Source organism: Streptosporangium sp. NPDC020145 (assembly GCF_040631275.1).
In the GTDB taxonomy this organism is placed as follows: domain Bacteria; phylum Actinomycetota; class Actinomycetes; order Streptosporangiales; family Streptosporangiaceae; genus Streptosporangium.
Genome location: NZ_JBEXZT010000002.1, coordinates 460,052 through 517,722, shown reverse-complemented (window position 1 = coordinate 517,722; position 57,671 = coordinate 460,052). Strand labels below are relative to the sequence as shown.

General features: G+C 71.0%; 38 protein-coding genes and 1 pseudogene (1 of these 39 cut by a window edge). 15 read left to right on the top strand and 24 right to left on the bottom strand.

Features of this window, described 5'->3' with window-relative positions; all coding sequences use genetic code 11:
• On the bottom strand, nucleotides 1-28 hold the start of the coding sequence (locus ABZ463_RS04920) for an ATP-binding protein (protein WP_362773088.1). It extends 422 nt beyond the left edge of the window; the window shows 28 of its 450 coding nt (coding positions 1-28); the start codon lies at nucleotides 26-28; its stop codon lies off the left edge, out of view.
• Nucleotides 29-169: 141 nt separating this feature from the next.
• Between ABZ463_RS04920 and ABZ463_RS04915 the strand changes: the two genes are divergently transcribed.
• Nucleotides 170-1,006 carry a helix-turn-helix transcriptional regulator gene (locus ABZ463_RS04915; RefSeq protein WP_362773085.1) on the top strand — a complete coding sequence of 279 codons (837 nt, stop codon included), beginning with the start codon at nucleotides 170-172 and terminating at the stop codon, nucleotides 1,004-1,006.
• A complete protein-coding gene (locus ABZ463_RS04910; RefSeq protein WP_362773082.1) occupies nucleotides 988-1,206 on the top strand; it encodes a DUF397 domain-containing protein in 219 nt (72 codons plus the stop codon). Before ABZ463_RS04915 ends, ABZ463_RS04910 begins: the two co-directional genes overlap by 19 nt.
• A 49-nt stretch (nucleotides 1,207-1,255) precedes the next feature.
• Here ABZ463_RS04910 and ABZ463_RS04905 read toward each other — a convergent pair whose 3' ends face one another.
• The 8 genes from ABZ463_RS04905 to ABZ463_RS04870 form a co-directional block, all read right to left on the bottom strand.
• Nucleotides 1,256-2,257: a hypothetical protein gene (locus ABZ463_RS04905; RefSeq protein WP_362773079.1), complete on the bottom strand. Its 1,002-nt coding sequence runs from the start codon at nucleotides 2,255-2,257 to the stop codon at nucleotides 1,256-1,258.
• Between the two features lie 160 nt (nucleotides 2,258-2,417).
• On the bottom strand, nucleotides 2,418-4,655 hold the full coding sequence (locus tag ABZ463_RS04900; protein ID WP_362773076.1) for a hypothetical protein: 2,238 nt from the start codon (nucleotides 4,653-4,655) through the stop codon (nucleotides 2,418-2,420).
• Between the two features lie 44 nt (nucleotides 4,656-4,699).
• Entirely contained in the window at nucleotides 4,700-6,904 is a 2,205-nt protein-coding gene (locus ABZ463_RS04895; protein ID WP_362773073.1) for a TIGR03986 family CRISPR-associated RAMP protein, read from the bottom strand.
• A complete protein-coding gene (csx19, locus tag ABZ463_RS04890) occupies nucleotides 6,901-7,470 on the bottom strand; it encodes a CRISPR-associated protein Csx19 (protein ID WP_362773070.1) in 570 nt (189 codons plus the stop codon). Before csx19 ends, ABZ463_RS04895 begins: the two co-directional genes overlap by 4 nt.
• Entirely contained in the window at nucleotides 7,467-9,056 is a 1,590-nt protein-coding gene (locus tag ABZ463_RS04885; RefSeq protein ID WP_362773067.1) for an RAMP superfamily CRISPR-associated protein, read from the bottom strand. The genes csx19 and ABZ463_RS04885 overlap by 4 nt, the downstream gene beginning before the upstream one ends.
• Nucleotides 9,053-11,410 (bottom strand): RAMP superfamily CRISPR-associated protein, encoded by a 2,358-nt coding sequence (locus ABZ463_RS04880; RefSeq protein WP_362773064.1) that lies wholly within the window; start codon nucleotides 11,408-11,410, stop codon nucleotides 9,053-9,055. The genes ABZ463_RS04885 and ABZ463_RS04880 overlap by 4 nt, the downstream gene beginning before the upstream one ends.
• Entirely contained in the window at nucleotides 11,407-13,008 is a 1,602-nt protein-coding gene (locus ABZ463_RS04875; protein WP_362773061.1) for a hypothetical protein, read from the bottom strand. The genes ABZ463_RS04880 and ABZ463_RS04875 overlap by 4 nt, the downstream gene beginning before the upstream one ends.
• Nucleotides 12,993-14,204, bottom strand: a complete 1,212-nt coding sequence (locus ABZ463_RS04870; RefSeq protein ID WP_362773058.1) for a hypothetical protein — start codon at nucleotides 14,202-14,204, stop codon at nucleotides 12,993-12,995. The genes ABZ463_RS04875 and ABZ463_RS04870 overlap by 16 nt, the downstream gene beginning before the upstream one ends.
• A gap of 76 nt (nucleotides 14,205-14,280) precedes the next feature.
• On the opposite strand from ABZ463_RS04870, the gene ABZ463_RS04865 reads away from it, so the two are divergent.
• Nucleotides 14,281-15,024, top strand: a complete 744-nt coding sequence (locus ABZ463_RS04865; RefSeq protein ID WP_362773055.1) for a CRISPR-associated endoribonuclease Cas6 — start codon at nucleotides 14,281-14,283, stop codon at nucleotides 15,022-15,024.
• A gap of 437 nt (nucleotides 15,025-15,461) precedes the next feature.
• Entirely contained in the window at nucleotides 15,462-19,769 is a 4,308-nt protein-coding gene (locus tag ABZ463_RS04860; RefSeq protein ID WP_362773052.1) for a trypsin-like peptidase domain-containing protein, read from the top strand.
• 151 nt (nucleotides 19,770-19,920) lie between these two features.
• Here the strand turns inward: ABZ463_RS04860 and ABZ463_RS04855 are convergent, their stop codons facing one another.
• Together ABZ463_RS04855 and ABZ463_RS04850 are read right to left on the bottom strand one after the other, a co-directional pair.
• The gene (locus ABZ463_RS04855; protein WP_362773049.1) at nucleotides 19,921-21,462 is read right to left on the bottom strand and encodes an alpha/beta hydrolase; all 1,542 of its coding nucleotides are present in this window, start codon (nucleotides 21,460-21,462) and stop codon (nucleotides 19,921-19,923) included.
• 94 nt (nucleotides 21,463-21,556) lie between these two features.
• Nucleotides 21,557-22,033: a hypothetical protein gene (locus ABZ463_RS04850; RefSeq protein ID WP_352015515.1), complete on the bottom strand. Its 477-nt coding sequence runs from the start codon at nucleotides 22,031-22,033 to the stop codon at nucleotides 21,557-21,559.
• Between the two features lie 66 nt (nucleotides 22,034-22,099).
• Between ABZ463_RS04850 and ABZ463_RS04845 the strand changes: the two genes are divergently transcribed.
• Entirely contained in the window at nucleotides 22,100-22,798 is a 699-nt protein-coding gene (locus ABZ463_RS04845; RefSeq protein ID WP_362773045.1) for a helix-turn-helix domain-containing protein, read from the top strand.
• Here ABZ463_RS04845 and ABZ463_RS04840 read toward each other — a convergent pair.
• The 7 genes from ABZ463_RS04840 to ABZ463_RS04810 all read right to left on the bottom strand — a co-directional run bounded on the left by ABZ463_RS04840 (nucleotide 22,777) and on the right by ABZ463_RS04810 (nucleotide 32,011).
• On the bottom strand, nucleotides 22,777-23,430 hold the full coding sequence (locus ABZ463_RS04840; RefSeq protein WP_352015513.1) for a class I SAM-dependent methyltransferase: 654 nt from the start codon (nucleotides 23,428-23,430) through the stop codon (nucleotides 22,777-22,779). The genes ABZ463_RS04845 and ABZ463_RS04840 overlap by 22 nt on opposite strands.
• Before the next feature lie 154 nt (nucleotides 23,431-23,584).
• The gene (locus ABZ463_RS04835) at nucleotides 23,585-23,932 is read right to left on the bottom strand and encodes a CU044_2847 family protein (protein ID WP_352015512.1); all 348 of its coding nucleotides are present in this window, start codon (nucleotides 23,930-23,932) and stop codon (nucleotides 23,585-23,587) included.
• The gene (locus tag ABZ463_RS04830) at nucleotides 23,929-25,314 is read right to left on the bottom strand and encodes an ABC transporter substrate-binding protein (RefSeq protein ID WP_362773040.1); all 1,386 of its coding nucleotides are present in this window, start codon (nucleotides 25,312-25,314) and stop codon (nucleotides 23,929-23,931) included. Before ABZ463_RS04830 ends, ABZ463_RS04835 begins: the two co-directional genes overlap by 4 nt.
• Nucleotides 25,311-26,495 carry a hypothetical protein gene (locus tag ABZ463_RS04825; protein WP_362773037.1) on the bottom strand — a complete coding sequence of 395 codons (1,185 nt, stop codon included), beginning with the start codon at nucleotides 26,493-26,495 and terminating at the stop codon, nucleotides 25,311-25,313. The genes ABZ463_RS04830 and ABZ463_RS04825 overlap by 4 nt, the downstream gene beginning before the upstream one ends.
• Nucleotides 26,492-27,976 (bottom strand): VWA domain-containing protein, encoded by a 1,485-nt coding sequence (locus ABZ463_RS04820; RefSeq protein ID WP_362773034.1) that lies wholly within the window; start codon nucleotides 27,974-27,976, stop codon nucleotides 26,492-26,494. The genes ABZ463_RS04825 and ABZ463_RS04820 overlap by 4 nt, the downstream gene beginning before the upstream one ends.
• A 49-nt stretch (nucleotides 27,977-28,025) precedes the next feature.
• Nucleotides 28,026-30,338 (bottom strand): tetratricopeptide repeat protein, encoded by a 2,313-nt coding sequence (locus ABZ463_RS04815; RefSeq protein WP_362773031.1) that lies wholly within the window; start codon nucleotides 30,336-30,338, stop codon nucleotides 28,026-28,028.
• On the bottom strand, nucleotides 30,335-32,011 hold the full coding sequence (locus ABZ463_RS04810; protein WP_352015507.1) for a trypsin-like peptidase domain-containing protein: 1,677 nt from the start codon (nucleotides 32,009-32,011) through the stop codon (nucleotides 30,335-30,337). Before ABZ463_RS04810 ends, ABZ463_RS04815 begins: the two co-directional genes overlap by 4 nt.
• A gap of 537 nt (nucleotides 32,012-32,548) precedes the next feature.
• Between ABZ463_RS04810 and ABZ463_RS04805 the strand changes: the two genes are divergently transcribed.
• From ABZ463_RS04805 to ABZ463_RS04785, 5 genes are all read left to right on the top strand, one after another.
• Nucleotides 32,549-33,538, top strand: coding sequence for a class I SAM-dependent methyltransferase (locus ABZ463_RS04805; protein ID WP_352015506.1), 990 nt, complete (start codon nucleotides 32,549-32,551; stop codon nucleotides 33,536-33,538).
• Nucleotides 33,535-35,700, top strand: a complete 2,166-nt coding sequence (locus ABZ463_RS04800) for a glycosyltransferase (RefSeq protein ID WP_362773026.1) — start codon at nucleotides 33,535-33,537, stop codon at nucleotides 35,698-35,700. The genes ABZ463_RS04805 and ABZ463_RS04800 overlap by 4 nt, the downstream gene beginning before the upstream one ends.
• A gap of 18 nt (nucleotides 35,701-35,718) precedes the next feature.
• Nucleotides 35,719-37,437: a glycosyltransferase gene (locus ABZ463_RS04795; RefSeq protein ID WP_362773023.1), complete on the top strand. Its 1,719-nt coding sequence runs from the start codon at nucleotides 35,719-35,721 to the stop codon at nucleotides 37,435-37,437.
• 76 nt (nucleotides 37,438-37,513) lie between these two features.
• Nucleotides 37,514-41,155 (top strand): CDP-glycerol glycerophosphotransferase family protein, encoded by a 3,642-nt coding sequence (locus tag ABZ463_RS04790; protein WP_362773019.1) that lies wholly within the window; start codon nucleotides 37,514-37,516, stop codon nucleotides 41,153-41,155.
• Between the two features lie 64 nt (nucleotides 41,156-41,219).
• The gene (locus ABZ463_RS04785) at nucleotides 41,220-41,720 is read left to right on the top strand and encodes an NUDIX hydrolase (protein ID WP_362773016.1); all 501 of its coding nucleotides are present in this window, start codon (nucleotides 41,220-41,222) and stop codon (nucleotides 41,718-41,720) included.
• A gap of 96 nt (nucleotides 41,721-41,816) precedes the next feature.
• On the opposite strand, the gene ABZ463_RS04780 is transcribed toward ABZ463_RS04785, so the two are convergent.
• Together ABZ463_RS04780 and ABZ463_RS04775 are read right to left on the bottom strand one after the other, a co-directional pair.
• The gene (locus tag ABZ463_RS04780) at nucleotides 41,817-44,741 is read right to left on the bottom strand and encodes a M36 family metallopeptidase (RefSeq protein ID WP_362773013.1); all 2,925 of its coding nucleotides are present in this window, start codon (nucleotides 44,739-44,741) and stop codon (nucleotides 41,817-41,819) included.
• A 199-nt stretch (nucleotides 44,742-44,940) separates the two neighbouring features.
• On the bottom strand, nucleotides 44,941-47,013 hold the full coding sequence (locus ABZ463_RS04775) for a beta-propeller domain-containing protein (RefSeq protein WP_352010149.1): 2,073 nt from the start codon (nucleotides 47,011-47,013) through the stop codon (nucleotides 44,941-44,943).
• A gap of 85 nt (nucleotides 47,014-47,098) precedes the next feature.
• Here ABZ463_RS04775 and ABZ463_RS04770 point away from each other — a divergent pair, with 85 nt between their 5' ends.
• A complete protein-coding gene (locus ABZ463_RS04770; protein WP_362773009.1) occupies nucleotides 47,099-48,664 on the top strand; it encodes a succinic semialdehyde dehydrogenase in 1,566 nt (521 codons plus the stop codon).
• A 268-nt stretch (nucleotides 48,665-48,932) separates the two neighbouring features.
• Here ABZ463_RS04770 and ABZ463_RS04765 read toward each other — a convergent pair whose 3' ends face one another.
• The 3 genes from ABZ463_RS04765 to ABZ463_RS04755 all read right to left on the bottom strand — a co-directional run bounded on the left by ABZ463_RS04765 (nucleotide 48,933) and on the right by ABZ463_RS04755 (nucleotide 50,451).
• Entirely contained in the window at nucleotides 48,933-49,088 is a 156-nt protein-coding gene (locus ABZ463_RS04765; RefSeq protein ID WP_352010147.1) for a hypothetical protein, read from the bottom strand.
• 153 nt (nucleotides 49,089-49,241) lie between these two features.
• Entirely contained in the window at nucleotides 49,242-50,153 is a 912-nt protein-coding gene (locus ABZ463_RS04760) for a helix-turn-helix domain-containing protein (RefSeq protein ID WP_362773005.1), read from the bottom strand.
• A gap of 49 nt (nucleotides 50,154-50,202) precedes the next feature.
• A complete protein-coding gene (locus ABZ463_RS04755; protein ID WP_362773002.1) occupies nucleotides 50,203-50,451 on the bottom strand; it encodes a hypothetical protein in 249 nt (82 codons plus the stop codon).
• 483 nt (nucleotides 50,452-50,934) lie between these two features.
• On the opposite strand from ABZ463_RS04755, the gene ABZ463_RS04750 reads away from it, so the two are divergent.
• The 4 genes and pseudogenes from ABZ463_RS04750 to gabD2 form a co-directional block, all read left to right on the top strand.
• On the top strand, nucleotides 50,935-51,417 hold the full coding sequence (locus tag ABZ463_RS04750; protein ID WP_352010177.1) for a DUF2690 domain-containing protein: 483 nt from the start codon (nucleotides 50,935-50,937) through the stop codon (nucleotides 51,415-51,417).
• A 328-nt stretch (nucleotides 51,418-51,745) separates the two neighbouring features.
• Nucleotides 51,746-55,390 carry a GDSL-type esterase/lipase family protein gene (locus ABZ463_RS04745; protein ID WP_352010144.1) on the top strand — a complete coding sequence of 1,215 codons (3,645 nt, stop codon included), beginning with the start codon at nucleotides 51,746-51,748 and terminating at the stop codon, nucleotides 55,388-55,390.
• A gap of 739 nt (nucleotides 55,391-56,129) precedes the next feature.
• On the top strand, nucleotides 56,130-56,543 hold the full coding sequence (locus tag ABZ463_RS04740) for a hypothetical protein (protein WP_362772998.1): 414 nt from the start codon (nucleotides 56,130-56,132) through the stop codon (nucleotides 56,541-56,543).
• 209 nt (nucleotides 56,544-56,752) lie between these two features.
• Nucleotides 56,753-56,938 (top strand): annotated as a pseudogene (gene gabD2 / locus ABZ463_RS04735) (succinic semialdehyde dehydrogenase); the annotation flags it as partial.
• A 243-nt stretch (nucleotides 56,939-57,181) separates the two neighbouring features.
• Here the strand turns inward: gabD2 and ABZ463_RS04730 are convergent.
• Nucleotides 57,182-57,671: PQQ-binding-like beta-propeller repeat protein (locus tag ABZ463_RS04730; RefSeq protein WP_362772995.1), on the bottom strand; the 490-nt coding region annotated here is incomplete at its 5' end.

Below are 57,671 nucleotides of genomic sequence, written 5' to 3'. Positions count from 1 at the left end.
TGTCTAGACGGGACTCCTCAAGATCCATGATTTCTCTCCTGCCTGGCCGTCCGTGTTCTCGGATTCGCCTGACCAGATTCGCAGGCCACAGCTACAGTCAGTAGTCAAACGGGTTGAAGAGGTTATTGGTGTTTCCGTTGTAACCGGATTTGAACCGTAGGAGTCCCAGATGCCGAACCCCGCCAAGCTCGACCCCGGCAAGTCGCCCGCCGCCTATTTCGGGTATGAGCTGCGCAAATACCGTATCGAGGCAGGTCTGTCACAGCAGCAGCTCGCCGCGCGTGTCAACTACTCGATCGGCACGATCAGCGGCGTAGAAAGGGGGCAACAGCCGCCAACCGTGGTTTTTGCCAAAAAGTGCGATGAGGCCCTTGAGCTTGAGGGCGCGCTGGTCCGGATCAAGGAAATGATCGACAACGCGGCGGCGAAGCTCCCCACGTGGTTCAGGGCGTGGGTCGAGGCCGAACAGCACGCCGACGTCCTGCGTACGTGGGAACCGCTCATCGTGCCGGGGCTGCTCCAGACCGAGGACTACGCACGTGCCATTCTGATGGGGAAGCCGGGAGCCCCTGTTCAAAAGCTGGAGAAAAGGGTTGCATCCCGCCTGGAGCGGCAGCGGGTTCTTTGGCATGATGCTCCGGCTTCCCTGTGGGCGGTGATAGACGAAGGCGTATTGTCCCGCCCTATCGGTGACGATACGGTCATGGCCAGACAGCTTGGTTATCTACTGGAGTGTGCCGCCGCTCCGCACATCGTCATCCAAGTCCTGCCGACCGAAGCTCGTTCCACCACCGGAGTACTCGGGGGTTTTATGATTGCCCAGGGTCCGGGGGTGCCGGATACCGTGTACCTGGAATCGGCAATTCGCGGGCAGGTGTCACACGATCCAGCCGACGCCAAATCCGCGTCGATGTGGTACGAGGCGATCCGTGCAGAGGCTCTCCCCCAGAGCAGTTCGCTGAGAATGATCGAGGAGAAGAGAGACCGATGGAAAAGGACGACCTGAGCCGAGAATTCGTCGCCGCCACCTGGGTGAAGTCTTCCCTGTCAGGGCCGAACGATGGCAACTGCGTCGAGATCGCGAGGCTGGCCGGAGGCCGGATGGGGGTTCGTGACAGCAAGGACCGTTCCGGTCCCGCCCTGGTCTTCGCTCCCGCCGAGTGGTCGGCCTTCATCACCACCCTCAAGCACGGCCGTCTCGGTTGACGCCGTGGAGCCCGGCGGTTGTCGCTGCCGGGCTCCATGACGTGCGGGGTCAGAGAAGGTTCGCGCGGGAGATCAGTCTGATGAGGGTTCTGACGAACCTCTCCGCGGCCTTCGGGGTGAGGCCGAGGGCGTGGGCGGTCTGTTCGACCAGGGCGGGGCCGCTTTCCGGGACGGCGGCGCGGATCGCCTCGATCAGGGGCCGGTACCGCGCGCGCCTGTCGCCGAGCAGCGTGGCCAGCCTTCCGCGGGCCAGCCGTTCCTCCTCGCCGTGGATGATCACCTCCTCCGGGGTCGGCGGGTGGACGTGGGGGAGGGAGGGCTCCCCGAGGTGGACGGCCACGTTGGCCGTGTAGAAGGCGGGACGTAGTTCGCGCAGCCGTTCCAGCGTGTCGCGCAGCAGCCTCCGCGCCGTTCGCACGTCCAGCCCGTGTTCGCCGAGCACCGCCGGGGAGACGGCGAACAGGTCGCGCGTGACGCCGCGCAGCCGTACGACCGCGTCGGTCAGCAGGGCGAAGGCGACCGGGTCCTGGCGCAGCGGCGCGGCCCAGTCGGCCTGCCTGAGGTCGCGCAGCGGCTGGGCGGAGGCTCCCCTGGCCGTCGCGACCTTGCGGCGTACCTGCGCCTCCAGGCTGCGCAGCGGGTAGTGGACGAGCTGGGCGCGGGCCGCGCGGATCGCGGCGGGCTCCCCGTCGCTGGGCCGCCTGCGGATCAGCAGGGCCGCGTGGCCGACGTCCTGACGGGCGGCCTCGGGGGAGGCCACCCAGCGGGCGACCGTCTCAAGCTCGCGCACCGGTTCGCCCGCCCGGGTGCGGGGCGGGTCTCCGGCCAGTGCCCTGCGGAGGGGGGCGTATCCGTCGAGCAGGCGGTCGTTCGTCTCCTGCTCGCACTCGTCGCACCAGTGCGTCCCGCTGACCCCGCTGCAGGGACGGCCACCGTGTCTGGCCCTGCGCAGCGGACCCCGGATCAGGTCCCGCAGCGTGGGGGAGATCAGCGCATGGTAGACGAGGAAGGCGGCCGAGCGATCGGGGGCGGCGAGATCGCCGAGGTGCATGGTGCTCCTCCGAGAATGACGAAAGGACGCGCTTTTTGGGGCGCGCTCTCATGACGTCGACCTCGACATCCGAGGTCCTCAGAGGGAGCGGAGACAACCGCTCAGGCTCGCGGGCACCGGCCGTTGAACGGCATCAGAATTCCAGCCGGTCCGATCACCGTCAACCGTTTTCCTGATATACGAGAGAGAGTTCGGCGATGAGCGATTTATAGCGAACAATAAGCTCGTCGTCTCCTTTGAGTGGTCCACCCAGTTCGCCGATCGCCCGCGCCAACACCGCCCGCGCGTCCCCACGGCCGTCCGCGCCGTTGCCGGAACGGCCTCGCCGGTCGAGTCTGTCCAGCGCGTGGCCGTGCAGGGCCTCGTTCGCCCGCCGTCCGAGCTCCCGCAGGGCGGGATGTGACTCGCGCATGTCCTTCCAAGCCCCCCAGGGGAACAGCGCCGGTTGGAGGGCGGAGACGGCGAGGTAGACCGCCAGCCCCGGATGGTCGCCGCACGCCGCCGCGATCAGCCCCAGACGCCTGCGCGCGGCGGCCCGCTGTTCCCCCTCCGTCCAGGTGGGGAGGGCGGGGCCGAACAGGTCCTTCTCCAGCTCCTCGATCGTGGGCAGCGACTCGCGCAGCCGGGACGAGCCTCGACCGGCGAGCCGTACGGCGGTGCGCAGGTCCAGCCGGTGGACGGCGCTCGCGGTCAGCCGGGCCAGGACGTGGTCCGCGCCGAGACGCGCCAGGACCGGCCGGCCACCGCGCAGTTCGGGGGCGGCGTTCCCGCGACCGACCAGTTCCGTGACGTGGAGCGGGCAGGCCGCGGTCAGCGACCACTCCACGCTCGCCGCGATCATGCCGTAGTTCGTCGCCGGAGGCCCGGGGTTGAGCACCAGCAGCAGTTCGTCGATGTCGCGGAGGCTGCCCGAGCCGGTGCGGCCGGTGGGCGCGGCCTCGGACCGCAGCGCGGTGACGATCACCTCGCGGACCCGCTCGATGTCGCCGGAGACGTCCTCGATCACCCGGACGTCGGTGTCGAGGGCGACGGAGGAGGCCCAGCCTGCGAGCGCGTGCGCCCGCCGCGCGGCCTCGGGGCTGGCCGGCAGTCGTAGTCGCGGGACACCCCTGCGCGGTAGCCGGTCCAGCCGCCTGCGCAGCTCGGTGAGGACCACCCGGATGGCCTGCCGGTCCTCGGCGTCCCTTCGGCCGTCGGCGAGGCCGTCGCCTCTGTCCAGTCCGACGGCCAGGAGTCCGAGGACGTCCCCGCTGCCCAGGACGGGCCAGCCGGTCCTTCCCGTCCTCGCGACGAGCCTGACCCCCTGGTCGCCCCGTTCCCACTGGTCGGCCGCCGTCAGCAGCCCGGGTGGCAACGGCCCCGGCCCCATGGGTTCGGACAGCAGATGCGCCCGGTGGGTCGACGCCCTGGCGTAGAGGTCGGTCAGCGCCTGGTCCCTGAGCAGCCGGACGCAGGCGGCGTCGACACGCTCGTCGATGAGGCGGGCGGTCTGCCTGATCCGCCCGGACAGGTGGCCCTGGTCGTCGTCCCGGGTGCCGAGCGCGGTGATGAGCCGTTCGATCTGCTCCCTGACCCGGACGGGCAGTCCATCCCGGTCGTCGCGGAACAGTTTGCGCAGCCGGTCACCGAACCAGGCCCGCAGCAGGCCGTGGTCGGCGGCCTCGCCACGCCCCAGCCGCTCGAACAGCGCCGCCTGCATGGTGGGGCGCAACTCGGCGAACTTCGCCAGCTCCCCTCGAGTGATCGTGTCGCTCGCGTGCGTCCGCGCGGCGAGCCGGGTGTCCCCGGCCTGCCGGGCGGCCAGCAGCCGCCACAGCTCCCCGTCGCCGGGGTCGGTCTCCGCGAGCGCGTCCCAGAACCGGTGCCTGAGCAGCCAGGACTCCATGTGCCCGGCCATGTCCGGGGGACGTTCCAGCGTGTACGGCCTGCGCGGCTCGTCGATGTGCACGAGGCCGGTGGGAACGCACGTCTCCAGCGCGGCGCACAGGGCGCCCGCGCTCAGCGCGAACGCCCCGGAGCCGTAGCTGATGAGGATCCTCTCCGGCCGGTGCCGTGCCAGCCAGGCCGTCAGGGACAGCGAGGCGGCCTCCATCCGGGGCTCCTCGACCTCGACGACGTGAACCGCGCCGGGATCGAGGCGCACCCCGCACAGTCCCTCCTCGGAGGCGAGACGGGCCCCGATCTCCGTGGCCCAGTGGGCGAACGGCAGGCCGAGGGGGCCGCCCGGGTTGGTCGTCCCCAGCAGGGCGAGCGCGGAGACCGGCGGCAGCGCCTCGAAGAGCTTCCGCAGCGGCCTGCGGTCGGTGCCCGTCGCCTCGGGGGTGTCGTTGAGAACGGGAACCGTCCGTGCGGAGGCGAGCCCCAGGTCTCCGCCACCGACGGCGTGGACGAGCAGCACGCCGTCGCTCTTGTCCGGAATGGCCGCCCCCCGTTCTTATGGAGTCATCTCTTGTTACCACCTTTCCGCCGGGGGCCGTTGGCGCCTTTTCTTATGGTTTCTTCGGGCAGCGCTTTCTTCGGATAGATCCTGAGCGGGGGAGTGGTGGCCTCCAGGCCGGGGAGCGAGCGTTTCGTCCGGATTCTCGGTGACTTCTCGTCCTGCTCGTTCACGGTGAACCACTCGAAGTTCCTGCCCCTCGGATCCGGTGGCGCGGGAACCCCGGGGGGAAACCCGTCCGGGCGGGTGCGGGGGTAGTGCACCGGCAGCGTAGGGTCGCCGCGCGACACCGTGAGCATCGCGTCGCGGATCGTGGACAGCGCCGGAGAGGCGGCCGCCTCCTTCTCGAAGACCCGTCTCGCCTCGTCCAGGACCTTGACGCCGTCGGTCGCGGGAAGGCCGCCGGTGAGGGTTCGGTAGTACGCCGCGTACTCCGCCCCCGTGTGCAGTTCGGTGCCGGTGGGATCGACGGCGAGCCGGACGCTGCCGAAACCGAGCGGGCGGCCGAACCCCAGCCGGTGGAAGTGTCCCTCCGGCAGGCCGAGCAGCCAGGCGAGTGCCCCGAGCTCGTGCTCGTCGAGGTCGCGGACCTCGACGGTGAACCGGAAGACCGTGCCGGGCCGTACCCAGCCGTTGATGGAGCGGTTCTGGGAGTCACGCTGCTCGGCGCCGGGGACGGTCTCGTAGCGTCTCCGGTCCCTGGTCAGCCGGCCGCTGTCGTCGGGGGCCTTCCAGGAACGCGCGTACTCCCGGTGGCGGCCACCGGCCGGAGCCTGTGCCGGGTCCTCGGCGCCGGGGATCCTCCAGTGTTTCCCGGCGTCCAGGCCCGCGTGGTGCCAGTAGACCTTCCTGCCGCGCAGCCCCCGCTCCTGCGCGTAGAGCTCCTCCTTCGGGGTGCCGTCCTTGATCGGCCGCTGGGGACGCTGCCTTGACTCCGCGAGGTAGAACCGTCCCTGCTGCGGCTTGGGGCGGCTGAGGATCGCCAGCGACAGGCCGTCCCCCTCGAACCTGTCCACGGTTTCCGCGGCGGTGCCGTCGCAGGTGACCGGGCCGACACGCAGCCGTCCCCGATACGCCGAGGGTCGTACACCGGCCCCCTTCGGCGCCACCCACCCGAAAACCCGGTCGGCCGGGGACAGCCGTTCGTAGGAGGGCGCCGGGGCCAGGCCCTCTCCCAGGAGCTCCGCCGGGGCGACGGGGTACAGGTCCCGCGGGATGAGAACCGGATACAGCCGATCGACCCCGCCGTCCACGAGCCTGGCGTAGCAGATGGCGGAACGCCTCAGCCGCAGGTGGTCCTCGTCGTGGAGGTGCGGGCTCCAGGCGAGTTGGCCCGGCCCGTCGCCGACGCGCCGGCCCGGCCCGGCGGGCAGGCCGTCCGGGGTCCGCCTCCGGCGAAGCTCGTCGTCGTCGTGGGCGGCACGGTAGTTCCGGATCAGCGACTCCCAGTTCTCGGCCAGCGCCTTCCACTCCCGGGCGAGGGGCAGGGGCGACGGCTTGTCTCCCGGCGGCAGATAGAGGAACCGCTCGTACCTCTTGCGTTCGACGTTGGGGCCGGTGATGTAGGCGATGCCGCTGACCACCTTCTCCCCTCTTTCCGCGGTGAGCGTTACGGACGAGTCCGCCGGAGCGAAATCCACCACTTTTTCGCCATTTTTGGTTTTTTTGATCACCGCCCGAAGGCGCTCCATGTGCACAGGAGCATGGAGGTCGCCGTCCGGATAGAGGTTCTCGCCGCTCTCCTTGTCGTACATCTCGAACAACGCGCTCCGGAGACGGAAGAGCGTCCCCTCCCCGGCGACGTACACCGGCACCATGCCCAGGGCGTATCCCGCCTCGCGCCGGAAACCGAAGGGGGTGTCGTGGTCCTCGAAGACGCCGAAGCGGGAGTTGGTCACGGCCTCGTAGGCGGCGCGGAGCATGCCCTTGACCGTGGTCGCGGGCAGGTGCGGGCGGCCGTCGCGGAGCCGTACGGGGTAGACCCGGTGGTCCTTCTCCCCCGTCGAGGCAGGGACGGCGCGGGTGGTGTCCAGGAGCAGGAGTGGGGTCTCCACGGTCAGCGTCACCGCGATCCGGCCGGTCAGGCACCCCGCCCGCAGCCGGTCCCTCGACGGGGGCGGGGCGTCCCCGAACGCGTCGGGCAGGGCGTCCCTGGGGAAGGCGGGAATGAAGGTGTAGGGGTTGAGGAACCCCTCTTCGCCGGTCGTCACGCGATTCCCTTCGCACGATAGGTCTCGAAGCCGATCAGCCGCTCCTCGGCGACGTGGACGTTGCCGTGGTCGTCGCCGACGACGACGTACTCGCGGGTCAGCAACCGCACCCGCCTGTGGTGCCCCTCGGACCGGGGAACGGCCGTCGCCATGGGGACGGTCAGGCGGCCGACCCGGCTGGAGGAGAGCGCGACCCAGCCGGGGCCGGGCGAGGCGGAGTCGTCGACCACGCCCCACAGGAGGTAGTGGTTGTCCAGGGTCGTCAAGGCCTCCAGGTCCTCCACCTCCTCGTCGAACGCGGGCGGGAACGAGGCGCGATCCTCGGCCAGCAGCACCGCGCGTTCCCCCGTCCAGCGCAGCTCGGCCTCCCCGGTGAAGACCCGCGCCTCGTAGACGGCCGACAGGTCGACGACCCCCTCGGGCGTACGGCACGTCCCGCCCGTCACCGAGGCGACCCGGTAGGCCGACGGCGTCGTCAGCAGGGCGCACCCGCCGTCGAGACCGGACGCCTCCAGCGCCCGCGGCAACGTGAGACCCGTGACGGCGGCGGCGCGCAGAACGGTCATGACACCTCCCGTGCCAGGTAGTCGGTCCAGGCCCGTGCCACGGAGGACGCCTCCGGCGAGTTCAGGGCCTGCGGCAGCGTGACCGGCCGCGCCCAGGGCGGGCCGGTCAGGACGATCTCGGTGACCTCGATGTCGCCGAACCCCCGGTTGGCGGAGGCGCCGAGCGGAATCCGCCCCCCGGCCAGGTCGCGAAGGGTGACGAGCAGCAGGGCCAGCGCGACCTCGGAGCCGGAACCCAGACGGGTGAGGTCGACGGAGAGCCTGATCGGCTCCCACTTCATCGCGTGGGGTTCGAGCACGGTGAACAGCCGCCCGTCGGCGGCTCCGCCGGTCCACCGGTCGAGGGCGACGTGGTCGGCCCGCGCCATCCCCAGGTCCTCCAGCCGGTCGCGGACGGAGTCGGCCAGCGCCCCCTCCCGCGTCTCCTCGTCCCCACCGGACTCCCCGGGGTCGCCTCCGGTGTCCGCCCCGGTCACGGCGTCCCACAGCTCGTCGGGGACGGTCACCAGGGCCGCGCACTCCTCGGCGCGCAGCGCCCCCGCCCCACGCTCCCGCCCGTCACGGGCCGCGCCGAACAGGGCACGTACGGCGGGCAGTTGGTCGAGCCGGGCACGGAAGGCGGCACTGTGCTCGGCCGCGGAGGCGTCGAGCGGCGCCGGGAGGTCGGGGACACGCCGCGCGGTGCGTTCGACCAGCTCGGCGTGGTTGCGCAGCACCCCCTTGATCGACCCGCCGGGCAGGACAAGCGTGACGTGGCGGCGGTCGACGCGGGTGGTGAGCGGCAGGACGTCGGCGAACAGGCCGCTCGCCCCGGCCCTGACCATCACCGGCGCCAGGGGCCGCCACTCCACCCGGACGTCGAGAACCTCTCTGGCGGGCGGCAGCTCGGGATCGGTCCGGAGCGAGGGTTCGACCCCGCGACGGCGCGCGGGATCGTTCCGCAGTACGGCCAGCAGCCCCTCGGGGGAGTCGAACCGGTCGACGACCAGCTCGAACGGGTCGTCGAGCAGCCGTACCGCGCCCAGACCCCTGCCGGTCGCCGCGCCGAAACGCACCTTCCCCGCACGCAGCGCCGTGAGCAGCGCGTCCATCCTGGCCTCGTCGAGAGCGGCGTCACCGTCCGACTCGATGTCGATCTCCAGCCTGACGTGGTGCCCCGCCGGGACGACGGCCCTGCCGTACAGGAACCCGGGGGCCGCCGCCCCCGTCACCCTGTCGATGCCCACCGAGGGCCGGAACTCCAGGGCGGCGACGTCGAGCGGGGCGGCGGGCAGGCCGTGTTCGTCGAGACGGTGCTCTGTCGTCACGAGGCCGTCGGCGACGACCACGCGGCTGGCGCGGCCCTCCTCGTCCGTCGACCCCCACAGGTCGTCCAGCGCGCCGGGTGAGGCGCCGTCCATCCAGTGCCGCAGGACTCCGGCCAGGGTGGTGCCGGGGACGTACGGCCTGCCCTGGCCGTCGAGCGCGATCGGCAACGGCTCGGACGGGTCGTGCCCCAGGCCGCCGACGTGCAACGGCGTGGTGGTGAGCAGCCAGCCGCGTGCCCTGATCCTGCTGGTGAAACGGTGTCTCGCCCTCGGGTTCATCTCTCGCTCCCGGTGCCCGTCGAAGTCGCCTCGTCGCGGACGTGCGCGGCGAGGCAGGAGTCCATCAGCACGCGCACCGCCTCGTGCCGGAGCTCGGCCCGCAGGCTCTCGATCCCGTCGCGGGTGACGACGAGCCGGTCCTGCGGCAGTTCGAGCAGTTCCCAGACCGTGTCGGGGTCGGTCAGCAGCCTTCTGAGGGCCGTCACCGCCTCCTTCGGCCAGGAGGGCCGTCCCGCCTTGTCCCTGGTGAGCCAGAGCAGTTCGCTCTCCGCGCGGCCGGACGGCAGGCCGCGGACGATCCGCCGCAGCGCGTTGAGCTGGGTTCCGGAGACCCGGGCGGGGACGACCCGGGCACGCGACGCCGGGTCGGCCCTGATCCGCTCGCAGGCCCGGTGGATCTCCGCACGCCAGGCGGCGCGCTCGAAGACGCGTGCCTCCCGGTGTCCCTTCTCGTCCGGCGCGAGCGGCTCGACGGGCCCGGCGGGCCCGGCCGGTACGGGAGACACGGACGGGGAGGCGTCGACGGGGCAGAGCAGGACGTGGTGGTCGAACTCCACCTGGCCGAACCCCTCGGCCCTGCGCTCACCCACCCCCGCGGCCCGTACCTCGGCGAGGACCTCCGGGGTGAGTGTGCCGTCCTTCACCGTGAAGGTCAGGCAGCTTCCCTGCGCGAGGCCGTACAGGGTGGGGCGGGGAAGGTTCCACCCCCGGTGCCAGCTGTCGGTGCGCTGCTCGCCGAGGGCGGAGGTGACTCCCCTCCCGGTGGTCGCGGACGTTGGCCTTTCTTCGGTGCCGGTGACCGGCTCCAGCCGTACGCCGGGGGCTCCCGCCTTCGCGAACGCCCGCTCAAGCGCCCGTGCGACGTCACGCGGGTCCATGCTCGGCCGGAGTCTGCGGTCACGGACCAGCAGGCCGGACAGCGACCACATCCTGAGCTCGCCGTCGCCGCGCCCACCCGCCGGGGGAACGCCGGCCGGAGCGCTGACCGGGGTGGCCGTGACCTGGATCTTTCCGTAGTCGTCCTTGGCCGAGCGGCCGATCCGCCAGCGTCCCGCCAGCCGCCTCGCCCAGCCGTCGTCCAGCGTGCCCGTACGGACCCGCACCTCGGCGCGGAGCACCGTCCCGGTGGCCAGCGCCCGGTAGACGTAGACGCCGCCGACCTCCCGGGTGGGCCGCTGCAGGTCGTCCTGGATGGTGTTGTGCATGCGTACCGTGCCGGCCGGGGTGACGACCGTGTACCTCTCCGGCCCTTCGGGCACGAGGTACCCCTCCCGGTACGGCTTGCCCCTGGACGGCCCGCCTTCCGCCATCTGGTTGCCGATCACCGTGCCGTCCGCGTTCTTCTCGTGCACCAGGACCCTGGGCACCGGCAGCGTCCCGGCTCCCGAGGGAGACACGGGGAAGGCCGCCGTGACCACCAGGTCTCCGGTGCGGACGAGGGCGTGCGCCCCGCCGCCCAGCCTCCTGGCCACCTCCGGCATCAGGCACCAGCCGGGGAGGTGGTCGGCGCCCCTGACGACGTTGCCGAGCACGGTGGCCGCGACGAGCACCGGCTGTTCCACGGTGACGAGCAGTTCCACACGCTCCCATCCCGGGCCCGCCGTCCCCGCCGGTTCCGGGCGGTCGGCGACCTCGTGCCGTGGACCGTCCGGCGGCGGAGGGACACCGTCCGAGGGCGGCGGCGTCCACTCGGGGGAGACGCCGGGGCCGTCGAGGGTCATCCGGCAGCGGCCAGGTCCACGCCGCCGCTTGCCGCCGATCCGTTCCATCAACCGTGCCCCGGCGTCCAACAGGGCGACGGCGGCCTCCCGCTGGGCCTCATCGAGCTTGTCGAATCCGTCGATCCTGGCCCGGCCCTCCAAGGTGACGCCGTTCCTGGCCATCTCCTCGAAGCGGAGCATGCCCTCCTCCGCGCCGCCGGTGCGCGGATCGACCGCCACACCCGGCTTGCGGAAGGTCGTCGCCAGCGCGACGTGCGGCCGCTCCCGCAGCACCTCGGCGAGTCTGCCGGGCAGTCGCAGCGGGCCGTCCAGTGTCAGCGCCGCCGGGCTCGACGTCCTGTTCGCCGCCTCCGGGGTCCTGCTCGCGGGGGCATACTGGCCGCCGAACAGGTATCTCACCCAGGCGTGCCACACCCCCACGAAGCCGCTGTCCAGGGCGTACGCCGCCAGCTCGCAGGAGTCGCGCCAGACGCCGACCAGGGTCTTGGCGGGCACGACCGGGGGAGCGGGTGCAAGGGCGGACGACTGTTCCTCGCGCTGGACGAGCCGGTCGACGTATCCGGAGGCCCCCCTTCCCGTGCCCACCCCCCAGTCGCTCACCATGAACAACGAGATCGTGAACTCGCCCGTCACGCGTTTCCTCCCTCTGACCTTTCCGGTCCCTCCGGGACGAACGGCCGGGCCGCCAGCACGTCCAGCAGTCTTGTCACGGTTCTCCCCTCGGGGTCGGTCCATGTGAGGCCGCCGTCCCGGGCCAGGGCGAGCAGGGCCCCGGTGCGCACGGAGTCCTTCTCGAAGCGGCGGCGCGCCAGCTCGAAGCGGGACGTCGCGACCTCCTCCCCCAGGCACATCCCCTCGCGCAGTTCGTGCACGAGACCGCCGGGCAGGAGCACCTCCCCCGAGACCGGGTCACGCCGCCGCAGCGCGGCGACCCCTTCGAGCAGGTCCTCCCAGCGCCGCCCGGACGCCAGGCCGTTCGCACAGCCCGCTCCCACGAGGTACGGCGAGGCCGACCGGCCCCCGCCGCCGGACAGGGCGGCCGAGCTTCGGATACGGCCCAGGTCGGGAGCCGAACTCTCGAACAGCGCGACGAACGACAGGGCCGAGCTCCAGCTCTTGACCCCCTTGGCCTCCCTGGTCAGCTCCTCGGCCAGCTCGTAGGCGAAGTGGAAGGGGTAGTTGCGCTTGACGATCGCCACCCCGGCCGCGGCGCTCAGACCGTCGCGCCCGAGCCGCTCAAGGACGGGACGCAGCATGAGGTCCTCCTTCGTCAGCTGCTCGAAGCGCTCCAGGTAGTGCCGGGCGAAGGACAGCGCGACCGTTCCCTCGCACACCACGGTCAGGTCGTCCCCTCCGATGATCAACGGCAGGACGGGGACGGGCTCGCGGGAGGCGAGTTCGCCGGCGGTGAGCCGCAGCGCGGCGGCGAACGCCCGTTTGGCGCAGCCGTCCACACCGCGGGAGAGGGCGCGCAACCTCTCCGCGTGGCGGCGGTCCCGTTCTCCGGGCGGCAGGGAAGCGCCCTCCGCGCTGAGGTCGTCCAGGCCGCCGAAGACCTCGCCGAGGCCGTTGCCGTCGGCGTGGACCACCGCCACCCACTCGGCCTCGAACCCGAGCCGGTCGATGATCCCGCTCATCGTGGCCCGGTCCGTTCCGGCGATGGCGGACATCCGGGAGAGCGCGTTCGGACGTGATACGCGTTTCGCCTCGGACACGGCGGACTCGGGACGGGCGGCCTCGCCCTCTCCCTCGGCGTGCAGGCCCTTCGCGGGAAGCCCGTCCGACGCGCAGTCCGCCACGATGGGCAGGCGGGGGAAGCGCGCCAGCGGTCCCGGCTGTCGTTCGCGCACCGTCGGCAGTCTCCTGCGCGCCTCCTGTACGGCGGAGGCCAGCGAACCCTCCTCGTAGTCGACGATCACGCCGCACATGTCCAGCCCCGGGGCGGTTTCCAGCGCGACCAGCCTCATCCGCGTCACCAGCCGTCTCCCGGCCGCTCTGTCCCTGACGAGCACGGTGACGCCGCCCGCGCCCGCGACCAGCAGCTCCGCGTCATGGGTGTCGACGCGCCAGCCGTTCCTGTCGAAGCCGGGGAAGACCTGCTCCAGCGCGTGGTCGGCCCACTCGCCCTCGACCCGGGCGATCAGGTCGGACGCCCCGACGATCTGCTGGCGTTTGCCCGAGGCGAAGATGTAGCGCTGGAGACCGGCTGTGCCGATCATGACGAGGTGCATGGCTCTCCTGTCTCGTGAGGGGGCTCCGTCCCGGGGGAGCGCGGGGGCGTTCCGTGGGAGGGCTCGACGACCCGCACCGTGTGGCCGAACAGCCAGCCCAGCGTGAAGGCGACGCTGGCGGGGGCGGCGATGAACAGCCGGTGGGTCAGACCCGCGTACTGCGGTCTGGCCCGGGTCCAGGCGCGCCACGCCGCGTAGACGTGCCGTACGACCAGTTCGAAGTCGGCGGTCGTCTCGGGAAGGTTGGCCGGGCCACCGTCGACGACCAGCGCGGCCCGGCACCGCGCCCACTCTGCCCGGGTGTCCGCGCACCCCGTGCCCGCCGCGCGCAGCGCCTGGGCGACCATCAGCGGGTTGTCCGACAGGTGCACGACGACGGCGACGGCCCGCCCCTCGGGGTCGCTCTCGAAGTCCGGCTCCTCGACCACCTCGGCCAGTTTCGCCGCCCTTACGGCCTCCGCCGGGCTCAGCGGGTCCTTCAACCGGCCACTGATCCGGACGGCGGGGAAGAAGTCCGTGTGCGGGCGTTCGGAACGCTGCGGCAGCGTGACCCGCTCCGGGATCTCGTGCATCCCCCGCAGCTCACGCTGGATGTGGAACTTGAACTTCGCGCCCAGCTCGAAGGCGTCGGGCAGGGCGGCGTTGACGTACAGGGACACCGGCGTCGAGGGGTCGGCCGCGGACAGCTCGGTCAGCCGGGCGCTCACCAGCTCGTAGGCCACCTCCAGCGCGTCCTCACGGGCCGCCTCGCCCCCGGCGTTCTCCCCGGCTTTCCCCTCGGCGCCGGATCCGGACGCAGGGACGCTCCGCCGTACGGTGAAGCAGGAGTCGTGACCACGCCGGGCGTGGTCGGACGCCGCGACCACCCACTGGCCGTCCCAGGGGTCCCGCCGCCCCTCCCTCGGCAGGGCGACCACGATGCCGACCCCTTTGCCGCGTTGCTGCCACAGGTTGATCCCGGCGAACACCCCCGCCGCGACCACGCACAGCACCGTCAGGAACGGCCGCTGCTCTCCCAGCCAGCTCTTGATCACATCCGGCAGGGTGCCCGCGGCCACCGCGGCGGCCACACCGGCCAGGGCCGCGACCGCCCATGTGGACGTCCCCGCCAGCACCTCCCTCGCCCTGCCCGTCCCGCTTCCGGCCCGGGGAAGCCCCATCTCCGCACCGCCCCATCCGTCGTTCCTCGCTCTCATCGACTACAGATGGACGACGGCTTCGAGGGCGTCGTCCATCTGTAGGGGGTGAAGGCGGAACAGGCAGGAGGAAACGATGCGGTTGCGGATCGAGGTCACCACGGGGGCCACCGAACTCGCGTGGACGAAGGTGCTGTCCCCTGGTCGTTCCCTGCTCTACGACCTGCTGACACGTGAGGTCCCCGATCTCGGGCGGCTCCTGCACGCGCGGGGGGCCGGGCCGTACGGCATGGTTCCGCTGGGGCACGGCGCGCCGGTCTTTCCCAGGGCCGCGCGGGTCAGGGGCAGGTACGCCGTCGGCGGACGGGGACACGTGGAGCTGGGCAGCCCCCTCTTCGAGGCGATGACCGCGATGGCCCAGGGGATCAAACGGCGGGAGCTGCTGGACTGGGGCGGGGCGGCCTTCCGCATCCTGAACGCCACCCTGGTCGAGCCCCCGGCGTTCACCTCGGGTCGTGCCCTCTTCAGGACGCTCACCCCGGTGGTGGTGAAGGGCGCGGGGAAGGACGAACAGGGTGAGCGCGTCACCCGTCAGGCGTGGCTGCTGCCGGCCGACCGGGAGTTCCCGACGTGCTTCCAGCGCAACCTGCGGCGCAAGGCCGAGACGCTGGGCCTGGACCCGGAGGTTTCGCTGACCCGGATCACCTGGGTCGGCGCCAGGCGTTCCTTCTCCGTCGGCTCGACGGGCCAGGTGCGGGGCGGCAAGTCCGGCGCGCCGGTCGAGGTGGAACTGACCGGCCCGCCGGAGACCCTCCAGGCGATCTGGAGCTGGGGCCTCGGCGAGGCCAACACCGCGGGTTTCGGCTGGATCGCGGGGTGAGAGATCTCCGCCCCTCTGTGGTTCCCACGCTTTTTTCGCGGGTCTGGCCGTATGAGATTCCCGCTTTTATCGTGGATTCGGTTGCGGTTTGACGAACCGCGAGATCCGCTGCCCAGACCGTGTTTATGATTTCGGAGTCCGAAGGCTGGAGCAAGGTGTGAAGACAGCCTGAGGTGACGTGGATCGTGCGCACCACCTGTCAACAGCACAATCGACTGAGAACCGGCTGAGCGGAATCGGACGCCTCCGGACGTCTCGATCCTGCTGATCACCGCTGATCAGTTTGGCGAATCACACTCCCTCTTGATTTCGGTGTCTCGCCGTCCCCGAAGCGAACGTCGTCATCGCGAGTGCGGCGATCGCAGCCGATTTCTCGGGAGCCTACGTGAAGGCGCGGCGAGCGGCCGACGTCCGGCCTGAGGCGCGGAGGAGGTCCGATGGCGGAAGCCGTACGGGCGTGGTCGAGCAGTCCGGACGAAGCCATGGCCATGGCGGTCGTCCAGATCAGAGGACGGGACGGTGTCGGGGGCGGGGCGGGCTTTCTCATCGCTCCGGATCTGGTGCTGACCTGCGCTCACGTGGTTTCGGACGCGTTGGAAAGGCCTCGTGATGAGGCTGTGGCTGAGGGAACTCCAGTCACGGTCGAGTTCTCGCTACGCGCGCTCCCACCCGGCGACGACGCTCGTCCTGTGTGGTCGGCCCAGGTCGAAAACTGGGTACCGATCAGGGCCGAGAGAACCGGGGACATCGCCGTTCTCCGGCTGCCGGAGCCCGTACCCGGCGCCCGTCCGCTTCCCATGGCCGATCCCGACAACGTGCGGGGTGGTCAGGTGCGCGTGGTGGGGTTTCCCAGGGACGCGCCGGGTGGGATCTGGTTCGAGGGCAGGCTCAGCGGTGCCACGGGCGAGGGATGGGTGCAGCTGTCGAGGTCCAGCGGGCAGGTCGCCCACGTCAGGCCCGGTTTCAGCGGCAGTCCCGTCTGGGACGACGCGCTGGGTGCGGTGGTCGGTCTGCTGGTCGCCGCGCAGCCGGTGGGCGACGCCCAGCAGGCCTACGCACTGCGTACCAGGACCATCGTGCGGGAGGTCCCCGAACTCGGTCCCGTCATCGACCCGCCTTCTCCCTTCAGAGGGCTGGAGCCGTACGGAGAAGGTGACGCGGACTTCTTCTTCGGGAGACAGGAGGACATCGGCAACATCGTCAAGGCTCTGCGCGGAGCGCGCACCGTGACGGTTTACGGACCTTCGGGGTGCGGCAAGTCTTCGTTGGCCCTGGCCGGTGTGGCGCCCCGGATACGGGAGGACGGACACGAGGTCCTGGCGTTCAACGCCGGGGAAATCTCCTCCGTGCGGTCGGCGCTGGCCACCGAGCTGTACGAGGCCGCCAGGTCCGGGCGGTACGGCCCCGTGCGCGCGCGGAGCGCCGACCAGGTCGAGACATGGCTCGCGGACAAGGGGCTTGCGGACACGCTCCACCGCGCCCGTGGTACGGCTTCCGGTGGTCTTCTCGTCGTTCTTGACCAGGCAGAGGCGCTCCTGAACCGTCCCCAGGCCGAGGTCGACGAGCTCGTCGACCTGTTGTTCCCGCAGCGGCCGACCGCTGGAGTGCGTGTCCTGACCACGTTGCGCTCTGACCTGATGGATGCGGTTCTGAAACACCCACGGCTGGGGCCCGCCCTGCTCGGCGGGGCGACGGTACCGCTGGCCCCCATGTCCTCCGGGCAGTTGGAGGAGGTGATCGCCAAGCCCGTCGAGCGGCTCGCGGCCGTGGAATACGAACCTGGGCTGGCCCGGCGCATTCTGGACGACACAGGTGGCGAGCCGGGCGTTCTTCCACTGCTGGGGTTCGTCCTGCAGAAGCTGTGGGAGCAGCGGAACGGCGGTTACCTGCGGGACGCGGCCTACGAGGAGATGCAGGGTGTGTCCGGCGCGCTGGGACACCACGCCGAACGGGCCTGGGCGGACCAGGTCGACGGCAAGCCGGAGCAGGAAAAGGCGGCGCGACGGCTGCTCACCAAACTGGTGCGGATGCTGCCCGACAGCCAGATCCTGCTGCGTCGCAGGCTCACCCGGGACGAGGTGGACGAGACGCAGTGGGAGCTAGCCAAGGCTTTCGCCGAGCGGCGGCTGCTGGTGCTGTACGGCGGTGAGGGGGAACCGGAGAGCGCGGAGCTGGCCCATGAGGCGCTGATCACAGCCTGGCCTGAGCTGCGGCAGCAGGTGGAGGCGGACGGAAAGCTCCTGACCGGGCAGGCGGAGCTGGCCCATGACCTACGGCGCTGGCAGCACGGCGGACGGTCGGCGAACCTGCTGCCGGACAGAGAACAGTTGGAGGTCATCGATCAGTGGCTGGGCGGGCGTGAGGGTGAGCTGACCAAGGAACAACGCGAGTTCCTGGCACTGGCCCGGCGGCGGAGCCGGATGTCGCAGCGGCGAACCCATGCCGTGCGGACCGCGCTGACCATGGTGTTCGCGCTGATCGTGGGCCTGGCCACCTTTCTCGTCGATCAGATGCTGGTCAGCGCGGAGCGGGCGGACGAGAACAGGTCACGGGCGCTGGCGAGCTTCACGGCGGAGATGGCCAAGGAGGACCCGGGACTGGCGACCCTGGCAGCTGCCGCCGCCTACGAGATCGCGCCGACGCAGGAGGCGCGTAACGCGTTGTTGCAGCGATATGACCAACTCAAGGACGCCGTCTGGATGCTGACCGGAGTCCAGGGGCCGATCCGTGCCGCCGGGATGAGCGCCGACGGCATGGTGACGCTGGCTTCCTCCGAGCTCGGCCGTGCGACGTTGTTCCTCCGCCAAGCCGGCGGAAGGATTCTGCGCAAGCATTTCGATCTGGCAGGGTACGCGACCTTTCCGCTGGTCAGCAGGGACGGTCGGCGCATTGCCTATGTGCTGGAGGGGACCGGCACGACGATCTGGCACGAGGTGCGCCACACGGCGCACGACATTGTCCTGGGACCGGCGCACCGGCTGTACGGCACCGCTCCGCAGAGGTACGTCATGGGAGGAATCTCCGGTTCCTACAAGGTCATCGACTTCTCGCCAAACGCCGACCGGATCGCCACGGTGATCTCCGATGGGCGGCTGCAGGTGTGGGACCTGGCGACACAGCGGCTCAGGCAACTGCCGGGGCGACTGCCCGAACTGCGGCAGGTGTGGTTCGGCCCGGACGAGAACACGCTCGTGGCCGTACGACTGGGCGACGGGAACTCCCCGGTGTCCATCGATCTCCGCAGCGGCTCCGTACGGGAACTGGAGAACGGCCGGGGCATGTCGGAGACGGATCTGACAGAGGCCGAGGTGTCGGCTGACGGGAGGGTCCTGGCCCTGTGCAGGAAGCCCTCCAGCGCGAAGAAGGCCGTCTACCAGATCCTTCGCGTGTCTGACGGGCACAGGATGACGCGTTATGTTCCGTCCGCTGACTACAGCTCATGCCAGGGGCTCGCCGTCGACCGGACGGGCGAACGCGTCGCGGTCAATGAGGGAGAAGGGAGGTGGACGCTTCTCAGCGCACGGCCGGGTACCTCGCCACAACGGCTCGAAGGTCCTGTCCTCGCCCTCGGAGACAGGGCGGGTCCCCTGCTCGGTACGCCGGACGCCCCCGTAGTGGTTCGTCGAGACAAGATCAGCATGATCGGCTGGCGGATGTTCGCCGACGATGGGCTGCAGGTGTTCAGCCCGCCGCTGCTGCTCGACCAGGGGCGCACCATGCTGGTCCGTGTCGGGGAGAACGGCGCCGGGACCGCTGATCGACTGGTGATCAAGGAGACCGGAGGGCAGGAAAGAACACTCTCCGAGGTTCACATTCCCGCCACGCCCCCTGACCCGGGACTGCTGTTGACCATAAACCGCGCTGGGACATTGGTGGCCGATGTGACCGACCAGAACAGGGTCACGGTCTATGAGCTTCCGCACCTGCGCAGAGTGGCCGAGCTCACCGCCCGTATGCCCCCCGCCGGCAAGAACGGGAAACGACTCCGGGTGACCTCCTTCTTCTTCACAGACGAGGAACTGGTGACGGTCTCCGGAAGCGTGATCGAACACTGGAACGCCCGTAATGGTCGGCCTCTGTCCGACCCGTTCGACATTTACGGTTTTCTCGGCGGAGCCGACCTCAGGGAGCTCTCGGTGGGTCCGTACTACGAGCCGGGATACATAAAGATCACGAACGCCCATGATCACACTCTGCGGGCCGTCCGTCTGGCGACCCACGTGGAGAACCCGGATCTGCGGATCAGCCTGGGGCCCGATCTGATCACCGCGGCGATCGAGCCCAGTGGTCGCTATGCCATCGTGCTGACCCGAGGCCTCATGGTCGAGTTGTGGTCGGTACAGGACCGTCGGCGAGCACGGAAGATACTGGGCCCGTTCGGACCCATGGAAGCAGAGAAATGGCAGGTGGGGATCATGGAGAACGACGGATCGGAGAGTCCGGGATTCTTTCTGGCCAACGGAAGTTCCGTACGCCTCATGAGGATGACCGGCTCCGGTGACGTCGAGGTGACCTCCTACAACTTCGCCGGCAAGCAGGACTTCATGGAGGCTTCCGACAACGGCAGGGTCCTGCTGAGGAACCGTAAGCCCACGGAGTACACGGCCCGAGGATCTGTGGAGCTGTTCCGGCTCGATCCTGAACTGTGGAAGTCCCACCTGTGCGGCGTCCTTGGACGTGACCTCAGCGAGGACGAGCGCCGCAACCTGCCACGAGGCGTACCGGACGTCGTCTGCCCCGCCTGACGGCGGAGCGACTCCGGACGTCAGGAACCGAGGCCGGCAGGAGGGCGGGAGTGAGGACCGGTGCGGGAACCCGGTCCTCATTCCCGCCAGGAGCCACCATCAGAGCGCGTCGTCAGGAGCGTCTTTCCGGCCGACGCGCGCGAACCGGGGACTACAGGGGAGAGGTCCAGCCGGGCATGTGGGGAAGCGGGGAGACGAGCTTGCGGAGGTTGTCGGTCCCGGTGTTCGGCGGGACGGCCGGGCAGCGGGCTCCTCGGGCGGGGAGGGTCCGCGAGATCAGGTAGGAGTCGATGGCGCCCGTGGCGCACGGTCCACGGCCGTAGACGATGTGCCCCCAGCCCTCGTAGGTGAGCAGGCGCCCGGAGCGGCCGAGCTGGCGGGTCGTGCTCACGGCCCACGGGTAGACGGTGGCCGGGTCGTGCAGCGAGTTGGCGACCAGAAGCGGCGTGTCCGTACGGACCCTCAGCTCGTGCTGCGGGTTGGGGATCGAACTCGGCTCTCCCAGGCACGTGAAGACCGGGAAGACCGCGAGGAAGCTGTAGCGCATGTCGGGCGCGATCCTGCCAAGCCTGCGCAGGTGCCTGTCGTACTCGCGGAAGTCGCGGACGGGCAGCCGGTAGTCCTCACAGAAGATCTGGAAGGGGTTGGGGCTGACGTCCTGGGCGCTCTTGGCGGCCAGGGGCGTGGGCAGCTGCCCGGCGGTGGCCTGGCCGGTGTCGAGGGCGGCCAGCAGTTCGGAGAACGGACGCCAGGTGTCGGCGCTGTAGAAGTAGTCCAGCGCGGTCCAGCTGAGGACGAAGGGCGTCAGCAGGGCGCCGGGCTGACCGGGGACACTGAGTTCGCCGCGGTCGGCCCGGGCCATCAGCCCCTTCCAGAGGGTTCTGACGTTCCCGTCGTGCTGGAGGCAGGCCTCGTCACGCTCGCACCAGGCCACGAACTCGTTGAAGGCGTCCTGCGCGCCCCAGGTCCCGGTGTCCATGAAGGTCCGGGTGTCGACGCTGTGGTCGATGACGCTGTCGAGCACGAAGGCCCGGACCCGCCGGGGGTAGCGCTCGGCGTACTGCTGGCCGAGGAGGGTGCCGTAGGAGATGCCCCAGAAGGACAGCTTCTCCTCGCCCAGCGCCGCGCGGAACGCGTCGAGGTCGGCCGCGGCGCTGAGCGAGTCGACGTGGTCGAACACCGGGCCGGTGCGGGCCCGGCAGTCGGCGCGCAGCCGCCTGCTGTAGGCCACGGCCCTGTCGAACTCGGCCTGGCTCTTCACGATCGGGTCGGGGGCCTGCTGCAGCAGCTCCGTCGAGCAGACCACCGGGTTGCTGCGGTTCGTGCCGCGCGGGTCGAGACTGACGACGTCGAAGCGGCGCAGGGTCTCCGGGGTGAGGATCTGCGGGCTCGCGAGGACGAGGTCAACCCCCGACCCTCCGGGGCCGCCCGCGGCCACCACGAGCGTGCCGATCCTGGCGGCAGGGTCGGTGGCCTTGCGGCGGGCGACGCCCACGTTGAACGTCCCGGCCGCCGGACGCCTCCAGTCGACCGGTACGGCGAGCGTCCCGCACTCCGCGCCCGAATCCTCGGGGCAGGGGGCCCAGGAGATCGCGGCGCTGGGGGCGGGGGTCCGTGTGGTGTCCGCGGAAACCGGGGTGAAGGTGGATAAGGGGATCGTGAGCCCTAATAAGAGGGCAAATGCCTTACGCATGTCTTGATGATCGCCTATTTCCGGCGAGCGATCACCAGACGGAGGTACGGACCGTTTCCTCCCTTCGGAGGATCAGTGGACCGGGTCCCCGGTGTCACATGTTCACGCGTGTCCTGAACCGCTCGTGCGCGCTCTGCTTGGAGATCCCCATCGCCTCTCCGACCTGCGCCCAGGACGCGCCGGACTCCCGGGCCCCGGCGACGGCCTGGTCGAGCAGGACGCGCTGCCAGCCCTCCACCTGGGACAGCAGCGTCAGGGCGGCCAGCGGGCGTTCCGCGGCGAGTCGCGCGATCCGCTCGTACAGGAGGTTCGACTTGACCACCAGTTCGCTGGGCGGGGCGGCGGCGATCAGCGGGGCGGCGTGCCTGCTCCACCACCGGTACTCCGTCTCCTTCGCCCCCTCCCGCGTGGGCGGGAACCGGCGCTGGTCGGCCCATCCACACGAGCAGGCGGCCTGGTAACCGACGAACTCCTTGACGAAGGCGCTTGAGGAGGAGGCCGGTTCGCCGTTGGGCAGCACCGGGGCGGCGAAGCCCTCGTGACCGGGGATGTCGGGGCTCATGAACGTCATGTTCGTCAGGATATCCTGACGAATCCCGGTCGGCGCAAGGAAGTCGTACCGGGCAGAATCGAAGGGATGAACCCTCAGGAGGGGCCGACGCCCCGGTTCTCCGTCGGCGAGGGGTACGCGGTGTACCAGGGCCCGACACCGGACGGCTCCTTCCACCGGCACGCCGCCTTCCAGATCGCCGTCGCGGTCCGGGGCGAGGTCTCCATCGTGGACGCCTCGGACATCCACCACCGGGCCGTGACGCTGGTCGTGCCGCCGATGGAACGGCACCGCATGCTCGCCGCGACGGATCTCGTCGTCTTCTACGTCGAGCCGCACTGCGTGTTCGCCGACCGGCTGCGTGAACGCCACGGGGACGGTGTGACCCCCGCTCCCGAACTGCGCGGCCTGCGCGCGGAGGACATCGGCAGGGCGGGCGCCCGCCCGTCGGGTGAACTCGACCCCCGGCTGGTCGAGGCGCTGGACACGCTGTGGGACGGAAACGTTCCCATGCCCGTGCTGGCCGCGACGGTTGGGCTCTCCCCCCAGCGGTTGCGCGCCCTGGCACGGCACCAGGTGGGCATGCCGCTGACCCGCTGGCGGGTGTGGGCTCGGTTGCGTCTGGCGGCTGAGGCGTTGCAGGCGGGACGTTCCCCGGCCGAGGCGGCGTTCGCGGCGGGCTTCGCCGACCAGGCGCACCTCACCCGCCGGATGCGCGAGATGACGGGCCTCACGCCCGTGGCCGTACTGTCGCTGCTGCGCGGTCAGCCCTTGCGCGCGACGTAGATCGAGATCGAGCCGGTGGCCGTGGAGACGACCTCGGCCTCGTGCACGTCGCGGAACCCGGCGGCCGACATGAGACCGGGGAGCGCGCCGTCGGCGTTGGGCTGGGTGTCCTGCCTGCCGTCGGCGAACTGGACGGTCAGGAACGCCAGCCGCATCAGCTTCGTTCGCTGCAGCCCGTAGTCGGCGATCACCAGCCTCCCGCCCGGCCGCAGCGCCGTGGCCATCGACGCGAGCACCGCCCGCTTCACCGGCACCGGGCACTGGTGGAGCACGAGGCTGGACACGACGGTGTCCACCGAGGCGGCCCCCAGCAGGCCGGCCAGTTCGTCGCCCATGCCGGTCTGCCAGCGCACCGTCACACCGGAGGCGGCGGCCTTGCGCCTGGCCGTGGCCAGCACGTCGGAGTCGGGGTCGAGGCCGATGATCCGCGCCCTCGGCTCGACGCGGGCCAGCGTCACCGCCAGCGAGCCGGTGCCGCATCCCACGTCGACGATCACGTCGTCGGGGCGCGGCGCCACGTACATGGCGGCCAGCGCCCGCCACAGGCGTTCACGCGTCAGCGCGACCACATGGTCGTAGAACCGGGTGGGGGCGAAACGACCGAGGGCGGGGGTGAAGGTGTTCTCGCTCATGCCCGGCAGTCTCGTCCGCGCGCCGCGGCCCGGTCTTGAACGAACCGCTCGCGGATGTCCGCAGGGCCCGGGTGGCGGCGGTCGGCGCGCCACCGCCGGGGGGACGGGCGCCCCGGGCGGCCGTGTGGCCGTCGCCCGGGACACCGGTGGGAGGTCAGGAGGGGTCGGAGAGGATTCTCAGGCGGGGTTCGCGCTGCCACTTGACCCGCACCTCGAAGTGGCCCTCCGCGCCGGTCTTGGCGATCACCGCCCCGGCCTCCGCGCTCAGCCTGACGCCGAACTGCAACTCGACCTCGTCCGGTGGTACGGCCATGGCCTGGAACTGCTTCAGGGCGCTGGAGGCCGCGTCGCGCACCCCGGCCAGGGCGCCCTCGAAGGAGACCTTCGCCTGGGCGAGGCCGCCGTCCCTGCGGGAGAGACGTTCGAAGCCGGGGGCCGGGTCGAGTTCGACGAGCACCGAGCCCTCCTCACCGTCGATGTCGAAACGCACCAGTTCTGTCATGGGGTGACTCCGTTCGGTTTCGCGGGCCGGATGGGCCGGCCGGGCCGGTTGAGGGGGCCGGGGCAGGAGAACGACAGCAGGTCCTTCCGCTCCTGCTCGTTCGGCCGCCACCTGTTCTTGACACGGTCCTGGACCCGGTCGAGTTCGGTGAGCAGGTCGGGCAGCCGTTCCGGGGCGCTCAGATACTCGATGACGGCGTCGCCGAAGGCGTCGCGCAGGGCGGGCGGCATCAGGTCGGAGGCGTCCAGGCACACCATGGCCGCCCCGTCGAGGGTGTCCGCGACCTTCCTGCCCACCGGATCCTTGACGGAATGGACGTCGGGGGGCACTCCCAGGTTCGCCGAGAAGGCGGCACCGGCCGGGATGGCGGGCCAGATCCGCTGGGCCTCGTCACCGGCGAGGAACCTCATCAGCTCCTTTGCCTGCGGGGTCGCGTTGAACATCCCGGCGAAGTCGGCGGAGACCACCACCGACCGGCGAACGGCGCCGCCTTTCCCGGAGGGGAGGGACGGGAAGGGGAAGAAGTCGACGTCGCGGCCCGACGGGTAGGTGACGATGACGAAGGACGCCTGGTGTTCGAGGAGACAGCCGGGCGGGTCGCCGAACAGCCCGAGCCCGGCCTCACTGAAATCGGTCAGCAGCGCGACCCTGCGGCCCTGCCGGTCGAGGCCGGAGGCGTCCAGGATCCTCCCCCACGTCTCCCATGCCTGCCGTACCTCGTCGGAGGTCCACGCCAGCGTCCCCGAGGCCCACTTTCGGTACTTCTCGGGACCGACCTGGTGCAGCAGGATGTCCTCGATCCAGTCGGTCCCCGGCCAGCCCGCCGAACGCAGGGCCTGCATCCCCAGGCACCAGACGCTCCGTGCCCGGCCCCCGGTCCGCAGGGAGAGCGGGTCCCGCATCTCCTGGGGGGAGGGCCGCCAGCGCGACCGGTCGTACCAGACGAGGCTCTTGAGGTTGACCTTGAACGGCACGGCGTACACCTTCCGGTTCAGCCGCAGCAGCCACGGCCGCCCGTACTGGTCCTGCCGGGAGACCACCCCGTCCAGGGGGAGGAGGTCGCCGCTGTGGGCGTACTGCGCCAGGTCACCGGTGCTGGGCAGGATCGCGATGTCCGGGGGTGTCCCGCCCCGCAGGTCGGAGCGGAGCGTCTCGTCGATCGCGCGGGTCCCGGTGTACTCGACGTGGATGCCGGTTCTGTCCTCGAAGGCGGCAAGGACCTTCCCGAAGTGCTCGGCCTCGGTGCCGGTCCAGGTCGCGAGCACCGAGACGGTACGGCCTCCGGGCAGCGGCGCGCACGCCGTGGCGCACACCGTGGCGCCCAGCAGCGCCAGCCCGGCGACGATCCTCGTGGTGACCCTGTGGAGCGTTCTTCGTCTCATCGTGGCCGGTACCTGTACTCGTTGAGGCGTGGGTGGATGCCACCCCAGATCAGCGCCCCGGCGGCGGCGGAGAGCAGCGGGATGAGGAAGACCAGGCCCGCGTACTCCGTGGCGTCCCGCATCCGGACGTTGACCTCTCTGATCTCGGCCGCCTCCCTCGGGACCGGTGGTGGGGGGACGTCGCTCCGTACACGCAGTTCCTTGGCGACCGTGGGGCCGCACGTGCCCGGCGTGCCGCAGACGGGGTCCAGCAGTCGCGCCAGCCGTTCGTCGCCGTAGTCGTGCTCCGCCTCGACCCCGGCCTTCCTGGCCTCGGCCACCCTCCGCGTCATCGTGCCCGCCTCGTCGAGATCGGCCCCGGAGAAGTAGGCCGGTGAGGTCGCCGCCGCCAGGACGAGCACGAGCGCGGTGGCCGTGAGCAGCCGGGGGTTCAGGTCCCGGCGGAAGCGCCGCCGCAGGAAGACCTGCGTCCCGCAGAGCAGGGCCAGCGTCGTCAGGAGGCAGAGGCCCCAGCAGACCGTGGCCGTCCGCATCGCCCAGGTGGACGGGAACTGCGCGCGCAGCCATGTCCACTGCCGTTCCTGGGCGTCGTCGAGCGTCTTGAGGATGCCCTGCCTGTCATGGTGCATGAGGCGGGAGGCGCCCCAGAGGTAGGTCGCGCCGACGGTGCCGTCCCCGCGCCGGTAGTGCTCCCCGGCCTGCTCGACGAGGGTGGTGTAGACGGCCAGCATCCCCTGGGCGAGTTGCAGGTCGTCGCTCCTGCCCGGCACGTCGTCGGCGACGTCGTCCCTGGCCGCCTGGGCGAGGTTGAGACCGGCGGTCTGGATCTGCTCGCGGTACTCCTGCTCGGCGGGCAGGGTGAGCGTGGCCCCTCCCGGCGATGGAACGCCCGACCCCGAAACACCCGCCTCTGCGGTGCCCGGTTCCGGGGCGCGCGCCCCTGAGGCGCCCGGCCCCGGGGTGCCGGGTTCCGAGGTGCCGAGGAAGGTCTCGACGGCGGCCCGGTCGGCGGTGGCCAGCGCCTGCCGGACGCTCGATATCTCCAGGATCGCGGAGATCGCCCTTGAGTCCGCGGTCTGGTGCACGCCCTGGAACAGCCAGAAGGAGGTGACGAACAGCGCGGCGACGGCGACCGTCAGCACGGCCCGGAGGCGCCACAGGGTCCTGCGCGTGGTGCTCACCGGTCCTCCGGGGGCAGCTCGTCGGGAGCCTCCGATTTATCCGATAAATCGGATAAATCCTGCAGGGGGAGACCGCACTGTTCGCAGAACAGGGAGTCCGCCCGTGGCACACGTGAGCAGTTCGGGCACCGCCGCCGCGCGGCCACCAGCCGTTCCTCGGGCTCCTCACCGAGCCGCCGGGAACGGGCACCGGGGCTCAGCGTCGAGTGCCACGAGCTGAGCTGTGACCCCTTCATGTCCCTGGGGTCGATCCGCTCCCTCAGCCGCACCAGCCCCCGGGAGGCGTCCACGACGTGGACCAGGTGGGACAGCCACCGCAGGTTCCTGTCGTTGCCGAGTTCCGTCGCGAGCCGTACGGCCAGGCCCCACGCCCGCTCGGCCTCGGCCCTGTCGCCGGACTCGTAGGCCAGGCGGCCCGCGTCGATCGCCTCCCTGAGCGCCAGGTGCCGGGTGTGGTGGCCGACCTTCGGGTCGACCCGGGAGGACAGCGCGGGCTCGTCGGTCCAGTGCACGAGGATCGGCGTCCCCACGGCGGGCAGTTCGACCTCTCCGGAGGCCCCCTCGGCCGCCGCCAGGTCCACCCGGGCCAGCCGCAGGTCCTCGCCCCTGTCACGGCCGGTCGGATCGACGTCTATGCGGACGAAGTACTCCCTGCTCTCCTCACCCCACGGCCCCGTCCCGAACTCCACCGTCCCGTCGGTCCGTACGAGCCGCCCGGTGAGGTCGGCCTCGACGGGGAAGACCTGTTTGACGTAGCGGACCTCGGCACCGGGCAGCAGCCTCAGCCTGACGCGCAGGTCGGGGACACCCCTGCGCATCGCGGAACGCGTCATCTCCCGGAAGTCGGCCACCAGGTCGGCGTCCTCGCGTACGGCGTCGGCCGTGCCGTTGAGCCCGGTGACGACGCGCAGCAGCTCCTGTGACGCCCAGCCGTCCCCGATGCCGCGGGCGTCGCAGGAGAAGAGTCCCGCGCAGGCGTCGAGTTCCGCGTCGAGCCGTTCCCCCGGCTCGCTCTCGTTGCGGCCGTCGGTCAGCAGGATCGCGTGCCTGATCACGGCGGGCCGGGTGGCGAGGACGCGCCGGGCGAGCCGCAGCCAGGTGCTCATCGCCGTGCCGCCGCGTTCGGTGAGCCGCCGCACCGCGGCCTTCGCCTCGGCTCTGACCTCCGGCGTCGCCACGGCCAGCCCGGGGGCGGGCGGGTAGACCATCGCGGCCTCGTGGTTGCCGGAGACGACGGCGAAGAACGCGCCGTCGCGCAGCGTGTCGATCGCCGCCGCGCTCGCCCGCCTGGCCGCGCCGATCTTCGTGCCCGGCCTGCCCATGGAGCCCGAGGTGTCCACGAGGATGACCTCGGCCACCGTGGGGGCGAGCCCGTCCAGGCCGTGCGCGCCGATCGTGAGCATGGCGTGCATCTCGCCGGCCGTGGCCCGCAGGTACTTGTTCTGGCCCACTTCGAGGGTGAAGGCGGGGCGTGCGCTCATCCGTTCCTGTTCCTCCTCATCGCCGGATCGTCGCCGGGTCATCGCCGGGTCACCGCCGTGTTCTCGGGCGGACCGTGTTGGCGAGGTCGATCAGCGCGTTGTGCCGCCGGGCGTCGTCCGCCTGCTGGGCGAGCCTGCGCAGGGACTCCTCAAGGAGTGCGCGCTGGGCCGCCTCACCGACCGGGTCGGCCAGGACCGGGGGGCCGTACCCCCGGGAGACCCCGGTCCCGCCGCCGGTCGTGCTCCCGGGCCTGGTTCCGGTCGCGCCGGGTACGGCCCGCCGTCCCCCGCCCTCCAGCACCCACTCAAGCGCCGCCTCCTGCAGCGCGGCCCGCAACCGGGCGCGGGCGTCGCCGTCCCGGTCGCCGCCGTCCAGGTACAGGTCGGGCAGCCGGTCGATCACCTCGCCCAGGTCCGCAGCCGTCGGCAGGCGCGCGCCCGCGCCCGGTCCGCCGGGCAGCCGTCCCGCGTGGATGCGCACCGCGGCGATCCTGGCCGCGTCGAAGTGCCGTGAGACGCGGGGCACCTGGTCGAGGATCCGTACGGCCTCGCCCCTGGCGCCCTCGGCCAGGTGGATGCGGGCCAGCCCGAAGGCCGCGCTCACCTGGGAGCGGTCACGGTGCCACACCGCCCGGTAGTGCCGCGCGGCCCGGTCCGGCTCCCCGAGGTGCTCGGCGCAGAAGCCCAGGGCCAGCTTGGGCGCGTCCTCCCCGGGCAACGCCGTGTAGACGGCGTCGAACCGCTCCAGCGCCAGGTCGGCCCGCCCCTCGGCGAGGGCGAGGAGCCCGTGGTGCCAGGCCGTCCGCCAGTCGTACGGCGCGCCCTCGCCGAGGACCGTCCCGGCCCTCTCCAGGCACCGCCCGGCCTCGTCGATCTCGGCCAGTTCGAGGTGGGCACGGCACATGAGCAGGTACGCCTCGGCCGACTCCCGCCGCAGGGCGCCGAGCGTGTCGACGAGCCGCCGGGGGTCGTCGACGCTCACGTTCGCCAGGTGACCCGCCTCGGGGTCGTCGGGGTTCACCCGGGGCGTGGGCAGCCGGACGGCGCCAACGGAGGGCGCGGGCCTGCCGGGGTCCAGCAACGCCGTACGGCCCGCGGGCCCGATCCAGTGGTCGAGCGGCGGCACCGCCCCGAGCCCGGCGTCGAGCAGCGCGGCGGTCGGGGTGAAGACCGTGGACGGCTCGGGACGGGGAAGGCCGTCACGCAGGGAGAGGATCTCCCGCAGCACACCGCGCAGTTGCTCGGCCATCTCCGCCGCCGAGGAGAACCGCTCGGGGAACGGGGCGGTCGCGCGGCGCAGCAGCCGAAGGAACGACTCGGCGCCGGGGGCGTCCTCGGCCTGCCAGCCTCCGGGGAGCAGGGACTCCAGGGTGCGGCCGACCGTGTGGAGGTCGGACCGTACGGTCAGCCAGTGCTCGTCGATCTCCTCCTGGGAGACCTGGAAGTCGCGGGTGTGGACGAGGGGGGAGGTCCGGTCGCCGATCCAGCGGGCCGCGCCGAGGTCGATCAGCTTGACCCGGTCTCCGGTGTGCAGGACGTTGTCGGGTTTCATGTCGCAGTACAGCAGGCCACGGCGCCCCGAGCCCGCGTCGGCGAAGCCGTGCAGGTACTCGAAGGCCGACAGGATGCCCAGACCGTAGGAGATCACCTGCTCGACGGGCAGGTCACCGGTGGCGGCGACCTCGTGCAGGGACCGCCCGTCCACGTACTCCATGACGATGTAGTCGGTCGCCGCGTCGACCGGAGTTTTCGAGCGCGGGTCGGGGTGGGTGACGAAGTTGAGGATGCGGACGATGTTGGGGTGGTGCAGGACGGTGAGGATCTGCCGTTCCCGTACGGCCACCCGCCTGGCGTGTTCGTCGCCGTCGCCGATCAGCCCCTTGAGCGCGACGTGCAGCTCCAGCCCGGTGTCCCAGGCGAGGTAGACCCAGCCGAGACCGCCGTGGGCCAGGCAGCCGAGCACCCGGTAGCGGTCGACCATCTCACCGGGCAGCAGCTTCGGCCTGAAGGAGTAGGGGGTACGGCAGAGCGAGCAGACCCCCTCGAAGAGCGGCGGCTGTCCGAGGTAGCCGCCTCCGACGACCCCCGCGCAGCCGGGACGCGCGCAGGGCCGTCCGTGCTCGGGCGGGCGGGGGGCGGGGTCGACACGGCTGAGCGGGTCGGTCGCGGGAAGCACGGGCAGCGGGACCGTACCGGAGGTGCCGTGGGACCTGGCCGGTTCCTCAGCGGCCCCAATGACGCCGGCGGCCCCGGTGGCCCCGGTGGCCTCGGCGGGCGGCGGGTCGTTCCTGTGCCCCCGGGCGTCGCAGTAGCCGGTCTCGTCGACGACCCCCGTGCAGCCGGGGCGCGCGCAGGGGGTCATCCGCCCCCGCCCGCCCTGCCGGTCGCGCGCAGGCGCCTGACGGCCGTCTCGTAGTGCCTGACCAGGGTGCCCGCCCGGTCGACATCGCAGGGCCGCCGGTCCCACAGCAGTTCGTGGGCCTCGTCGTAGAGGCGGCCGAGCTCGATGTCCTCGGCCAGGCCCGCGCCCGCCGCCAGGGCCTTGCCGGTCTCCAACCGGCCGCGCAGCTCGTCCCTGCGGCCCAGGGCCTCCCGCAGGCTCCGGCCGTACTCCTCGATCCGCGCCGCCGCGCGGCCCTCGCGGCGCAGGAGTTCCTGGAGTTCGCGGGCGGTCCAGTGCTCCTCGGGCGCCGAGTCCGGATGCCGCAGCAGGCGGAGCCGGAACGCGGCGACGAGGTCGGGCGGGTCGGGCACGCCCGCGACACGCGGGGCGACCTCCCGCCAGTGCTCGACGGCGCGTCGCTCGGCGGCCCCGAGCTTGGCGACCAGGTCGGCCAGCTCGCCGAGAAGCCGCAGGACGTGAGCACGCTCGGCGCGGGCCGCCTCCGACTCAAGGGAGCGCGCCTGGTCGAGGGCCGGGGAGGCGTCACGCCCGAACACCAGCAGCAGTCGGGACCGCTGCTCGGCGAGCGGCCGCAGCAGGGTCTCCACGAGGGAGACCGGGTCGTCGGCCTCGTCGATGCCGTACACGACGATGGTCATGGACGGGACACCGTCACGCACCCGCCCGGCCGCGGCGCCGGGCGGGCCGGGGATGCCGAGCCGGTCGAGGATGCGCAGGGAGATCGCCTCCACGGTCTTCCCCGAGGCGTCGACGGCAAGGTCGAGGCTGGCGGCGGGGGAGACGGTCCCCGGGGGCGCGGAGACCAGCACCCCGTCGGGCGGGCGGTGCTCCCGGTCGGAGGAGACGATGACGCTGCGCAGCGTCCGCGACTGCCCCGGGCCGCCGCCGGTGATCACGCGTACGGCGCTCGGCGCGCGCAGCCAGTCGGTCATCCGCTGGGCGAGCGCGACGTCGGGGACCAGTGGGTCGTAGTCGACGGCCGTCTCCGGATCGACCGCGCCCGGCCCGTGCACCCACCGTCTGGTCCGCGGCAGGTAACGCGCGACGGTCTCCACCGGGATCATGTAGGCGAGGTTCGCCGGGCCGCCCCTGCGCCCGCCGACGACCACGCCCATCACGTGGTCGTTGAGCTCGTTGAGGACGGCCGCGCCGCTGAACCCCTGCCGGGGCTCGCCGGGACGCCAGTCGTTGAGCTGCACCCACTCGCCGCGCGGGCCGCAACTGCCCGCCAGCCGCATGGAGGCCCACAGGCCGTCGGGGTGGTCGTGGGGGAAGCCGAGCGCGTGGACCTGGGTCCCCAGCGGGGTCGCCTGCCTGCGCAGGGAGGCGCCGCAGCCCTCCGGCTGGTCCTCGGCCAGCCGGAGCAGGGCGAGGTCGCCCTCGCCCGCCTTTCCCTCGGGAATCCAGTGGTCCGGTTCGACCCGGCCGGTGGTCGTCGCCCCGGGGCGGGTGGTGAACTCGACGACGACCTCGGTCTCCGGCGGGGCCTGCCCGTCACCGGCGACGTGGGCGCAGGTCAGCACGTGCCGGGTGCCGACGAGCATGCCGGCGCCCAGAATCCGGCCGGTTCCGGCGTCCCTGATGCGCGCGTGCCAGGGGAAGGGGACACCGGCGGTTTCGGTCGGGCGCACTCTGATCAACTCCAGGCGGCCGGTGGGGGTCGGCCCCCGTCTCTCGAATGGTGATCGGAAAGGCGGATCGACCGGGGGCCTCCGCCTCTGTCTCGCTTTGGGGCGACGGTAATGCACCGTGTGCAATTCGTAAAGGAATGCGGGTCAGGCTGCCGGGTGATTTCCCGCCGTTCTTATCGGCTGGCCGGATATGGCGATATGTGTGGTGCCGTACGAGGGGTCTGCCGTCCTTCTTGTGGTGGTTTGTTGGCCCGCATCCGCCGGGGTGGGCGATGTTCTCCATGGTCCTGCGGATCGTGGGGTGTTTCACGCGGAAGGCGGTCCCCCGGATGCCGGGTGAAATTCTCCTGTCCCGTATTCGGGGCGCGCAAGCCCTTGGGACGGGGTCGGCAAAGGCCGGGCCAAGCACGGAACACCGTCTTGAACAGGCCACTACGTTATTTTCACAACGTTGCCCGTTGAATGGCCGGTGGCGCTGGAATGCGATCCATGCGGGCAATTTCCCGAAAGGCCCAAGTACGTATGCCGTTGATAAGAATGCCCAGCCGTACAATCAGGGTCGCCGCCGGTGTGGTGATCGCGATCACGGCGCTGTCCTACAGCGCGGGAGACTTCGACCCCCGCCTGCCGGTCGCCCTTTCCGCCGGGTTCGCAGCCGGGACGGGCTGCCTGGCGTTCGCCGTCGGGCGCTCCCTGACGCGCGCGCTGCGGCGGGGTGAGGCCAAGGTCGGCCGGATGTGCGGGGAGCTGAACCGCGTCGGGCGCAGGGTCGGCTCCCTTGAGAAGAAGGGCGAGGCACGGCACGCCGAGTGCCTGCGCTCCCTCACCAGGACCGACCAGCTGGTCGAGGACGGCTTCGAGCGGGTCGGCGGGCAGCACCGCTCCCTGGAACGGGAGATCGGCCGCTCGTACACGCAGTTCGAGGCCTTCGCCGACCTGCGGTCGCTCATCACCCCCCGCGCTCCGCTTCCTCCGCTCAGAGGCTGGGCCGCCTCCCCCGACGTGCTGCGGATGATGACCGGGTGGATCCTCAGGACCAGGCCGAAGACCATCGTCGAGTGCGGCAGCGGGTCGTCGAGCGTGTGGCTCGGCTACGTCGCCGAACGCACCGGGGCGAAGGTCGTCGCGCTCGAACACGAGCCGCGCTACGCCGAGGCCAGCCGCGACCTGGTCCGTGCCCACGGCCTCTCCGACGTCGTCGAGATCCGTGACGCGCCCCTGCTGCCCTGGCTGGAGGGGATGGAGACCTACCTGTGGTACGACCGGGAGGCGCTCGTCGGCGTCGAGGACGTCGGCCTCGTCTTCGTGGACGGGCCACCCGGCGCCACCGGGCCCGCCGCGCGCTACCCCGCGCTTCCGCTGCTGCTGCCCCGCTGCTCCGAGCAGGTCGCGTTCTTCCTCGACGACGCGGCCAGGGCGGACGACAAGGTGGTCAGCGACCGCTGGGTGCTGCGCTTCCCCGAGGTGACCCGCACCACGCACCCGGCGGAGAAGGGCCTGGACGTCTTCGTCAGGGGCGGCATGTGAACCGCGAGGTGCTCGGCTGCCACATCGGGTTCGAGGAGAGCCCCGCCGTACTGGCGAGGCTGCGCGACGGGACGGACGCGACCTGGACGGACCTGGACGCCGTCCCCGCCGACCATGTGATCGCCGAAGAGAGCGAGAGGTTCCTGCTGCTCGCCAGGACCCCCGCCGACCTGCGCAGGGCCGTGCCGTACGGGGGGATGCTGCCGCGGGTGCGGACGCTGACGGTCATGGTCGCCGAGACGCCGCCGTGGCGGGCGGCTCCGGTGCCCGTCCCCGACGGGGCCGCGTTCTGGCGCGCGCTGCGCGAGGTCCACGTGAGCGGCGGACGGCCGCCCGCCTGGGCGTGGCGCGTCGAGGTGACCTTCGGCAGGGCCGTACCGGCGGGGGAGGTGCTGCGCGCCGTGACCAGGGGGCTGGGCGGCACGGCCCGCGAGAGGCTGCACGGCCCGGTGGTCGCCCTGGCGGGGACGGGGACGGCCCACTGGCGCCCCGGGGACCCCAACGTCACCCCCACGCCCCTGTCCGGCCCCGTCCCCGCCCGGCGGGACGCCTCGGGCGGAGACCTCTGCCTCCGCGCCGCCTCCTCCGGGACACCGGACTGGCTGGGGGAGGGGCCGGCCCCGATCGACCGGCGGGAACCCGCCCGCCGTGCCGCCTCCCGGCTCGTCCCCGCCCGCCCGGCGCTCCTCGCCCAGGCCAACCTCGTCCCCGGCCCCGTCGCGCCCGTCCCGGACCTGGGACCGGACCTGGGACCGGGCCTGGGTTCCGGCCCTGGTCCTGACCCGGGCCTCGACCCGGGCCTCGACCCGGGCCTCGACCCGGGCCTCGACCCGGGCTTCGGGCAGGGTCTTGAGCCGGGCTTCGGGTCGGGCGTGAGAGGGCCGGGTCCCGCCACGGTCCTCGGCCCTCTCACGCCCGACCTGCTCGCGCCGATCGACGAGCGCTCCGTCTGCCCCATCGGGTTCCTGCCCGCCGCGGACGGACCCGTGGCCGAACTGACCGCACGCTCGGGGGCCTACGAGATCGCCGCCGGGGACGTCGTGGTGCGCGTCCCGCCGTCCGGCGCCCTCACCGACACCGACGTCTCCCGGCTGCGCGGCCTCGCGGGCGTCACCGTCGACCTCACAGTGGATCCCACAGTGGATCCCACCGGGGGCCTCACCGGGAGTGCCGCCGAAGCCCTCGGCCTCGCCCGTACGGTCTGCGGGCTGGCCGCCGCGGGTGTCCCCGTCGTCGCCACCCCCACCGGGGCCTGGCGCGACCTGCTCGGCGCCGAACTGGCCGACCTGCTGGACGGCTTCAGCGTCTCCCGGCTGACCGACGCCCTGGACCGCGAGCAGTACAGCGTCAGGCTGCGGCGCCTCGCGCTCGACCTGCACGGCGTCGAGGGCAGGTGGCGCTCGCTCGCCGCCGCGCGAGGCCTGCGCGTCCCCGGGCCGGGGACGGTCTCCGTGCTGCTGTGCACGCGGCGCCCCGACATGGTGGGCTTCGCCCTGCGGCAGGCGGGCAGGCAACGCGGCCCCGAGGTCGAGGTCGTCCTGACCCTGCACGGCTTCCGGGCCGACCACCCGGACGTCGCGGCGGCCGTCGCCGCCCACAAGGGGACGATCACCGTGATCGAGGCCGACGCGCGCATGGTCTTCGGAGAGGCGCTCAACCAGGCCGCGGAGCGGGCCTCGGGCGCCTGGCTGACGAAGATGGACGACGACGACTGGTACGGCCCCGGCCACCTGTCGGACCTGCTGCTCGCCCAGCGGTACTCCGGCGCCGACCTGGTCGGGTCCGCGCCCGAGTTCGTCTACCTGGAACGGATCGGCGTCACCGTACGCCGTGACATGGCCACCGAGCTGTACACCGGCGTCGTGGCCGGCGGAACCATGCTGCTGTCCCGTGCGGCGTTCGACAACGCCGGAGGCTTCCGCCCGATCCCGCGCACGGTGGACGGCCAGCTGCTGCAGTCGGTCACCGCGGCCGGAGGCAGGGTCTACCGCACCCACGGCCTCAACTACATCCTCCGGCGCCGGGAGGCCTCAGGCCACACCTGGCAGGAGCCGATCAACGCCTTCCTGCGGTCGTTCAGGCGGCAGTGGAGGGGATTCCACGCCAACCCCCTGATGGAAACGGAAGCGCTCTCCACGACCGGAGAGCGCGACAAGGCATAGATGAAGGGGCCCATGAACATGCACGACTCGCGCGCCCGTCCGGTGCGGGGGGCGCAGCCGCTGATCCGGCTCAACGACTTCGGCGTCGTGACACCCCCCGTGCTGGGAGCGTGGACGCCGAGCCGTACGGTCAGCGTCGTCGTCCCCGTCCACCGCAGCCGTACTCTGCCGCTGACCCTGGCAAGCCTGGCCGCGCAGAGCTATCCGAGCCACCTGATGGAGGTCGTCGTCGTGGACGACGGCGCCGAACCTCCGTTGCCGCTGCCCGAGATCGTCCCGGAACGCACCCGCCTCGTGCGCAGCCGTCCCGGCGGGTGGGGGCGCGCCTGGGCCTGCCAGAGCGGGGCCGACGTGGCCGAGGGCGAGGTCATCCACTGGCTCGACGCCGACATGGTCCTCTTCCGCGAACAGGTCGAGGCGCAGATGCGCTGGCACCACCTGGCCGACTACCTCACCGTGCTCGGCACGTTCAAGATGGTCGCGACCTGGGACCCGGGCCTCACCCCGGCCGAGGTGCACGCCGCGGTGAGCGCGGGCACCACGGAGAAACTCTTCGAGGACGCCTCCCCGGAGGACGCGGGGGACACAGGGGGTGCGGAGAGCAACGTCACCGACACCTGGACCAGCGAGTACATCGAGCGGACCGCCGGGCTTCGGGAGGCGCGCTTCGAGGCCTTCAAGGTGCACGTCGGCGCCAGCGCGTCCCTGCCCGCCTCCCTGCTGCGCCGCGCCGGGGGGATGGACACCTCCCTGGTCCTGGCCGAGGACACCGAACTCGGCTACCGCCTCGCGCAGGCCGGCGCCGTCTTCGTCGCCGACCGGGAGTCCCGCAGCCGCCACCTGGGCGCCTCCACGGTGATGCGCAGGGAGCAGGAGGTCAAACGGCACAACTGGGTCTTCCTCGCCAACCGGGTGCCGACCTTCAGGTGGCTGCGCAAACCCCCGGTCAGGCAGTGGGCGGTGCCGTACGTCGAGGTCGTGGTCGAGGTGGGGGACGCCTCCTACGAGCAGGTCCGCGCCACGGTCGACGGGTTCCTGCGCGGCTCGGTCGCCGACGTCAGGATCGCCGTCGCCGGGCCGTGGTCCGCCCTGCGGGACGGGCGCCGCGCGCCCCTGGACGACCCGACCGTCGACCTGCGGCTCGTCCACGAGCTCTACACGCACGAGAGGCGTGTCGAACTCGTGGAGAGCGTGGCGGAGAGCGCCTTCCCCGCCCCCTTCAGATTCGCCTGCCCCCCGGGCTGGGTGCCCGCGGCCGACTGCCTGACCCGTCTCGTACGGCTGGCCGACGACAACGGCTACGGGCTGGTCTCCCTGGCGCTGGCCGAACGGAGCGACACGGGAGCGGGCGGGGTGGTGGCCGCCAGGCTCGAAAGGACGGCCGCCTTCGGCCGCGCCGGACTGCTTGCCGAGCGGGGCGGCGGCCCCGAACTGGAGGACCTCGTCGAGGCCACCTTCGGCACGCAGTGGCTCGACGGGGAGACCTGGGGCCTGCTGCCGATGGAACGGGCCGAGGAGAAGAAGCCCGCCAAAGCCTCCGCCAAAGCTTCTGCCAAGACCTCCGCCAAGGCGAAACGGCGCAAGCGGAAGAGGACCCGGCTGCGGGCCGTACTCGCCCGCACCCCCGCCCGGGGGCTGTACCGCTTCCTCAGCAGGGCCGCCAGGAGGGCGCTGACCGTCGCGGGCATCCGCCGCAGCAGGCACTCCCGCTCCCGTGGCGGGAGCCGTCCGGGATGAGAACCGGGCAGACGATATTCAACCGGGCAGGCCGGAATGCCGGATCCCGTCCACTCCAGCCATGGGAGTCCACACCATGCCAGCTCTGAGTGTGATCGTTCCGATCTACGACGTGGAGCCGTACCTCGCGGCCTGCCTGGAATCACTCGCCTGCCAGACCTGGCGGGACATCGAGGTCGTCATGGTCGACGACGGGTCCCCCGACGCGGGCGCGGAGATCGCCGCGCGGTTCGCCGAACGGGACGGGCGCTTCCTGCTGGTGCGCCAGGCGAACGCCGGGCTCGGCGCGGCGCGCAACGCGGGACTGCGGGCCGCCTCGGGGGAACTGTTCGCCTTCGTCGACAGCGACGACATGCTTCCGCCGTACGCGCTGGAGACCATGGCGGTCGCCCTCGCCGAGAGCGGTTCCGACCTTGTCACGGGCAACGTGCACCGGTTCAACGGCAGGGGAGCCTGGCAGTCGAACATGCACCGCGACGCCTTCGCCGAACGTCTCGCCCGCACCCACGTCACCCGCGCGCAGATCCTGCTGCGGGACCGCCTGGTCACCAACAAGCTGTGGCGGCGCTCGTTCTGGGAGAAGCACGGGCTGCGCTTCCCCGAGGGCGTGCTCTACGAGGACACCTCGGTCGCCCTGCCCGCCCACTTCCTCGCCGAGGCCGTGGACGTGCTCGCCCGCCCGATCTACCTGTGGCGGGAGCGGGACGGTGACTCCCTGTCCATCACCCAGGACCGCGCGCACGTCAGGGGCGTCGAGGACCGCTTCGCCTCGGTGCGCGCCGTACGGGACTTCCTGCTCACCACCGGGCGCGCCAGGCACGTGCCCGCCTGGGACCTGACCGTCCTCGACGGCGACCTGCCGGTCTTCCTGCCCGCGCTGGAACGGGGCGGGGAGGACTTCCGGCGGCGCTTCCTCGACCTGGCGCGCGAGTATCTCGACGACGCGGGGCCGAAGGTCTTCGCGCGGCTGCCCGCGCAGAAACGGGCCCGCTGGCGCCTCGTCCGCGAACGCCGCATGTCCGAACTGATCGAACTCCTCGAATGGGAGCGTACGGCCCCGCCGGACGCCAAGGCCGTCAGGCGCCGCGGCCGTCACCACCTCGCCGCCCCCGTGCCGCTTCCCTCCAGGGTGACCCGGCTGCGCGGCGAACTCGAACCCCGCCAGCGGATCGACGACGTCCGCTGGGAGGCCGGCAGGCTCCACGTGCACGGCCGGGTGACGCTGAGGTACCTCAGCCCGCGCGAACGCAGGCACCAGCACGTGTTCGCCTGGTTCGTCAGGCGGGACACGGGCCGTGGCGTCAGGGTCCCCGTCTCCGTCTTCCCCGCCGACTCGCTGGTCTCCCGCGAGGAACAGGACTGGTGCGGCTTCAGCCTCTCCGTCGACGCGGACGAACTGGCCGCCGGGACGGACTGGCACGTCGACCTGTGGATCGTGCACCGCGGCATGCTCAGGCGGGACCGGCTGCGCAGGCACGGCCCGGTCGAGACGCCGATCGGCCACCACGAGCCACGCCCGGGGGTACGGCTGTGGCCCCACTGGACGGAGTCGGGGGAGTTCCGCGTCCGCGTCGAACGCGACCGGCTCGTGGTCACCGGATGCTCCTTCGACGACGACCGGCTGCTGCTGGCCGGCCACGTCGCCGACGACCCGGGCCCCAACCCCGTGCTGCTGGTCTCCCACGCCGGAGGCGGGGCCGTGCACCGCTTTCCCGTCGACGTCATGGGTGAACGCTTCCTGTCCATGGTCGAACTGGGCGAACTGCTGACCTCCCGGCTGCCCGCGCTGCCCGCCTCGAACCCGGAGGCCACGCTCCTCGACGTGCCGGCCGAGTGGCGGATCGAGGTCGAGGGGGCGGGCGCGGGCTCCGTCGCCGCCGACCCCGTGGCCGGGAGCCGTCACAGCCACGCGGGCCGCGACCTCACCGTGGGCCCCTCCCTCTCCGGGGCCCTCGTCCTGCGTGCGCACGCCCACGCCTACCACGTCCTGCGGGCCGAATGGACGCGGGACGGCGACCTGGAACTGACCGGGACCGCCGCCGGGACGGAACCCGCCCACCTGGTCGTGACCTCACGCAGCCGCTTCGACGAACACACCTTCCCGCTGCGCGTGTCCTGCGGGCGCTTCACCGTCACGATCACCCCGGGCGAGGTCGCCACCCTCGCCGGACGGCTTCCCCTGCCCGCCGGGGCGTACGGCCTGGCCGTACGGGCGGGAGGGCGTGAACGGCGGCTCCTGTCACGTCTCGGCGGGCCGGTCACCCACACCGGGGCGTGGCGCGAGGTGACCTTCGACACCGGTGGGGACGGCGTGCCCACCCTCACCGTGGGCGGCGACCTGCGCGGCGAGGGACAGGGCGTCAGGGACAGAAGGGTGCTGCGCGACCGGTTCCACGTCCGGCTGCGGGAGGAGGAGCCGCTGCGTGAGGCCGTCCTCTTCGACAGCCGCGCGGGCCGGGGCTTCTGCGGCGACCCCAGGGCGATCTACGAGGAACTGCGGCGCCGGGGGACCGCCCTTGAGTTCCTCTGGCACGTCAGGGACCGTCAGGTGACGCTGCCGGAGACGGTCACGCAGGTCGCGACCTCGACCCGCGAGCACTTCGAGGCGCTGGCGACCTGCAGGTACGTCGTCACCGACGGCTCACTGCCCAGGTGGTTCCGGCGAAGACCGGGACAGGTGGTCGTGCAGACCTGGCCCGGGGCCACCCCCAAACGGGTCGGCTTCGGCATCGACAGGGGACCGCTGGCCGCGCCGATCCACATGGAACGGCTGACCAGGGAGGTCGGGCAGTGGACCCACCTGGTCACGCAGGGACCGTGGAGCACCCGGGTCCTGCGTGAGGCCTTCCGCTTCGAGGGGGAGGTGCTGGAGACCGGCAGCCCCCGCGACGACGCCCTGGCCCGCCCCGGCTCCGCTGTCCCCGGCTCCGTGGCGCTCGATCCCGGGGCACCCCTCGGCCTGGTGGCGCCTCCGGAACCCATGACACCCCCCGGCCCCGGGGCCTCCGGCTCCGCGGTATCCGGGCTCGTGGCCTCCGGTGCCTGTGGTCCCACGGCCTCTGGTCCTGCCGCCCTTGGTGCCGCCGCGGCCGTCAGGGAACGGCTCGGCCTGCCCGAGGGCAAGAAGGTCGTGCTGTACGCGCCGACCTGGCGCGACGACAGGTACCACGGCAAGGGCCGTTCCCGTTTCGACCTGCGTCTCGACCTGTACCGTCTGTGGCGCGCCCTCGGCGACGACCACGTGGTCATGGTGCGCAGGCACCCCAACACCTTCGACCGGATTCCCCGGGCCGGGACGGGGTTCGTCCTGGACGTCACGGCCTATCCCGACATCCGGGACCTCTACCTGGTCGCCGACGTGCTCGTCACCGACTACTCCTCGGCGATGTTCGACTTCGCGATCACCGGACGGCCCATCCTGCTGTACACCTACGACTTCGAGCACTACCGGGACGAGGTACGCGGCTTCTCCTTCGACCTGGAGTCCCTGGCCCCCGGGCCGTTGCTGCGCACGACGCGGGAGGTGGCGGCGGCCGTACGCGACCTCGACGGGGTGCGGGCCGAGTACGGCGAGCGCTACCGCGCCTTCGTGACGGACCTCCGGCCCCCGGCCGACGGCGCGGCCGCCGCCAGACTCGTGGACAACCTCTTCGGCCACCGCCCGGAGATCGACATCCCCCGCCAAACCCGAAAGGCCATCCACGAACGCCCCTCGTGACGGCTCGGAACGGGTGGGCTCCCGGCGATGTGAAGAGTCGGCAGGAGAAGGGAAAAATCACCCGATGACCGATCCCACAGTCCCGGCCGCGTCGTCCACCTGGGTCGAGCCGGAGATCTACTACGCCGGGCTCGCCACCGTGCACGTCGCCGCCGGTGCCCTCATCACCGACGAGAACGGGCATGTCCTGCTGGTCAAGCCCAACTACCAGCCCTACTGGCTGGTCCCCGGGGGGATGGCAGAGGAGGGCGAGGCCCCGGAGGACGCCTGTGTCCGCGAACTCGACGAGGAACTCGGGATCTCCATCCGGCTCGGCCGGCTCCTGACCGTGGACTGGGCTCCGCCGTACGGGTATCGCACGCGTCCCCTCGTCCACCTGTTGTTCGACGGCGGAACGCTGAGGGACACCCCCATCCGCCTGCAGACCGCCGAACTCGACGACCACGCCTTCGTGCCCGTGGACAGGGCCGTCACGATGCTGTCCTCCGCCACGGCGGCCCGGATCCCCGCGGCGCTCGCCGCCCGCGAGCGGCAGACCACCGTCTACCGGCCAACCGGCGTCTGAACGGGCTGAAAGCCCCCGAGGTTCGAGGGCTTTCAGCGGCGCGTCGGAAGGTCAGGGGCCGGAGCCGCCCTTCCCGGCTCCGTCGGACAGGACGGTCTAGCGGGAGAAGGCCTGGAACTCGGCGGCCCTGAGCTGGTCCCGCAGGGGGCTGGCGGTGGCGCAGTCGGTCGAGGAGTTGGGGTCGTTGTCCTGCTCACCGGCGTAGAGCGGGTTGCCGGTGCACTGGGACGAGACGGCCCGCAGGGTCAGGTGGGTCGCGGTGGTCGCGGGGATGCGGAAGGACTTGATGATCAGGTCCGAGGCGCGGGGACGCGGCAGACGGGTCTGGAAGGCGTCGGCGGGACTGGTGTAGACGACCGAGTACGACGCGGGGGAGGAGCAGTCCTTCCTGGTCGCGTCGCAGGCCAGCACCTCGAAGGCGCGCAGGGCGCTGAAGCGGTTCTGGCCGCCGGGGTCGGCGGGGTCGTTGACGTTGGGCCGCAGCAGGGAGCTGACCTGGACCCTGCGGATCGTGACCGGCGCGGTCCCGGCCAGGTCCACGGTCACCGACCTGCCCTTGACCGGCCCGGTGAGCGAGGCCCAGTCGGTCGCCTCGGTCTCGTCGATCAGCTTGGCCTGGTTCACGCCGTCGCCCGAGGCCGTCGCGCCCAGGGCGGCGGAGGCGTGGTTGCGCCCCAGGACCGACGGCACGGCCAGCGTCCTGCCGGGCCGTACGGTCAGCTTGAGGCGGGTGTGGCCGAAGCCCTCACCGACCACGAGGAAGCCGTAGGTGCCGGGGGTCAGCTCCGCGGTGTCGCCGAGCGGGGTCGCCGGGTCGGTGTCGGCCACCGGTACGGCGCGGCCCTCGTAGTCGCCGACGTACAGACGCAGCTTGGCGTCCCCGGCGCCGACGAGCGGGCCGAGCCGTACCTTGCCGTTCCTGCCCTCGGGGTCGACGAAGCTGGGCGTCGGGTCGGGGTCGCCGGGGCCGTTGCTCGCCGCGCCCTTGCCGAGGCCGTGCTCGGCGAAGGCCCGCCACATGATGTCCTTGTCCCTGCCGCCGAAGCGGATGGCGTCGGCCGCCAGCAGAGCGTCACGGTGGTCGACGTAGCTGACCGACCCGGAGGCCATCAGCAGCAGCGCGTCGAAGGAGACCTGCGCCCAGCGCCGGTTGCCCGGGCAGTGGTTGACGGACAGGACGCCGTCGGCGCAGGCCCGCTGCTGGGCCGGGACGCCCTTGCCGTACTTGTCGACGAAGGCCTGGCGCACGTCGTACTGGGTGGCGGTCCAGATCTCACCGTCGGCGTGCACCTGCTGTCCGACCAGGTCGTAGGCGATGTCGCTGTAGTTGAGCGGTGACTTCGACATGTCGTAGTTGCGGATTCCGGCCTTCTTGTCGCCGGTGACGTAGCCACCCGTGACGTACGGCGTGTCGCCCGCGGGGCGGAAGCCGTTCTCGAAGAGGTACTCCATGGCGAACAGGTCGGAGGTGCTCTCGTTCATGGCACCCGCCTGGGCGCCGCTCCACCCGGCGTCAGGGCCGCCGACCATGCGGCCGGAGATGGCGTGGGTGTACTCGTGCCCGATCACCGACATGTCGTAGTCGCCGTCCACGCACGGCGCGTAGAACGAACCCGCGATGGGCTGCCAGAGGTACATGTTGGTGATCGGCGCGAGCCCGTCGGGGCCGGTGATCTGGTTGGCGTTGTCGCGGACGGTGAGGTCCCTGGCACCCGCCTGGGCGTTGCCCTGCTCGGGGTCGCCGCCGAGGCCGCCGCGGTCGCCGTTGTCGCTCTGCATGTTCCACGCGGTCTCGGTGAAACCGAGCTTGTAGGACCAGTCGTGCATCCGGTTGTGCATGACGTGCAGGTTCGCGATGGCCGCTTCGAGGTCGGCCTCGCCGGGCCGGTCGAAGGTCGCGGGGTCGCACTTGGCCTTGTACCACGTGTTGGTCCACGGGTAGGCGTACTCGCGGGAGGGCGTGGCCACGTTGCTGCGGGTGCCGACGGTGTAGGGATCGTTGCTGGCGCGGTTCTCGAAGGTCTTGGCGGAGTTGCCGACGCTGGTGCCGCTCGGCGTGCCCGTGGCGTGGTCCACGTCCCAGGCCTTGCCGGTCGCGGCGTCGCCGACGGGCGCCAGGTCACAGCCGCGTCCCGGCCTGAGACACCAGGTCACCCGGTTGTCGGTCGAGGAGTAGTCGGCCGGAGGGTTGGCGGTGAAGCCCTTCCAGCGCGGGTCGTCCGGCTGGAAGGCGTGGTCGACCAGGTTCTCGCGGGTGAGGATCTCGCCGCTGACCGCGTCCACGTGGGTGGTGTAGGCGGCGGCCTCACCCTGGCCGCCACCGATCAGGGTGACCTGGAAGGCGCTGTGCGTGCCGTCGGGGGCGGGCACCGCGACGAGGGTGACCTTCTTCACGCTCGCGGTGGCCAGGTCGATCGCACCGTCGGCGGCGGCGACCTCAAGCGCCCGCTGCTCGGTGATCCTCGCGGCGGGCGGCGCCGCGCTCGAACGGGCCAGGGTCGAGGTGACGTGCAGGACCTTGCCGTCCACCACGCCGACCGCGACCTGCCCGTCCACACCGGCGGGCAGGCCACCGAACCGCTGCCGGAGCAGTACGGCGTGGCCGTCCCCGATGGGGTTGGCCGCGACCTTCTCCAGGGCGTCCACCTCCTCGGCGGACAGGCCGAAGAGCGGTTCGTTGGCCTTGAGGTAGGCGCGGGCGGCCTGCTCGGGGTCGGCGCCGAGACCCTCGGCGAGCGGTACGACCCCCGCGGCCGTGTCCAGCGCGCCGGTGACGACGGCCGGGGTGCCCAGGGAGTTCCAGCGGATCGTCGCCCCCGCGGCCTTGGCCAGCGAGGCGGGCGGGGCCACGGTGCCCCTGCGGTTGTCCAGGTCGGGCTTCTCGTGCTCCTCGGCCTGGAAGTCGTGCGTTCCCTGGGCCTGCCCGCCGGGCTTTTCCTGGGCGAGTCCCGGGAGGGGAAGTGCGAGCGCCGCTGTCGCGGCGGCTATGACGGTGATGCGTAACCAGGGTTTGGTCGACACCGATCCTCCTGCGCAGAGTTGGCCGTCGTTGGCCATGCGGCACGTGGGTCACGTGCGTTGCGCAAGAGGTAACACCCCCCGAAGTAGCCTGACAAGATCTTGTAAAGGGGGATATGTCCGTGTAAAAGCACGTCCCAGCGGGGCCGTGAAAGCACGGCCGGCACGCCCCGGGGGAAGGCCGGGGCGTGCCGCCGTACCGTCAGTCGAACGGGATCCAGGACCGCTCGGCGAGGCCGTCCATGGCGTTGACCTTCACGCCCTGCTCGGAGAACGTCCACAGGCCGTCGCCGATGACGACCGCGCGGCGGACGGTCGGGTCGAACAGGATCGGCTCACCCTTCTTCACGGGCTTCGGCTTGGGGTGGACGACGGTCCCCGTCCTGGTGACGGCGGAGTCGTCGATCTTGAGGACCAGCGCGGAGCCGGTGGTGTTCGCCGTACCGTCCCAGGTGTTCAGCGGCAGCACCGCCATGCCCGTCTTCGCCCAGTACAGGAAGGCGTGCGGGTCCCACTCAGCCTCCGAGCCGGAGTCCTTCTGGAACATCTGCGACAGACGACGCGGGTTGGCCGGGTCGCTCACGTCGAAGAGCGAGACCTGGGTGCCGAGCGTACGGCCCTCGGTGTTCGCCTCCTGGCCGATGCCGATCAGCCGTCCGTCACCGGCGGGGTGCAGGTAGGCGGAGTAACCGGTGATCTTCAGCTCGCCGGTCTTCCTCGGGTTGGCCGGGTCGCTCAGGTCGAGCGTGTAGAGCGGGTCGACCTGCTTGAAGGTGACCACGTAGCCGACCGGGCCGATGAACCTGACCGAGTAGATCCGCTCGCCGTCGCCCAGGCCGCCGATCTCGCCGACCTTGGCCAGCGTGTCGTCCTTCAGGACGTGGACGGTGCTCGAACTGTTCTCGGCGGAGCGGAAGACGGTGGAGTTCGTGGTCGTCGCGACCCGCAGGTGCCCCTGGTACTCCGACATGGCGTACTGGTTGATCAGCCGTCCCGACACCTTCCCCGAGGCGACGTAACGGGGCGCTCCCGGCGCGCTGATGTCGAACCGGTGGATCTCGGTCTCCTCCGGCGGCTGCTTCGGCGTCTCCTCAGGGGTGGGAGTCGGGTCGGCCGACGGATCGACCGGGGGAGCCGACGGGTCCTCCTGCGTCGGCTCGACCTGCGGAGCCTGCGCGGAGCCGCTCTCGGCCGGGGTGCCGGTCGGAGCGTCCTCCATCGGGACGACGTCGTCGATCGGCCTCGGCCACCACCACCAGCGCGGGTTGCTGGCCACGTACAGGCTGGTGCCGGTGCCGTACACCGTGTCGCCGTCGGCGGCGACGCTGATCGGCGCGGTGTCGGCGAGCCCCTGGGACAGGTCGAGGGTGTGCACGGTCAGCAGCGAGGTGCCGGTGTAGTCGTCGGGGTGGCTGACCCGCTCACAGCCGACCGACTTCTTGACGGAGACGCCCTTGGCGTCGGCCGTCTCGAACGTCGGCAGCCATGCCGTGATCGGCGCGCCGTTGACGGTCGCCCTGTTCTTCAGGGTCCTCTCCTGCTCGGAGAGCTTGGGGCCCAGGTCGGGGAAGGGGATGTCGGGCTGGCTGCGGACCACGATCCGCACCGTCGAGCCGATCATCCTGGCGTCCACGTGCGAGCCGTTCGGGGTCAGCGAGCCGATGACCTTCGGCTCCCCGGACAGGTCGACGAGCACGTAACGCGGTCCCGGGCTCGGCGCCTGCTTGGCCACGGCGCCGTAGGGGATGATCCCGCCGCCGGAGAAGAGCACCAGCGCCCTGTCCCCGCTGACCAGCAGGTCGGCCGGGGCCCACGACTGCTCGGGGCTGACCAGCTTGAGCGTTCCGGTGATCTTCTTGGTCGCGGCGTCGATCACCCGCAGCACCCCGCGGTTCACCGTGATCACCCGGTTGCCGTCGGTCTTGACCATGTCGGGTTCGTCGACCCCGGCCTCGTGGGTGTTCGTGGTCGAGTGCTCCTGGTTCGCCTGGTCCTGCCCCGACCCGATGGCCTTGGCCTCGGCGACGTCGGAACGGGCGTACATGATCTGCGGCCCCCCGAACCCCCACGGACCGACCTGCTTGGCCGCCGCGGCCCGCAGCCCGGCCAGCATGTCGTCGCAGCCGCTGTAGGAGACCAGTTTGACCTTCCCCAGCTCCACGACCGGTGCCGTACGGCTCTCCCCGTCCGCCGACCCCGTCGAACCGCTGCACCCCGTGGTGAACAGCGCGGCGGCGAGAGTGACGGCGCCCGCCGTACGAATGGATGTCCTCATGCCCCCTACACGGATCGTCATCGCGTCCGGTTCATGCCATTACCGCCCGGTAGTCAGCGGCGGTCACCCGGAATACTCTTCGAACATGGCTGTCACTGTCGGTGTGAACCGGACCCTCGACCCGGCGATGATCGCACGCGTCGTTCAGCAGGTGACCTCCGGTGGAGGGAAACGGACGATCGTCGCGCCGTTCACCGAGGAACCCCTCGCGGACATGCCCGTCTCGACCGCGCAGGACGTCCGCGCCGCGTACGCCAAGGCCCGCGCGGCCCAGCGGGAGTGGGCCGCGCTGCCGGTGCACGAGCGGGCCAGGCCGTTCCTGCTGCTGCACGACGCCATCCTCGACCGGCGCGAGGAGATCCTCGACGTGGTCCAGTGGGAGACCGGCAAGGCCCGCAGGCACGCCTTCGAGGAGGTGCTCGACGTCGCGGGCTGCACGCTCCACTACGTACGGCGCGCGCCCGCCCTCCTCGCCCCCCGGCGCAGGGCGGGCATCTTCCCCATGGCGACCAAGGTGACCGAGACCCGTCACCCCAAGGGCGTCGTGGCGCTGATCTCCCCGTGGAACTACCCCCTGTCCCTCGGGGTGACCGACCTCGTCCCCGCCCTGCTCGCGGGCAACGCCGTGGTCCACAAGCCCGACACCCAGACCGCCCTGTCCACGCTGTGGACGATCGACCTGCTCGTCTCCCTCGGGATGCCCCGCGACATCTGGCAGGTCGTCCTCGGCGAGCCTGACGAGGTCGGCGACCCGCTGATCGCCGAGGCCGACTACGTGGCGTTCACCGGCTCGACCCGGGGCGGCAGGAAGATCGCCGAGGCCGCCGCCTCCCGGCTGGTCGGCTGCTCCCTCGAACTCGGCGGCAAGAACCCGATGATCGTGCTCGACGACGCCGACCTCGACGTGGCCGCCCAGGGCGCGCTGCGCGCCTGCTTCACCAACGCCGGGCAGCTGTGCATCTCCATCGAACGGCTCTACGTCCACGACGCCGTGTACGACGCCTTCGTCGACCGGTTCGTCCGCCAGACCAGGAACATGAAGCTCGGCTCCGGCCTCGACTGGGCCGTGCAGATGGGCTCGCTCACCTCCCGCCGCCAGCTCGACGCCGTCAGCGCCCACGTGGACGACGCCGTCGCCAAGGGAGCCGAGGTCCTCGCCGGAGGAAAGGCGCGCCCCGACCTCGGCCCGCTGTTCTACGAGCCCACGATCCTGACCGGCGTCGAGGACGGCATGGCGCTGTGCCGTGACGAGACCTTCGGCCCCGTCGTCTCCGTCTACCGCGTCGGCGACGAGGAGGAGGCGGTCGAGCGGGCCAACGACACCGCCTACGGCCTCAACGCCTCGATCTGGACCGGGAACCTTGCCCGGGGCCGTGCCCTCGCCGCCCGGGTCAAGGCCGGGACGGTCAACATCAATGAGGGGTACGGCGCCGCCTACGCCTCCTACGACGCGCCCATGGGGGGCATGAAGTCCTCCGGCCTGGGTCGTCGTCACGGCTCCGAGGGCCTGCTGAAGTTCACCGAGGCGCAGACCATAGCCAGTCAGGCCTCCTGGCTCGGCTTCGAACCCATCCTCGGGATGACCTACGACAAATACGCCGACACCCTGACGAGCCTCCTGAAGACCATGAAGAGGTTCCACCTCAAGTAGAGCACCGTCCTGCCCACACCTGGTCGATCCGCTCAGCATCGGCACGAGCCGGACCGTCGCCGATACACCGGCGCGTACGGCAGGCCGTCCCGATGCCGCCCGGTCGCGAAGGCACCCCCTCGGCGATCAGCAGGGCGACGCGCTCGTCCAGCGCCGATCGGCTCAGCCGCGCGCGAGGGCGCCTTTGGTCGTCGGTGGGTTCGCACCCGGTCCCGGCGGCGCCTTCGGAGGTCAGCGCGTTCCTGCCGCCCCGCTTCCACAGTGCGTGTCACTCGTAGGCGGATGCGCGGGTGATGTTCAGCGGTCGGGCCACCCGCGGTGGCGGGATCTTTCCGGCGAACATGTCCGCGGCCTGGAACCGCAACGCCTCGCGCCGGTCCCGTTCTCGCGCGGACAGTCCTCCGCTTCTATCGGAGAATCTCATGCTTCCAGGCTGCCACCTGGACAAACGGCCTATAGCAGGCACCCGCCCTCGGATCACGCCCACATTTCCCGATCAGTAGGCGGCGTCAACGCTGAGCAGGAGCCCGGCCGCGGCGGCCGGCTGAGCCCCGAACGTGCCCGCGCTGCCCGTGTGTCACCGCTTCACGCAGATGGTCTCCACTACCTCAGAGGCGTTCGAATCGATGGTGATCTGTCCACGGGCCTTCACGCATCCCTTGTCGGTGCGGAGCATTCCCGCCCAGTGCTGATCCCTGAGGAAAGCCTCGTCGACACGGCTGGCGGTGCTGTCGTCCGGACGGAACGTCTCCAGCCGGATCCGGATGTCCTGCGACGAGTTGTTGATCAGAGAACCGTAGGGGTTCAGCCGGGCCCAGGCCGAGACGCACTTCTGTGAGTATCTGAGCTCCAGGGTGCCGTAAGCCACCGAGCCGAGCCACACCTCCTGGCCGACCGCCGTCACCGCATCCGGGCAGCCCGCTCGCTTGGGATCGGCGCCGTCAACCAAGGCTTGGCCGAGTTTGTCGGGGGGTGGCAGAACGTTGGACGCGTTGGCCCAGTTCATGGAGGGGGGGCCGTCCGGCCAGACGACCAGTGCGACGGTCGTGCCGACGGTGAGGAGGGTGGCGGCGCCCAGCGTCATCAGCCAGGACCGTCTTCCACGTCCCGCTGGTCGCTGCGGCGCATCTTCGGCCGGTGGCGGTGTCTCCTCGGGAGGCGTCTCTTTGGGAGACGGCGTTGTCGGGGAGGGGGGTGAGATGTGTTCGGCGGTGGTCGGAGGTCTTTGCTGATTCTCGATGGCGTGCCAGCGCTGTTGCCATTCCTCGACATCGCCGCCGCAGGCCGTCACATAGGCAAGGGTCAGGTCCAGGGTGGGGAGCGCGTTCCCGGCTGCGGCACGGGCGAGTGCGGCGGCCGAGTAATGGGCGTGTTCGGCGAGCTTGCGGTAGGACGGGCTGCCGGCCTTCTCCCTCAGCCTCCGCAGGTCGAAGGCGAAAGCCTGCAGGGGCCCCGCTTCAGGGTCCAAGGGCTTCTCAGGACGAGCCATCCGCAGAGCTCTCCTCGTTGTCTACATGTTGTCTCGATGATCACACATGCTAGGCGAATGTCCAATAGATGATCATGGCGGATACGGCTAGACGGTCGTTTGTGGTGCGATGGGGTGAACTGACACCAAAATCCACTTGATCACCGAATCCCGAGGCATACCACTCACCCCGCACCTGACCGGCGGCGACATCGCGGACCGCACCGCCTTCGACGCGGTCATGGCCGCCTTCCGGATGCACCGCCGCACCGGCCTGCCCCGCACCCGCCCCGATCGCCCGCCGGGCGACAAGGGCCACTCCTCCAAGAGACCCGCTTGCACCTGCGACGGCGCGGCATCCAGGCGGTCATCCCTGAGCGAAGAGACCAGATCGCCAATCGCAAGCGCAAGGACAGCCGGGGTGGCCGTCCTCGACCTCGTGGAACGGTGTTTCGCCAAGCTCAAGCGGTGGTGAGTCATCGCCACGCGCTTCGACAAGCTCGCCGACCGCCACCTCGCGGGCGTCGCCCTGGCATCCGTCATGCGCTGGCGCCGCCATTCCGAATTGTCAGACAGGCCCTGGGCGACAACCGAGTAGATCTCCACAATCGCGCCCGGCCGTCCATCGCGTTGTCTCCACGTTGTCTAGCGACATCCACACGCTGGGCGACAACCGCGTGGAACACCACGATCTGATCGACGCACCCGAAGCCCGACACCACCGTCGAGCGGATGGTGCTTTCGAAAGGAGCGGCTCATGTCACGGCGAGGTGTCTCACTCGCACTCAAACTGTTCGGGGTGATGCTGGCGGGGTCGGTGGCCATGACCTCCGGGCCGGCGTTCGCGTTGGACGACCCCTCGGGACGGCGCGCGGCCGGAAGCGATGCCGCCTGCTACGCCAACCCTTCGGAGGCGACGTGCGACAACACCGACCCGGAGGTGTCCGGGTGCGGCAAGGACGCGTTCACGGTGTCGCAGGCCTACCTCTGGCACCACACCGAGGGCGGGACGCCCACCGTCCAGGAGAACGCCGTCGTCGAACTGCGGTATTCGCCGCATTGCGGAACGAACTGGTCGAAAGTCAGAGTCTTCGACGGTGCGGCGTCCGTACAGGTTCACCTCTGTCGGGACGGCTTCAACACCTGTACTGATCTGTACACCGTATACGGCAGCACTCTCGCCTTTTCCGATCAGCTCTACGCCCGCAACGTCACCGCGACCGCATACGGCGCGTGCTGCTGGGGGAACGGAGCCGGTCCGGCCTGGGCCGAGGTGTCCGGCTGACCGGATAAGGATGCAGCCGGTCGTCGACATTCGTAGCACGTGACGGTGTGACCGGGGACTTCTGCGATGCTCCCCGTTCACACCGCATGCCGGTGAAAAACACCGGCGAACAATCGCACGCCTGGCCGACCGTTCACTCGCGCGTGCCTGTACGACCGACCCATCCGACCGTGAGTTCTCGTCGCACCGCGGCTCATCCCGCAATCCCCGCACTCGCCCAAGCGCACGGTGGAAACTCATGTCCCCACAGTCATTTCGCCCACTTCGGCGTCGGTCGTCCAGACAGCGAAGGCTGCCGACGCCGTTGCTCCTCTTAGCCGTTCCCCTCATGCTCGTCACGTCGGCTCCGGCGGCCACCGCCGTCCCGTCGTACGGCCCCCAGCAGGCACACCACTCATCGGCCCCGAACGTCGCCAGGCATTCGCCCGTCGATCGGCAGGCGCTGGGACCAGGCCGCAAGAAGCTCCTCTCGTCGCCGCCTGCCGCCGGCTCCGGGGACGTCATCGTGGCGGCAGCCGCGGACAAGGACGGATACCACCTGTTCACGGCACACTCCAGCCAGAGCTGGCGCTGGCGCCCGCTCGCCTCGTTGCAGCCGGGCGGGTACTCGGGCGAACCCTGGATCGGTAACCACTGCCTGACCGGAGACGGCAAATCAATTGTCGCCGTCGTGGCCCCCTGGCACGCGAACAACAGCCCCGGCGGCCTGGGCCACGGCGGCCTGGCCTATGCGGTGGACATCGCCACCGGCAAGGTGCGTCCGCTGGCCGCGAAGATGGCACTGACCTACTTCAACCCAGGCTGCGGCGCCGGAGACGACGTCGCTCTCACCCGGTTCACCGGAGCGGAGAGCGGCCGGACAACGGTGCTGACCGCCCAAGCCAGTACGGGGAACACGCGTACGGTCGGCGAGGTGCCCCAGCAGCTCACCGCGGCCGTGCCGGTGAGCGACGGCGTCTACGCAGCCCGCGGCGACCATGTGGTGCGCCTGAACGGTGACAGGGCGCAGGAGGTGTTCTCCGTACCGGGCCAGGCGTTCCGATTGACACCGGCCGCCGGCGGCAGGGGCCTGGACCTGCTGGTGGCCCAGGCGGATCGCAAGGCGCAGGTATGGCACTGGAACGGGAGGAGCAAGAGCGCCCATGAGGTCGCCGAGGGCGGCCTGGCCGATCTGCGCCTGCTCCCCGGCAGGAACGGCCGCAACCGTATCGTGGGCGCCGCGGAGAATCGCCAGGCGGCAGAGACCGAACCGGTCGGCGTTCCCGCCGGAACCTGGATCGAGACAGGTTCGCTTGACGGGACGGCGCTGCTCGGCGCCACTGTCAGTGGCGTGGACGGCCGGCGTCTTCTGGACGGGCAGGGTCGTACTCTGACGCCCGATCTTCCCAAGGAGCGAGTCCGTCCCTACACCAAGCTCCCACCAGCGCCGGACCGGCGGAAGGCTGTGCGAAGCAGTGGCACCAAGGCGCTCGCCGCCGACGAGCCGGTGTGCGCGGTGCCGCGCAACGACATCTTCAACCAGGTGCCGCAGCCCAGTTACCAGCAGGTGGAATGGGCCGCCAACCGCGCCGGGCGCGGCACTCTGGTCGGGGTCGGGGGAGGCGCCCTGCGGCCGGGCGGCGCTTTCAACCTGTCGCAGCCCGGATATTCACCGAGCCGGGACTTCCCGTTGCCCGCTCCCTTCGGCACGAACGGTGACCACATCCCTCGCGAGGTGATCAGCGCGGTGTTCGCGCAGGAGACGAACTGGGCGCAGGCGAGCTGGCACGTGCGCCCCGGGCTGTCCGGCAACCCGCTGATCGCGGACTACTACGGATCACGTGCCAGCGAGTACATCGACTACTCCCAAGCCGACTGCGGCTACGGGCTGGGCCAGATCACCGACCTCATGCGCATGGGCGCCACCGGTCAGCCCAGCGGCCTCCAGCGTAAGATCGCCGTGGACTACGCCGAGAACGCGGCCGCCGCAGCGCAGGTGCTGGCGCGGAAATGGAACCAGCTCGGCGCGGCCGGCATCACCGTCGACGCCGGCAACCCCGGCAGCCTGGAGAACTGGTATTTCGCCGTGTGGGCGTACAACAGCGGTGTGAACCCCCAGGGCAGTACCGGCAACACCTCGGGGTGCACGCCGGGTCCCGGTTGCACCGATGCGGACGGCAACTGGGGTATGGGGTGGACCAACAATCCGGCCAACCCCAACTACGATCCCCAGCGGCACCCGTTCCTGCATGTCGGCGTCGAGGGCGCGGCGGTGCGCACGTTCGACGACGCTCGTCATCCGCAGGACTGGCCCTACCAAGAAAAGATCTTCGGCTGGATGGAGAGCGGCCAGCAGGACCTCTACGACGGAGGGTTGAAGTTCGAGGGCACCTACGACTACGCCACCCAGACGGGCGCCCTGCTGGCGCTACCCAACCTGTTCGCCATGTGCGACCAGACCAGCTCCTGCGACTCGCAGGTGCTGAATCCGCTGCCGCATGCGGGAATCTGCCAGCGCGCCGACTATCACTGCTGGTGGCATCGCCCCATCATCGTCTGTGTGGTCGTCCTGTGCCACGGAGGCACCGATACCGTCGCCGACAACGCGCCGGAGCCCTCGGCCCTCAATCCCTCGCCGCCCGTATGCGGTCGTCTGGAGAGCGGCCTTCCTCCGGACACGGTCATCGTGGACAACCAGGCGGCGGGGGTCAACCTCGTCGGCTGCTCCCGCCCCGACTGGACCAACGGTGGGCGTTTCTCCGTCGCTCGCGGGATCAGCGAGCCGGGCGGCCCCGACGGCAACGACGTCGATTGGCACCAGCTCGGTGTCGGGTTCGGCGGGCACGCGTGGTTCACCCACACGTACCTCAATGGTGTGCCCGCGCAATGGTCGGTCGAGGCGACCTGGCAACCCGACAACCTGGCACGGGGTCGCTATCGGGTCTACGCGTTCGTTCCGAGTGACGGCGCTTGGGCTATGGCGAGGTATGTCATCCACAACGGCAGGGGCGCCACCTGGGCGAAGGATGTGAACCAGGAGCTTCACCCGAACTCGTGGACGTCGCTCGGTACGTACTGGCTCGGCTCGGGGGCGAAGGTCACGCTGAACAACATCACGAGCAACGGCTTCGAGGAAGGCGACGACATAGGATTCGACGCCGTGGCCTTCGCCCCCGTTTCCGCCCCGGGCACGCTGCGACTGCTGGGCGACTCCTTTTCCGCAGGCGAGGGCACACTCACGTACGACCTGGAGACCAATACCAGCGAGAACAAATGCCACCGCTCCGGGCTGTCGTGGCAGCGGCGCTTCCAGAGCGGCAGCAGCGCCTACCACGACATCGACTGGCGGCAGGTCGCCTGCAGCGGCGCCCTTCTTGCCGACTACGAGCAGCCCAATCACTCCGGCAACAAGGGGGAAGGTCCACAGCGCGACGTGCTTGACACGGACACCGGCATGGTCATGCTGACCCTCGGCGGAAACGACGCCGGGTTCGCCCGCGTCCTCGCCAACTGCGTCCTGAACAGATGGACCAGCGACTGCCGCAACAAGTACACCGAGACAGGCACCGGCGTGGACCTGGTGCTGCGTGACATCCTTGACCTGCAGCCCAAGCTCAGTGAATTCTTCACTGATTTGCGGCGCCGCGCCCCCGACGCCGAGATCAACGTACTGACCTATCCGGTCTTCTTCGTCGAGCACGACAGCGAACGCCGACAGGGGTGCATAGATGACGGTGTTTTCAGCGAGGGTGATCGACAGTGGTTCAACTACCTCACTCGCCAGATGGACGCCCTCATCGTGAGAGAGGCCACGAGGGCAGGTGTCAACGCCATCGACATGAGCGATGTTCTCAAGGGCCACGAGCTGTGCACGGATCAGAGCTGGATGACGGGGATCCTGGACACGTTGAGCAAGCAGGAATGGGTGCATCCGAACAGGCTCGGCCACCAGGCCATGTACGACAGGGTACGAGCCACCCTGCAGACTCCCTGAGAGCCTCCGGGATGCCAGAGCACGTCTGGCGTTCATGAACGGCCGACGTCGCCGGCCATGACACGAAGACCTCCAGCAGAGCGCTGGGGGTCTTCATGCGTGCGCTGCCAGGACCGGATGACGTTGGCGCTCCGGTGGAGGGCGGGTGGTCACGCCGTACTGGGTGGACGCGCCGGTCAGATCGCCGATCCGTGGCCGTTCCCGCTCGGGCCTGCGGCTTTCCGCGGAGACGGACAGCCTGATACAGGCGATGCTGAGCGTGGCTCGTGGCCTGTGGTTCTCGACCCGGACTCGGGTCGGCCGCCGCGTCGAACACGGCCTGATCGGAGAAGTCGGACCGCTTGAGGGTGCCCACGGCCCTGAGCGGCGCGGCGGCCCTGTCGTTCTCGGACAGGCCGCCGTACTCCTGCTCGACGAGGGTCACCGGCCGCAGAGGCGATCGCCTCCACCCGGAGCTGGAAGCTGCGTCTGACCAGGCGGTCACGTAGGCGAGGAGTGGTTCCAGGGTGGCGGGCGCGCTGCCCGTCGCCAGTCGCTGCGGCGCACGGCTTGGTGCGTGGAGTGGTCGTGGGCGGCTCGGCCGTCCATCTCGTTGTCTCCACGTTGTCTCGCGGCATCCACACGCTGGGCGACAACCGCGCGGAACACCAGAATCGCCAATCGACGCACCCGAAGCCCCGCACCACACGTCGGGCGGACGGTGCCTTGAAGAGGTTCACGCGTCAGATGGAGTACCACAGTGCGTATCAGATCGCTGGTCATGATGGCGGGGCTGCTGCTGGCAGCCGCCCCCATCCCTGCCGCCGCCCAGGCGCAGCCCACCGCGACCACCCGCTTGTCGACCGTCGCCGGCACCGTCTTCGGCGGCTCCGAAGCCTTCGTGGCCGTACGGGCACGGCCCGAGAAGGGAGCCAAGGACGGCCCCTATATCCAGGGCGGCACGCGTGTCGAGGTCGAGTGCTACGTCGACGGTGGCTCGAATGTCTCCGGTTGGTTCCACCCGTCCAACCCCTACTGGGACAAGGTCGCCGTATACGGCCCCGGAAGCTCTCCGGGCAAGCCGTTCGCCAGAGGCTGGATGGCCGACGTCTGGGTGAACACCAATGGTGACATCACCAAGCAGTCCCAGCCCTGCTGGGGTACGGGCGGCTGACCGAGGCCCACTCGTTCCCTGACCGGGTCGAGGCGGCACTCGGCCTCCGGCAGGAAGCCGGACCGAGCGCCGCCACGCCTCAACCCGCCCCGTGCGGGCCCTGAGCCGTGCCGAACGGGCAGGCCGCCAGATCCCCCCTCCCGCGGTCTGCCCGGTCCGGAAGCGATGGGACACGCCCTGTGCCTACTGGACGAGCGCCGATGCTCACCGCGCCCATGGGCGGCATGAAGTCCTCCGGCCTGGGTCGTCGTCACGGCTCCGAGGGCCTGCTGAGGTTCACCGAGGCGCAGACCATGGCCAGTCAGGCCTCCTGGCTCGGCTTCGAACCCATCCTCGGGATGACCTACGACAAATACGTCGACACCCTGACGAGCCTCCTGAAGACCGTCAAGTAGGCGGTCTTCACGCGCCGGGCCGTCAGTCCCGCAGGGCGTGGCGCAGGTCTCCTCGGCGCGGCTCACGACATGGCCGTCCGCGCTCGTCAGCGGTGTCAGGCGTTGCCCCGGTAAGGCGTTGCCTGCCGGGGAGCGGACTTTCCGGTCAACGCCCAGCGGTTGACGGTCTGTTCGAGAACGGTAGGTCGTGCGGTGGCACTGCCGCAGCTGTCGCCGGTCGGCGGAGGAAACGGCCGGTCGGCCTCATCCCGTCGCCGCTCTCACGGCATGTAACTTGTCGCCGCCGGTGGAGATGTACACGACACCGTCGGCCACCACCGGCCTGTGGATCCCGCCGCCGGTTTCGTAGGTCCAGCGTCGCTCGCCGGTGGCCGCGTCCAGGGCGCGCACCACGCTCTCGCCGTCATCGTCGAGATACACCACCCCTTCGGCCACCACCGAATCATCGGGGTAGTAGTCGCCATCGGAAACCTCGTAGGTCCAGCGTCGCTCGCCGGTCACCGCGTCGAGGGCGCGCATGTCGCCCTCGACGTCGCGGACGTACACGACACCGCCGACCGGCGTCACACTGACGTAGGGGCCGCTGGTTTCGGAGATCCAGCGCTGTTCGCCGGTCGCCGCGTCCAGGGCGTACACCCTGGCGCCGCCGACGTACACGACACCGTCGGCCACCATCGGACGGACGTAGAGGCCGAGGCCGATCTCACGGGTCCAGCGTTGTTCGCCGGTGGTC

Bases quoted from the DNA above. Each gene is read 5' to 3' on its own strand.
- ABZ463_RS04850 (WP_352015515.1), bottom strand. From the start codon at position 22,033: ATGACGTTCATGAGCCCCGACATCCCCGGTCACGAGGGCTTCGCCGCC.
- ABZ463_RS04750 (WP_352010177.1), top strand. From the start codon at position 50,935: ATGCTGGCGGGGTCGGTGGCCATGACCTCCGGGCCGGCGTTCGCGTTG.
- csx19 (WP_362773070.1), bottom strand. From the start codon at position 7,470: ATGACCGTTCTGCGCGCCGCCGCCGTCACGGGTCTCACGTTGCCGCGG.
- ABZ463_RS04795 (WP_362773023.1), top strand. From the start codon at position 35,719: ATGCACGACTCGCGCGCCCGTCCGGTGCGGGGGGCGCAGCCGCTGATC.
- ABZ463_RS04790 (WP_362773019.1), top strand. From the start codon at position 37,514: ATGCCAGCTCTGAGTGTGATCGTTCCGATCTACGACGTGGAGCCGTAC.
- ABZ463_RS04845 (WP_362773045.1), top strand. From the start codon at position 22,100: ATGAACCCTCAGGAGGGGCCGACGCCCCGGTTCTCCGTCGGCGAGGGG.
- ABZ463_RS04805 (WP_352015506.1), top strand. From the start codon at position 32,549: ATGCCCAGCCGTACAATCAGGGTCGCCGCCGGTGTGGTGATCGCGATC.
- ABZ463_RS04910 (WP_362773082.1), top strand. From the start codon at position 988: ATGGAAAAGGACGACCTGAGCCGAGAATTCGTCGCCGCCACCTGGGTG.
- ABZ463_RS04905 (WP_362773079.1), bottom strand. From the start codon at position 2,257: ATGCACCTCGGCGATCTCGCCGCCCCCGATCGCTCGGCCGCCTTCCTC.
- ABZ463_RS04785 (WP_362773016.1), top strand. From the start codon at position 41,220: ATGACCGATCCCACAGTCCCGGCCGCGTCGTCCACCTGGGTCGAGCCG.
- ABZ463_RS04840 (WP_352015513.1), bottom strand. From the start codon at position 23,430: ATGAGCGAGAACACCTTCACCCCCGCCCTCGGTCGTTTCGCCCCCACC.
- ABZ463_RS04815 (WP_362773031.1), bottom strand. From the start codon at position 30,338: ATGACCCCCTGCGCGCGCCCCGGCTGCACGGGGGTCGTCGACGAGACC.
- ABZ463_RS04870 (WP_362773058.1), bottom strand. From the start codon at position 14,204: ATGAGAGCGAGGAACGACGGATGGGGCGGTGCGGAGATGGGGCTTCCC.
- ABZ463_RS04885 (WP_362773067.1), bottom strand. From the start codon at position 9,056: ATGAACCCGAGGGCGAGACACCGTTTCACCAGCAGGATCAGGGCACGC.
- ABZ463_RS04915 (WP_362773085.1), top strand. From the start codon at position 170: ATGCCGAACCCCGCCAAGCTCGACCCCGGCAAGTCGCCCGCCGCCTAT.
- ABZ463_RS04865 (WP_362773055.1), top strand. From the start codon at position 14,281: ATGCGGTTGCGGATCGAGGTCACCACGGGGGCCACCGAACTCGCGTGG.
- ABZ463_RS04835 (WP_352015512.1), bottom strand. From the start codon at position 23,932: ATGACAGAACTGGTGCGTTTCGACATCGACGGTGAGGAGGGCTCGGTG.
- ABZ463_RS04745 (WP_352010144.1), top strand. From the start codon at position 51,746: ATGCTCGTCACGTCGGCTCCGGCGGCCACCGCCGTCCCGTCGTACGGC.
- ABZ463_RS04775 (WP_352010149.1), bottom strand. From the start codon at position 47,013: ATGAGGACATCCATTCGTACGGCGGGCGCCGTCACTCTCGCCGCCGCG.
- ABZ463_RS04855 (WP_362773049.1), bottom strand. From the start codon at position 21,462: ATGCGTAAGGCATTTGCCCTCTTATTAGGGCTCACGATCCCCTTATCC.
- ABZ463_RS04860 (WP_362773052.1), top strand. From the start codon at position 15,462: ATGGCGGAAGCCGTACGGGCGTGGTCGAGCAGTCCGGACGAAGCCATG.
- ABZ463_RS04760 (WP_362773005.1), bottom strand. From the start codon at position 50,153: ATGGCTCGTCCTGAGAAGCCCTTGGACCCTGAAGCGGGGCCCCTGCAG.
- ABZ463_RS04875 (WP_362773061.1), bottom strand. From the start codon at position 13,008: ATGCACCTCGTCATGATCGGCACAGCCGGTCTCCAGCGCTACATCTTC.
- ABZ463_RS04820 (WP_362773034.1), bottom strand. From the start codon at position 27,976: ATGAGCGCACGCCCCGCCTTCACCCTCGAAGTGGGCCAGAACAAGTAC.
- ABZ463_RS04770 (WP_362773009.1), top strand. From the start codon at position 47,099: ATGGCTGTCACTGTCGGTGTGAACCGGACCCTCGACCCGGCGATGATC.
- ABZ463_RS04765 (WP_352010147.1), bottom strand. From the start codon at position 49,088: ATGAGATTCTCCGATAGAAGCGGAGGACTGTCCGCGCGAGAACGGGAC.
- ABZ463_RS04830 (WP_362773040.1), bottom strand. From the start codon at position 25,314: ATGAGACGAAGAACGCTCCACAGGGTCACCACGAGGATCGTCGCCGGG.